The sequence below is a fragment of the Micromonospora sp. URMC 105 genome (assembly GCF_051386295.1).
GTDB lineage: Bacteria > Actinomycetota > Actinomycetes > Mycobacteriales > Micromonosporaceae > Micromonospora.
The window spans coordinates 1-57,671 of sequence record NZ_JBPQTL010000014.1 but is presented as its reverse complement, the minus strand read 5'-3'; the positions used below and the strand labels follow the sequence as shown (position 1 = coordinate 57,671).

General features: G+C 68.7%; 50 protein-coding genes, 1 tRNA gene and 1 pseudogene (1 of these 52 running past the window's edge). 31 read left to right on the top strand and 21 right to left on the bottom strand.

The genetic code is table 11. The features are described 5' to 3' along the window. On the top strand, positions 1 to 2,283 hold the 3' portion of the coding sequence (locus tag ACSNN7_RS07545) for a ricin-type beta-trefoil lectin domain protein (protein ID WP_436679929.1). 546 nt of this gene lie to the left of the window's left edge; the window shows 2,283 of its 2,829 coding nt (coding positions 547–2,829); the start codon falls outside the window, past its left edge; it ends in the stop codon at positions 2,281 to 2,283. Between the two features lie 113 nt (positions 2,284 to 2,396). Here ACSNN7_RS07545 and ACSNN7_RS07540 read toward each other — a convergent pair whose 3' ends face one another. Then, the gene (locus ACSNN7_RS07540; protein ID WP_280838027.1) at positions 2,397 to 2,657 is read right to left on the bottom strand and encodes a hypothetical protein; all 261 of its coding nucleotides are present in this window, start codon (positions 2,655 to 2,657) and stop codon (positions 2,397 to 2,399) included. 182 nt (positions 2,658 to 2,839) lie between these two features. Between ACSNN7_RS07540 and ACSNN7_RS07535 the strand changes: the two genes are divergently transcribed. Beyond that, a complete protein-coding gene (locus ACSNN7_RS07535; RefSeq protein WP_436679928.1) occupies positions 2,840 to 3,367 on the top strand; it encodes a hypothetical protein in 528 nt (175 codons plus the stop codon). A gap of 113 nt (positions 3,368 to 3,480) precedes the next feature. Here ACSNN7_RS07535 and ACSNN7_RS07530 read toward each other — a convergent pair whose 3' ends face one another. Next, the gene (locus ACSNN7_RS07530) at positions 3,481 to 4,200 is read right to left on the bottom strand and encodes a hypothetical protein (RefSeq protein WP_436679927.1); all 720 of its coding nucleotides are present in this window, start codon (positions 4,198 to 4,200) and stop codon (positions 3,481 to 3,483) included. A 184-nt stretch (positions 4,201 to 4,384) separates the two neighbouring features. Here ACSNN7_RS07530 and ACSNN7_RS07525 point away from each other — a divergent pair, with 184 nt between their 5' ends. After that, positions 4,385 to 4,960, top strand: a complete 576-nt coding sequence (locus ACSNN7_RS07525) for a TetR family transcriptional regulator C-terminal domain-containing protein (protein WP_436679926.1) — start codon at positions 4,385 to 4,387, stop codon at positions 4,958 to 4,960. Between the two features lie 825 nt (positions 4,961 to 5,785). Then, entirely contained in the window at positions 5,786 to 6,355 is a 570-nt protein-coding gene (locus tag ACSNN7_RS07520) for a sugar O-acetyltransferase (RefSeq protein ID WP_436679925.1), read from the top strand. 62 nt (positions 6,356 to 6,417) lie between these two features. Here ACSNN7_RS07520 and ACSNN7_RS07515 read toward each other — a convergent pair whose 3' ends face one another. The 3 genes from ACSNN7_RS07515 to ACSNN7_RS07505 all read right to left on the bottom strand — a co-directional run bounded on the left by ACSNN7_RS07515 (position 6,418) and on the right by ACSNN7_RS07505 (position 9,305). Continuing rightward, positions 6,418 to 7,620 carry an MFS transporter gene (locus ACSNN7_RS07515; protein ID WP_436679924.1) on the bottom strand — a complete coding sequence of 401 codons (1,203 nt, stop codon included), beginning with the start codon at positions 7,618 to 7,620 and terminating at the stop codon, positions 6,418 to 6,420. 219 nt (positions 7,621 to 7,839) lie between these two features. Beyond that, positions 7,840 to 8,475 carry a hypothetical protein gene (locus ACSNN7_RS07510; protein ID WP_436679923.1) on the bottom strand — a complete coding sequence of 212 codons (636 nt, stop codon included), beginning with the start codon at positions 8,473 to 8,475 and terminating at the stop codon, positions 7,840 to 7,842. Positions 8,476 to 9,074: 599 nt separating this feature from the next. Then, positions 9,075 to 9,305, bottom strand: a complete 231-nt coding sequence (locus tag ACSNN7_RS07505) for a hypothetical protein (RefSeq protein WP_436679922.1) — start codon at positions 9,303 to 9,305, stop codon at positions 9,075 to 9,077. A 168-nt stretch (positions 9,306 to 9,473) separates the two neighbouring features. Between ACSNN7_RS07505 and ACSNN7_RS07500 the strand changes: the two genes are divergently transcribed. From ACSNN7_RS07500 to ACSNN7_RS07445, 12 genes are all read left to right on the top strand, one after another. Continuing rightward, positions 9,474 to 10,700 carry a sensor histidine kinase gene (locus ACSNN7_RS07500; protein WP_436679921.1) on the top strand — a complete coding sequence of 409 codons (1,227 nt, stop codon included), beginning with the start codon at positions 9,474 to 9,476 and terminating at the stop codon, positions 10,698 to 10,700. Beyond that, on the top strand, positions 10,688 to 11,344 hold the full coding sequence (locus ACSNN7_RS07495) for a response regulator (RefSeq protein WP_436679919.1): 657 nt from the start codon (positions 10,688 to 10,690) through the stop codon (positions 11,342 to 11,344). The genes ACSNN7_RS07500 and ACSNN7_RS07495 overlap by 13 nt, the downstream gene beginning before the upstream one ends. Before the next feature lie 112 nt (positions 11,345 to 11,456). Beyond that, positions 11,457 to 12,218: an ABC transporter ATP-binding protein gene (locus ACSNN7_RS07490; protein WP_436679918.1), complete on the top strand. Its 762-nt coding sequence runs from the start codon at positions 11,457 to 11,459 to the stop codon at positions 12,216 to 12,218. Further along, a complete protein-coding gene (locus tag ACSNN7_RS07485) occupies positions 12,215 to 14,680 on the top strand; it encodes an ABC transporter permease (RefSeq protein ID WP_436679917.1) in 2,466 nt (821 codons plus the stop codon). Before ACSNN7_RS07490 ends, ACSNN7_RS07485 begins: the two co-directional genes overlap by 4 nt. A gap of 325 nt (positions 14,681 to 15,005) precedes the next feature. After that, complete coding sequence (locus ACSNN7_RS07480; RefSeq protein ID WP_436679916.1) at positions 15,006 to 15,416, top strand: hypothetical protein; 411 nt, start codon at positions 15,006 to 15,008, stop codon at positions 15,414 to 15,416. A 168-nt stretch (positions 15,417 to 15,584) separates the two neighbouring features. Beyond that, entirely contained in the window at positions 15,585 to 15,977 is a 393-nt protein-coding gene (locus tag ACSNN7_RS07475; RefSeq protein WP_436679915.1) for a hypothetical protein, read from the top strand. Next, the gene (locus tag ACSNN7_RS07470) at positions 15,974 to 16,744 is read left to right on the top strand and encodes a DUF2637 domain-containing protein (protein ID WP_436679914.1); all 771 of its coding nucleotides are present in this window, start codon (positions 15,974 to 15,976) and stop codon (positions 16,742 to 16,744) included. Before ACSNN7_RS07475 ends, ACSNN7_RS07470 begins: the two co-directional genes overlap by 4 nt. 221 nt (positions 16,745 to 16,965) lie before the next feature. Next, positions 16,966 to 19,434: an EcoAI/FtnUII family type I restriction enzme subunit R gene (hsdR, locus tag ACSNN7_RS07465; protein ID WP_436679913.1), complete on the top strand. Its 2,469-nt coding sequence runs from the start codon at positions 16,966 to 16,968 to the stop codon at positions 19,432 to 19,434. Positions 19,435 to 19,514: 80 nt separating this feature from the next. Continuing rightward, complete coding sequence (locus ACSNN7_RS07460; protein WP_436679912.1) at positions 19,515 to 20,114, top strand: type IV toxin-antitoxin system AbiEi family antitoxin domain-containing protein; 600 nt, start codon at positions 19,515 to 19,517, stop codon at positions 20,112 to 20,114. Beyond that, positions 20,111 to 20,836 carry a nucleotidyl transferase AbiEii/AbiGii toxin family protein gene (locus tag ACSNN7_RS07455; RefSeq protein ID WP_436679911.1) on the top strand — a complete coding sequence of 242 codons (726 nt, stop codon included), beginning with the start codon at positions 20,111 to 20,113 and terminating at the stop codon, positions 20,834 to 20,836. The genes ACSNN7_RS07460 and ACSNN7_RS07455 overlap by 4 nt, the downstream gene beginning before the upstream one ends. Before the next feature lies 1 nt (position 20,837). Beyond that, the gene (locus ACSNN7_RS07450) at positions 20,838 to 22,340 is read left to right on the top strand and encodes an N-6 DNA methylase (protein WP_436679910.1); all 1,503 of its coding nucleotides are present in this window, start codon (positions 20,838 to 20,840) and stop codon (positions 22,338 to 22,340) included. 187 nt (positions 22,341 to 22,527) lie between these two features. Next, positions 22,528 to 23,469 (top strand): restriction endonuclease subunit S, encoded by a 942-nt coding sequence (locus ACSNN7_RS07445; RefSeq protein ID WP_436679908.1) that lies wholly within the window; start codon positions 22,528 to 22,530, stop codon positions 23,467 to 23,469. Positions 23,470 to 23,476: 7 nt separating this feature from the next. Here ACSNN7_RS07445 and ACSNN7_RS07440 read toward each other — a convergent pair whose 3' ends face one another. The 8 genes from ACSNN7_RS07440 to ACSNN7_RS07405 form a co-directional block, all read right to left on the bottom strand. Beyond that, positions 23,477 to 24,145 carry a JAB domain-containing protein gene (locus ACSNN7_RS07440; protein ID WP_436679907.1) on the bottom strand — a complete coding sequence of 223 codons (669 nt, stop codon included), beginning with the start codon at positions 24,143 to 24,145 and terminating at the stop codon, positions 23,477 to 23,479. An 11-nt stretch (positions 24,146 to 24,156) separates the two neighbouring features. After that, positions 24,157 to 25,803 (bottom strand): GmrSD restriction endonuclease domain-containing protein, encoded by a 1,647-nt coding sequence (locus ACSNN7_RS07435; protein ID WP_436679906.1) that lies wholly within the window; start codon positions 25,801 to 25,803, stop codon positions 24,157 to 24,159. 545 nt (positions 25,804 to 26,348) lie between these two features. Next, positions 26,349 to 26,879, bottom strand: a complete 531-nt coding sequence (locus ACSNN7_RS07430; RefSeq protein WP_436679904.1) for an AfsR/SARP family transcriptional regulator — start codon at positions 26,877 to 26,879, stop codon at positions 26,349 to 26,351. Positions 26,880 to 27,189: 310 nt separating this feature from the next. After that, positions 27,190 to 28,131, bottom strand: a complete 942-nt coding sequence (locus tag ACSNN7_RS07425) for a hypothetical protein (RefSeq protein ID WP_436679903.1) — start codon at positions 28,129 to 28,131, stop codon at positions 27,190 to 27,192. A gap of 437 nt (positions 28,132 to 28,568) precedes the next feature. Beyond that, complete coding sequence (locus ACSNN7_RS07420; protein WP_436679902.1) at positions 28,569 to 29,237, bottom strand: GNAT family N-acetyltransferase; 669 nt, start codon at positions 29,235 to 29,237, stop codon at positions 28,569 to 28,571. Between the two features lie 24 nt (positions 29,238 to 29,261). Continuing rightward, entirely contained in the window at positions 29,262 to 29,942 is a 681-nt protein-coding gene (locus ACSNN7_RS07415; protein ID WP_436679901.1) for a GOLPH3/VPS74 family protein, read from the bottom strand. 12 nt (positions 29,943 to 29,954) lie between these two features. After that, positions 29,955 to 30,968 (bottom strand): acetamidase/formamidase family protein, encoded by a 1,014-nt coding sequence (locus tag ACSNN7_RS07410; protein WP_436679900.1) that lies wholly within the window; start codon positions 30,966 to 30,968, stop codon positions 29,955 to 29,957. Next, positions 30,965 to 32,371, bottom strand: a complete 1,407-nt coding sequence (locus ACSNN7_RS07405) for an APC family permease (protein ID WP_436679899.1) — start codon at positions 32,369 to 32,371, stop codon at positions 30,965 to 30,967. The genes ACSNN7_RS07410 and ACSNN7_RS07405 overlap by 4 nt, the downstream gene beginning before the upstream one ends. A gap of 318 nt (positions 32,372 to 32,689) precedes the next feature. On the opposite strand from ACSNN7_RS07405, the gene ACSNN7_RS07400 reads away from it, so the two are divergent. From ACSNN7_RS07400 to ACSNN7_RS07355, 10 genes are all read left to right on the top strand, one after another. After that, complete coding sequence (locus ACSNN7_RS07400) at positions 32,690 to 34,027, top strand: hypothetical protein (RefSeq protein WP_436679898.1); 1,338 nt, start codon at positions 32,690 to 32,692, stop codon at positions 34,025 to 34,027. Between the two features lie 34 nt (positions 34,028 to 34,061). Further along, entirely contained in the window at positions 34,062 to 34,937 is an 876-nt protein-coding gene (locus ACSNN7_RS07395; protein ID WP_436679897.1) for a DMT family transporter, read from the top strand. 88 nt (positions 34,938 to 35,025) lie between these two features. Next, the gene (locus tag ACSNN7_RS07390) at positions 35,026 to 36,021 is read left to right on the top strand and encodes a hypothetical protein (RefSeq protein WP_436679896.1); all 996 of its coding nucleotides are present in this window, start codon (positions 35,026 to 35,028) and stop codon (positions 36,019 to 36,021) included. 61 nt (positions 36,022 to 36,082) lie between these two features. Next, positions 36,083 to 36,994 carry a hypothetical protein gene (locus ACSNN7_RS07385; protein ID WP_436679895.1) on the top strand — a complete coding sequence of 304 codons (912 nt, stop codon included), beginning with the start codon at positions 36,083 to 36,085 and terminating at the stop codon, positions 36,992 to 36,994. Between the two features lie 209 nt (positions 36,995 to 37,203). After that, complete coding sequence (locus tag ACSNN7_RS07380; RefSeq protein ID WP_436679894.1) at positions 37,204 to 38,040, top strand: ImmA/IrrE family metallo-endopeptidase; 837 nt, start codon at positions 37,204 to 37,206, stop codon at positions 38,038 to 38,040. Between the two features lie 170 nt (positions 38,041 to 38,210). Continuing rightward, a complete protein-coding gene (locus tag ACSNN7_RS07375; protein WP_436679893.1) occupies positions 38,211 to 39,209 on the top strand; it encodes an SMODS domain-containing nucleotidyltransferase in 999 nt (332 codons plus the stop codon). Beyond that, positions 39,206 to 39,706 carry a hypothetical protein gene (locus ACSNN7_RS07370; protein WP_436679892.1) on the top strand — a complete coding sequence of 167 codons (501 nt, stop codon included), beginning with the start codon at positions 39,206 to 39,208 and terminating at the stop codon, positions 39,704 to 39,706. The genes ACSNN7_RS07375 and ACSNN7_RS07370 overlap by 4 nt, the downstream gene beginning before the upstream one ends. Further along, entirely contained in the window at positions 39,691 to 40,305 is a 615-nt protein-coding gene (locus ACSNN7_RS07365) for a hypothetical protein (protein ID WP_436679891.1), read from the top strand. Before ACSNN7_RS07370 ends, ACSNN7_RS07365 begins: the two co-directional genes overlap by 16 nt. A 4-nt stretch (positions 40,306 to 40,309) precedes the next feature. Next, positions 40,310 to 40,960, top strand: coding sequence for an HAD family hydrolase (locus tag ACSNN7_RS07360; protein ID WP_436679890.1), 651 nt, complete (start codon positions 40,310 to 40,312; stop codon positions 40,958 to 40,960). Between the two features lie 73 nt (positions 40,961 to 41,033). After that, positions 41,034 to 42,053 (top strand): tryptophan--tRNA ligase, encoded by a 1,020-nt coding sequence (locus tag ACSNN7_RS07355; protein WP_092380476.1) that lies wholly within the window; start codon positions 41,034 to 41,036, stop codon positions 42,051 to 42,053. Here ACSNN7_RS07355 and ACSNN7_RS07350 read toward each other — a convergent pair. From ACSNN7_RS07350 to ACSNN7_RS07335, 4 genes are read right to left on the bottom strand one after another with little or no spacing between them, the layout of a single operon-like run. Beyond that, positions 42,046 to 43,092, bottom strand: coding sequence for an FAD-dependent oxidoreductase (locus ACSNN7_RS07350; RefSeq protein WP_436679889.1), 1,047 nt, complete (start codon positions 43,090 to 43,092; stop codon positions 42,046 to 42,048). The two genes, ACSNN7_RS07355 and ACSNN7_RS07350, sit on opposite strands and share 8 nt — an antisense overlap. Further along, positions 43,085 to 43,990: an NAD-dependent epimerase/dehydratase family protein gene (locus tag ACSNN7_RS07345; RefSeq protein ID WP_436679888.1), complete on the bottom strand. Its 906-nt coding sequence runs from the start codon at positions 43,988 to 43,990 to the stop codon at positions 43,085 to 43,087. The genes ACSNN7_RS07350 and ACSNN7_RS07345 overlap by 8 nt, the downstream gene beginning before the upstream one ends. Next, positions 43,978 to 44,970, bottom strand: a complete 993-nt coding sequence (locus ACSNN7_RS07340) for a hypothetical protein (protein WP_436679887.1) — start codon at positions 44,968 to 44,970, stop codon at positions 43,978 to 43,980. The genes ACSNN7_RS07345 and ACSNN7_RS07340 overlap by 13 nt, the downstream gene beginning before the upstream one ends. A 20-nt stretch (positions 44,971 to 44,990) precedes the next feature. Beyond that, a complete protein-coding gene (locus ACSNN7_RS07335; RefSeq protein ID WP_436679886.1) occupies positions 44,991 to 46,031 on the bottom strand; it encodes a hypothetical protein in 1,041 nt (346 codons plus the stop codon). Positions 46,032 to 46,265: 234 nt separating this feature from the next. Here ACSNN7_RS07335 and ACSNN7_RS07330 point away from each other — a divergent pair, with 234 nt between their 5' ends. Then, positions 46,266 to 46,829 carry an NUDIX hydrolase gene (locus ACSNN7_RS07330; protein WP_436679885.1) on the top strand — a complete coding sequence of 188 codons (564 nt, stop codon included), beginning with the start codon at positions 46,266 to 46,268 and terminating at the stop codon, positions 46,827 to 46,829. Here ACSNN7_RS07330 and ACSNN7_RS07325 read toward each other — a convergent pair. Then, positions 46,826 to 48,199, bottom strand: coding sequence for a helix-turn-helix domain-containing protein (locus ACSNN7_RS07325; protein WP_436679884.1), 1,374 nt, complete (start codon positions 48,197 to 48,199; stop codon positions 46,826 to 46,828). The two genes, ACSNN7_RS07330 and ACSNN7_RS07325, sit on opposite strands and share 4 nt — an antisense overlap. A gap of 448 nt (positions 48,200 to 48,647) precedes the next feature. Here ACSNN7_RS07325 and ACSNN7_RS07320 point away from each other — a divergent pair, with 448 nt between their 5' ends. From ACSNN7_RS07320 to ACSNN7_RS07305, 4 genes and pseudogenes are all read left to right on the top strand, one after another. Further along, a complete protein-coding gene (locus tag ACSNN7_RS07320; RefSeq protein WP_436679883.1) occupies positions 48,648 to 49,523 on the top strand; it encodes a replication-relaxation family protein in 876 nt (291 codons plus the stop codon). Positions 49,524 to 50,329: 806 nt separating this feature from the next. Continuing rightward, a pseudogene (locus ACSNN7_RS07315) lies at positions 50,330 to 50,805 on the top strand (recombinase family protein); the annotation flags it as partial. 6 nt (positions 50,806 to 50,811) lie between these two features. Beyond that, a complete protein-coding gene (locus ACSNN7_RS07310; RefSeq protein ID WP_436679958.1) occupies positions 50,812 to 52,362 on the top strand; it encodes a recombinase family protein in 1,551 nt (516 codons plus the stop codon). A gap of 430 nt (positions 52,363 to 52,792) precedes the next feature. Then, entirely contained in the window at positions 52,793 to 53,317 is a 525-nt protein-coding gene (locus tag ACSNN7_RS07305; RefSeq protein WP_436679882.1) for a hypothetical protein, read from the top strand. Positions 53,318 to 53,934: 617 nt separating this feature from the next. Here the strand turns inward: ACSNN7_RS07305 and ACSNN7_RS07300 are convergent. The 3 genes from ACSNN7_RS07300 to ACSNN7_RS07290 all read right to left on the bottom strand — a co-directional run bounded on the left by ACSNN7_RS07300 (position 53,935) and on the right by ACSNN7_RS07290 (position 57,507). Next, positions 53,935 to 54,011 (bottom strand) — tRNA-Ile (locus ACSNN7_RS07300). Between the two features lie 141 nt (positions 54,012 to 54,152). Then, positions 54,153 to 55,394 (bottom strand): NAD(P)/FAD-dependent oxidoreductase, encoded by a 1,242-nt coding sequence (locus ACSNN7_RS07295; protein WP_436679881.1) that lies wholly within the window; start codon positions 55,392 to 55,394, stop codon positions 54,153 to 54,155. After that, entirely contained in the window at positions 55,384 to 57,507 is a 2,124-nt protein-coding gene (locus ACSNN7_RS07290) for an MMPL family transporter (RefSeq protein WP_436679880.1), read from the bottom strand. The genes ACSNN7_RS07295 and ACSNN7_RS07290 overlap by 11 nt, the downstream gene beginning before the upstream one ends. Positions 57,508 to 57,671 lie beyond the last annotated feature (164 nt).

Below are 57,671 nucleotides of genomic sequence, written 5' to 3'. Positions count from 1 at the left end.
ACCGACGCCGGCGTGGTCCGGGTGACCGCACCGGGCAAGAAGGAGTGCGAGGGCGTCACCGACTCCCCCGGCGACGGCCTGCCGCTGACCAGCGTGTATCCCGGCTACACCCTGACCAACCTGCGTCCCAGCGGCTTCCAGCCGAAGGTGACCGGGATGGACTGGCTGGCCGACGGCCGCCTGGTGATCTCCACCTGGGGCGGCAGCGACCAGTCCGGCAGCTCCCAGGACGGCGAGGTGTACATCCTCAACAACACCGGCGGGTCCACCGGGCCCGGCAGCGTGACCACCAAGAAGATCGCCGGTGGTCTCAAGGAGCCGATGGGGCTCAAGGTCGTCGACGGCGTGGTCTACGTGTCGGAGAAGCAACGGCTGACCAAGCTGGTCGACACCAGCGGCGACGAGGTCGCCGACCGCCTCGACACGGTCGCCACCTGGCCGTACGGGGGCAACTTCCACGAGTTCGCCTTCGGCCTGCTCTACGACGCCGGCTACTTCTACCTGAACCTGTCGGTCTCCATCAACTACGGCGGCGCGACGACCGACCCGCAGCCCGCTGCCAACCGGGGCACCACGATCAAGGTGAACAAGGACACCGGCGCGGTCTCCTACGTCGCCGGCGGCCTGCGTACGCCGCACGGCATCGGCTGGGGCCCGGAGAACGGCATCTTCGTCACCGACAACCAGGGCGGCTGGCTGCCGTCGTCGAAGCTGGTGCACGTCAAGCAGGGCCGGTTCTTCAACCACTACATGAACCCCGACGGCCCGTTCGACGCCAACCCGGTGACCCCGCCGGTGCTCTGGATGCCGCAGAACGAGATCGCCAACTCCCCGAGCACCCCGATGTACCTGAAGTCCGGCCCGTTCACGGGTCAGTTCGTCATCGGTGACGTGACCTACGGCGGCCTGCAGCGCGCGTACGTGGAGAAGGTCAACGGCGAGTACCAGGGCGCCCTGTTCCGGCTCACCCAGGGCCTGGAGGCGGGCGTCTCGGAGGTCAACGTCGGTCCGGACGGCGCGATCTACGTCGGCGGCCTCGGCGCCGGCGGCAACTGGGGTCAGAGCGGCAAGCTCTCGTACGGCCTGCAGAAGCTGACCCCGAACAGCACCAGCGTCTTCGACATCCTGGCCATGCGGGCCACCACCACCGGTTTCGAGCTGGAGTACACCCAGCCGCTCTCCACCGACACCGCGGCGAACCTGGCCGCGCACTACAAGGTGAAGCAGTGGCGCTACCAGCCGACGGCCGGCTACGGCGGCCCGAAGATCGACGAGGAGACGCTGACGGTCACCTCGGCCACCCTCTCCACCGACCGCAAGAAGGTCAGCCTGACCGTCGCCGGGCGCAAGGCCGGGCACGTGGTCTACGTCCGCTCGCCCCGCCCGTTCACCTCCGACAGCGGGCAGTCGCTGTGGAGCACCGAGGCCTGGTACACCCTCAACGCCATCCCCGGCAGCACCCCGCCGCCCACCGGCGGCAACCTGGCGCTGAACAAGACGGCCACGGCGGACAGCTCCTGCGCCGCCACCGAGGGCCCGGACAAGGCGGTCAACGGCTCCGTCGCCGGCGGCAACGGCGACAAGTGGTGCTCGAAGGGCACCACGAAGTACCTCCAGGTCGACCTGGGGGCCAGCACCAACGTGAACAAGTTCGTGGTCAAGCACGCCGGTGCCGGCGGCGAGAACACCGCCTGGAACACGAAGGACTTCACCATCGCCACCAGCACTGACGGGTCCAACTGGACGACCCGGGCGACGGTGACTGGCAACACCGCCAGCACCACGACGCACGACATCACCTCGGTCTCGGCCCGCTACGTACGCCTGAACATCAGCGCGCCGACCAGCACCACCGACCCCGCGGCCCGCATCTACGAGTTCGAGGTCTACGCCCCGAGCGGGTCCGGCGGCACCATCACCGGTGTCGGCGGCAAGTGCCTCGACGTCAGCAACGCGGGCACCGCCGACGGCACGAAGATCCAGCTCTGGACCTGCAACGGCACCAACGCCCAGACGTGGAGCCGGGTCGGTGACACCTACCGGGCGCTGGGCAAGTGCCTGGACGTCTCCAACGGCGGCACCGCCGCCGGCACCAAGGTGCAGCTCTGGACCTGCAACGGCAGCGGCGCGCAGGTCTGGCAGCCGCACACCAACGGGTCGCTGCAGAACCCGCAGTCCGGCAAGGTCCTGGAGACGGCCGGCGCCGGCACCGCCGACGGCACCCAGGCCCAGATCGGGACGTACGCCGGGGGCGCCCACCAGCACTGGGTCGTCAACGGCTGAGCAACAACGGTGGGCCATCGGCGACGAGGTTTCCTCGCCGGTGGCCCACCGGCCTGTTCGCACACAGGTCCGGCACTCGACGTCGATCGCTTCCCGACCGGTCCGCCCCGGAGTCAGTCCGCTTCGATGCCGCCGGCCCGCAGGATCTGCCGGACCCGTTCACGGGAGTAGCCCGTCCGCTTGACCAGATCCACCTGCCGCGTGCCGGCCCGGTACTCCGCGACCATTGCGCGGTGCAGCTCGGCGCGAGCCTGCTCAACCCGGGCGCGGGCGTCGGCCTTGATCTGCCGGGCGGCCTGCGCGGCGCGTTCCTCCGCCTGCGGTAGCGCCTCTTCGGCAACCCTCAGTGCGCGCATAGCCCGGTCGAGATCCACTTGGCCATCTTCGCTGGCATCGAGATAGGCCAAACCTCTCGGGGTTGGCAATTGGCCAACCCTAATATTCGAATCAGAGGCCAACATGGGTACGGTGTGTAGTTGGCACTGTCAACCGACGCCCCCCGGCTCGCGCGCGCACGCTGACCGGGGGACTTGATCGCACATCGGAGGTGCGACCCATGGCGAATCTACCGTTCGTTCTCGACCGCCGCGGGGAACCGGCGGCCGTCCGCATCGAGGTCTACAGCGGTTCATCGGACGGCGGGGCGTTGGACGCCGTGGCCTACGCCTGCCCCGACCATTCCGAGCCGACAACCGGCGCCATCACTGCGACCGGCCTCACGGCAGCCGCCGCTGCGGCCTCGGCGCCCGGCGTCGAACGGAGATGCGGACACGTCCACGTATTCGCGACTGGGGCGTTGGCAGCCGACCGGCCCTGGCACCCCCGCTGGTGCGACCGGGCTGGGTGCCACCAGCGCGGGGAACACCGGTCACGGGTGACTGATGTTGACACCAACCGATGCGAGGCGTCGATCCTGACTGTGGGGCTGGTGCAGACGACTCACCCGGCGGCCGAACCGGTCGTGGCGTTGACGGCGACAGTGTCCACCACCGCCCACCGGGTGGTGTTGTCGATCGGGCAAGCCCGGGCGTTGCGCTACCGGTTGAGCGCCTTGACCGACGCCGCCAGGTACCGGCGGCATTGATCTCCTAGCCGAACGCGGCGACGCGCGACCTCGCACCGTCCTTTGGCGGACGAACCCGATGCTCCCCCTGACCGCTGATAGCACGGCAGGGGGACATCGGCGGCTACCCGGGGTCAGGCGAACACGACATTGTCGACGTCGATGGTGACGAGCTCGATGTCACGCACCACGGTTCCGTCCTCAGCCAGTGGGTAGACGCGCCGCCGGGTCGGGACCATGATGCCGTCGAACTCCTTGTGGTCCGAGCAGTAGTGCGCGGCCCGCCCCGCGTTGAGGACCTCGGCCGTGTAGTCGTGCCGGCGCAGCAGCCCGCCCTGGTCGAAGTAGAACGTCTGCTCCCGGGCGTGGGTGGCGACGCCTTCGGGGAAAGTGACCTTGAGACGGTTCCAGGTCTCGCCCTCCTCGGTCACGGGAGACAGCTCCTCGGTGTGGAAGTCGGGCCGCGCGAAGGTGAACGGGGTGGTCAGGTACGTCCACATGGCGTAGCCGGCGAAGTAGGCGACGTGCAGGTCGTCCCAGGGGGTCTCGAGGACGTGGCCGGCGAAGGCGGCACGGGGGTCGAAGCGCTCGGCCTTCACCTCGCCGGTGTCGCTCTCCACGGCCACTCGCTCAGCGGTGAACGAGGTGCGCAGGCCGGCCGTCTTGAACGGGTAGTGACTGGCGTGCTGCCGGCGCAGGTCGACCCGTACCGCAGCCTGGGCGAAGATCCCCTCCTGGCCCTTGAGTGCCCACAGCGCTCCGCCGGTGCGGAAATGGGCAGTGGCCGAGCTGAACCGCTCATAGCGGTCCAGACCGCCGTGGGCCTTGATGACGGCGTTCGTAAGGTCGCTCACGATCGATTTCTCCTCGCTGAGGTGGCTCGGTCCTGTCGGGGACCGTTGACCAGGCAATGCTTGCCCGGCTACCGCTCGAATATGACCGGTCGTCTTAGGTGCGGCAACGAGCGCTGGATCACAGCGCCCATGGCTTGACGGAGCCAAGACGACCGGTCATATTTGCGCGAGGAGGTGGTCCGTCTTGGCCAGGAAGAGCACGCGCGAAGAGATCGTCACGGCCGCGCTCGACCGGTTCCACGCCCGCGGGTACAACGCCGCCGGGGTCAACGACATCACCCAGGCGGCCGGCGTACCGAAGGGGTCTTTCTACAACCACTTCGACAGCAAGGAAGCCCTCGCCATCGTGGCGCTCGAGCGGTACGGCGACAGTCTCCGGCTCGCGGACCTCGCCGACACCTCGGTCCCCCCGGTACAGCGGCTCCGGGCGCACTTCGAATTCCTCCGCGACGAGGTTGTCGGGCACGAGTACCACCGCGGCTGCCTGTACGGCAACTTCGGCACCGAGATCGTCGACCATCGCGACGCCATCCGGGACGCCGTACGGGACAGCCTCGACACGTGGGCCGGGCTCATCGCCACGACCCTGGCCGAGGCGCAGCGCGCCGGGACGGTGCGCGCCGACGTGGACCCCGAGGTCACCGCCGGCTTCCTCGTCAACGCCTGGGAGGGCACGCTCATCCGGGCACGCACCGACCGCTCCCCCGCCGCCTTCGACGCCTTCTTCTCGGTGTTCGACACCCTGCTCGCGCCGGTCTGAAGCCCGCCCGGGTGGGCGGCTCTTGCGGACGCGAATCGGACTGCCGACGCGGACCCTGGAGGGGCACGACCCCGACGCGTTATGGCAAGTTCGGCAGGATCGCCAGCCAGGTGCGGACGCGCTCGGCATCGGGCCCGGCAGGCAACCGATCAACAAGCGGGGCAAGCGGGGCAACGAGGTTCTTGTGGCGGCGAAGGAGCAGGATCTGCTCGGTGGGCAGCGTCCGGCCAGCTGGTTCGCCTCAGCCGGCATCAGTGTCACCGCAGCCAGGACGCTTCGGACGAGCGCGGCCTGGTCCCAGTTCTCGTCACCCGGCACCGACCCGAGTTCCTGAATCAGCAGGCTACGCAGATTGAAACAGTCCGCAGCGGCACTCCATCGGTCGTAGCCGGCGAACCGCTCGGCGTGGTCGGTCAGCGACAACGCCACCTCGGCCCATTCCCGACGCGCCTCTGCGGTCAACGCCCGGTCGTAGACGTGGAACTGCGCCCGCCATCGCGTCTTCAACCACCAGTTGACCGCTCGCGGGGCGTCGTCCTCGCCTAAGGTGCTCATCCACTGGCGTACGCGGGCACTCGACCACGCATGCATGTCACCGGCGGCATCCTGGTGCGACATCCGCCTAGTGTGAGTCACCGACGGGGAGGCCACCGAACCGCAGCGCAGTCGGCGGACGTGGCATCGAGCCTGCGTACACCGTCAGTTTGGAAGAGCGCGCTCAACCGGTCGTGACGCCCCGAACGCCTGGGACCGGCGGGAGACGGCTTGCACCTCGTGCCGGTGGTGCGTCACGCAGTCTCTGACTCACCGTGCCAGGATCGCCACGTGCGCAACGAGCAACGCCTACGAACACGGACGCCCGAGTCCCGGGCCTTCGCGGAGCGCGTACAGCTTGTCATGAACCTGACCTCGCGCCTCAATGTGCTGCCGTTCGACGACCTCGACGCGCGCAGGACGGTGCTCACCGAGATCTTCGGTAAGCCCATCCCTGACTCGCTGTCCATCCTGCCCCCGTTCTATTGCGACTACGGGCTTGGAGCATCGTTCGGAGAGCGCGTGTTCATCAATCAGGGATGCTTCTTCCTCGACTACGGGGGCATCACCATCGGTGACCGCGTCCTGATCGGTCCCCGAGTGACGCTGAGCACGGCCGGGCACCCCGTCGAGCTCGACGAACGGTACGACTTCATCACGCACGCGCCCATCGTCATCGAGGACGATGTGTGGATCGGCGCCGCAGCCACGGTCACCCCTGGAGTGACGATCGGTCGGGGCTCGGTCGTCGGCGCGGGCGCCGTTGTCGCGAAGGACGTGCCGCCGCTGAGCGTGGTGACAGCAACAAGCGTCGTGGAGCGCAAGCGTCTCAAGCCGGCGTCTCCTGAACCTGAAGCCTGACGCGTTTGCGAACGTCGCGCGGGTGAGGGAGGTTTCACTGCGGTTCGTTACAGCGCCGTCCGTCACGGCGGAGCGATCACGAGTGGACCCCGACGTCCGAGCGCCCACACGGTGAGCGCGAAGCAGCAGAGCGCCGTACCCGTGATCGTGACCGCGGTCCAGCCGCCTGCGGACCAGAGCGTGGTCGCGGCGGCGGAGCCGATGGCAGCGCCGATGAAGTTGCCGACGCCCAGCGCCGTGTTGAGCCGGCTGCGGGCCTCGTGGGAGAGGGCGAACAGCCGCGCCCGGTTGAGGAGGGCCTGCGTCTGGAGGGCAACATCGATCATGATGATGGCGATGACGACGAGGACGACCGACCGTCCGGCGAGCCCCGCGACGACAAAGGCGCCGAGGGCCAGTACCCAGGCCGCGCCGGTGGCCGGAAGCGACCAACCGCGGTCGTGCAGACGACCGCCGTGCAGGCCGGAAAGGACACCAGCGAGGCCGGCCAACCCGAACATCCCGATCACCGCTACCGGGTACCGGAACGGTGGGCCGCTGAGCAGGAACGTCAGCGCCGTCCAGAACAGCGAGAACGCGGCGAACCCGGTGGCGGCCAGGACCAGCGTCCATCGGGCCGCTCGCTCGCGCATGACCACCGCGCCGACCGAGGCGATGAGCCGTGGGTACGACATGCGCGTCCGCGGTGCCAGCGGTGGAATCGCGCGGTAGAGCAGGACCGCGAGCAGGACGGCGACCACCGCGGCGAGGGCGAAGACCGCACGCCAGCCGGCGGTGCCGGCGACGAACCCGCTGATCGTGCGGGAGGCCAGGATGCCGGTGAGGGTCCCGGACCCGACGATGCCGACGATCCGGCCGCGGTGGGCGTCGCCGGCCAGGTCCCCGGCGAGCGGTGTGAGGACCTGCCCGGTAATCGTCGTCACGCCGAGCACGCCCAGTGCGAGAAGGAGTACGCCGATCGACGGCGCCAGCGCGCACAGCAGCAGCGCGGCGGCTGAGGTCAGCAACATCACCGGGACGAACCGGCGGCGGTCGAGGACATCGCCGAGCGGCACGAGCAGCAGGACGCCGACGGCGTACCCGACCTGCGTCGCGGTGACGAACCAGCCGGCCGTCGCGGTCGCGACGCGTAGGTCGCCTGCGATGAAGCTGAGCAGCGGCTGCGCCCAGTAGAGGTTGCCGATGGCCACTCCCGCCGCCACCGCGAACAGGAACGTCAGTCGGCGGCTCATCTCTGACGGCGGTGCCATGCGGGGTGCTGCCACCCTGCCACGCTAAGGCGCGGGATCAAGGCGCGACCGAGGGGCGGAGATGCCTCTCGGCGCCTCACCACTTCCCCGCTGTCTGCCGGGCTTCTGCGGACCAGCTGCGGACCGCTCGCCGGCACGCAGGGGCGGAGCGCCAGTTCGGAAGATCGCGCCGAGCCGGGCGTGATGCCCGGAAAGCCTGCTTGGGGAAGGCAGCTCGGTGACCGCTCGCGCCCGCTAATGCCCGCCGGGGAGGACGGTTACTGGCCCGTGGATAGCCCGGCGATCACGCCTCCGCCTGGCACGGACGGCAAGCACCAGCACCAGGACTGTGACCGTCGCGGCGGCGCCCCAGACGGTCAGCGTGACCGAATCCGCCACAGGGCTTTCCGCTGGCGGTGGCAGCACCATGTTGAGAGCCGCTCCGACGGGAGCTACGAGTGCCGCGAGAATTCCGGCCGGGCCTGGACGCCGGATGGTGGCCCCCACCGCCCCGAGAGGCAATCCCAACACCAGGCTGGCGACCAACCAGAATGGCATCTGCCCCCACTCGAAGCCGTCATGGAACGGGAACAGCATGGGCACGGTGTCGTAGACGATCGTGGCGTCGATGAGCGCGAGACATCCCGCCAGCGCCCCGGCGAGCACCCCCATCACCGGTCGGAGACCACTGCTCACCAGCCAACCCACGGCCACAGCCATCGTGGCCCACGCCCAGCCCGAGTCGAGGATCAGGCTCGCGAACTCCGCCGTCTGCGACCAGGCGCCCCGGTCCGCACGGGCTCTGCCACCCTCACCGAGCAGCAGCGGCACACTGTTGGCGACAGCCGCGGCGGCGCCCAACCCCGCACCGACGGTCAGAGTGGTCGCCACCCCTCGAACCAATCGCATCCGATCACTTTAGGGATGCCGTCAGAGGCCATGCCGCCGTCCGCGCCACGTAGACCGCTCCTCTGCCTAAAGGCCATCTCTGTCGAAGATCCCGCCGGAGGCATCGGTTCTGCGTACTCGGGTGCAGCTGCGAGTATTGGCCGGCGCGCCGGCCGATGCCGGCGCTCGCGCCGCCAGCAGGCCGAGCGCGGCTGGCGCGGCCCGCTTCGCCGGCCGCCTTGACTTAGAAGAGGGCAGTTCAGCGGTGGATTCAGCGTGCCCGTTGTCCCGTCAGGGGACATGCTTGTCACGCGCGTCCCACCACATGCGGACATGATCGCCGGGCTTTGTTGCGCTAAGCGGCGAGCGGCACCCAGCGCTTCAACACGACCGGATCGCCCAGCGAGCCGGGCCATACCTGCACTCGTAGCCGCTCCATCGTTCGCGGGTCGTTGTCGGAGTCGATCCCTGAGCGTTCTGCCTCGGCCAGGTTGCTCTTGCAGACCCGGACTCAGCCGCGATCGAGCGTTGGCTGGCGTTCGCCTCATCCGATTCGGCCGGCACCGCCAGTCGGTTGACGGTATACCGGCAGGTTTGTGTTCCTACGCCTCCCGCACGCGGTTACGCCGGTGATGCACGATCAACGCGACCCCGCAGAGCAGCGCCACCAGGCCGAACGCCGAGCTGATCCACGGGTTGTCCACCGCGGTCGACAGCACCATGTTGGCCGCCGCGCTGACGAGGAGCACCAGCCACAGCAGCGGGCGCAGCAGACCGCCCGGCTTCTTCGGTGCGGGGGCGGGGGCCTCGACGATGCGGTACGGATCGGTCATGAATGCCTCCTCAGGTGAACGTTCCTCGACGCCGTCAACGCTAGGTGGGCGGCGCGGCGGGGACGATCCCGCCAGCTCGACAACCGTGGTACAGCAGGCTGTACCTTCCGCGCCTTGCGTTGCCGGGCGGGGTCAGCGGTGGCCTATGTTGACGGGGGAGGTGGGTCGATGGCGTACGTGCGGGGCCGAATTCGCGCCTCGGTCGACGCCCTGGAGCACCTCGTCGGAGGGCTGGGCACCGCCACGCTGGCGCTGGGCGCGCTGCTCTGGGCGGCGATCGTGGCGGTGACCTGCCTGGCGGGGGTGGGGCTGCTGGCGGCGCCCGGTGCGTTGCGGGCGGTGCGCTCGGTGGCCGACCGCGAGCGTGCCCGGCTGTCCCGCTGGGGCGGCCCGATCCCCGCCCCCGGGCCGGTGCCGGCCGGCTTGCGGACGGCGGCGCACGACCCCTTCGTGCGCCGGGAGCTCGGCTGGGTCGCGTTGCACTCGCTCATCGGCCTGGTGACCGGGATGATCGGCCTCGCGCTGCCCCTCTACGCCGTGCAGGACGTCACCTTCCCGCTGTGGTACCGGCTGATCCCTGCCGACGCCGGCGCGCCGGGGATCGTCTGGTGGCGCATCGACGGATTGTCCGAGGCACTCGCGGTCGGGTTGCTCGGGGTGGGCTGGCTGGCCGCCGCGATCTGGTTCACCCCGGTCCTGGCCCGTCTCCAGGCATGGCCGGGTCGGTGGCTGCTGCCTCCGCCGCCGGGTGTCGACCTGTCCCTGCGGGTGGCCGAGCTGACCGCCACCCGCGCTGCGGCGCTGGACGCCCACGCGGTCGAACTGCGCCGGATCGAACGATCGCTGCACGACGGCACGCAGAACCGGTTGGTCGCTGTCAACGTGTTGTTGGGCGCCGCGCGGCGGGCCGTACGCCGCAATCCGGACCGGGCCGACGAGATCCTCGGGCAGGCGCAGGACGCTGCGGAACAGGCACTCGGCGAGCTGCGTACGGTGGTGCGCGGGATCCTGCCGCCCGTGCTGGACGACCGGGGTCTCGCCGGCGCGCTGGCGGGCCTGGCCGCCAGCTGCGCGGTGCCCTGCCGACTGGAGGTGGACGTGGCCGTGCGGTGCGCGGCCTCGGTCGAGGCCACCGCGTACTTCGTGGTGGCCGAGGCGCTGACGAACGTCGTCCGGCACAGCGGTGCGAGCCAGGTGAACGTGGCCGTGCGCCGCGAGCGTGGCCGACTGCTGGTGAGCATCGAGGACGACGGGCACGGCGACGCGGACGAGTCACGTGGCTCCGGGCTCACCGGCATCCGTCGGCGGGTCGAGGCGTACGACGGCCGGATGATGCTGACGAGCCCGCCGGGAGGGCCGACGAGGATGGACGTGGAGCTGCCATGCGGATCGTGATCGCCGAGGACGACCCGCTGCTGCGTGAGGGTTTGGCGCTGCTGCTGCGGGCGGAGGATCTGGACGTGGTCGCCACGGCCGGTACTCCGGGCGAGTTCTTGGTCGCCGTCGACAAACACGCGCCGGATGTTGCGATCGTGGACGTACGGATGCCGCCGACCCATACCGACGAGGGCATCGTGGCAGCGGTGGAGGCCCGGCGGCGCCGGCCCGACCTGGCGGTGCTGGTCCTGTCGGCGTACGTGGAGCAGGCGTTCGCCACCGACCTGTTCTCGGTCGGCGCCGTCGGGCTGGGTTATCTGTTGAAGGAGCGGGTGGGCCGGGTCGAGGAGTTCCTCGCCGCGCTGCACCGCGTCGCGGACGGCGGCAGCGTGATCGACCCGGAGGTGGTGGCGCAGCTGCTCGCCCGCAACCGCCGGACGGACACGGCGCTGAGCGAGCTGTCGCCGCGTGAGCGTGAGGTGCTGGGGCTGATGGCCGAAGGGCTCGGCAACAGCGCGATCGCCCAGCGGCTGTTCGTCACCGACGGCGCGGTGCACAAGCACATCCGCAGCATCTTCTCGAAGCTTCAGCTTCCCCCGGACGACCGTGCCGACCGGCGGGTCACCGCGGTGCTGCGCTACCTGGACGGCGATCGGCGGTAGCGCCTGCTGTACCCGGACCTGGCAGCCCGCGGGATGGTCGCCGTTCTCCCACGTCAATAGCGTTTCTGGTGCGCGCAGTTCCTGCCGATGACACGGAGAGAGGCCCACCAGAATGCCGGACTATCCGGGACAGAGAACCGAACCGGCGGTACGCGTCGAACACCTCACCCGGGTGTACGGCGCCGGCCGTAACCAGGTGACTGCGCTTGCGGGCATCGATGTCGGCTTCGACCGGGGCACCTTCACCGCGGTGATGGGGCCCTCGGGCTCCGGCAAGAGCACGCTGCTGCAGACCGCGGCCGGGCTCGACCGGCCCACCTCCGGTCGGGTGGTCATCGCAGGCACCGACCTGTCGGGGCTGTCCGAGACCCGCCTGACCGAGCTGCGTCGTACCCGGATCGGGTTCATCTTCCAGGCGTTCAACCTGATCGGCGCGCTCACCGTCGAGGAGAACATCGTGCTGCCCCTGCGCCTGGCCGGCGTCCGTCCGGACCGGGCCTGGCTGACCCAGGTGGTCGAGCGGGTCGGCCTCACCGACCGGCTGCACCACCGGCCGGCCGCGCTCTCCGGCGGCCAGCAGCAGCGGGTGGCGATCGCCCGGGCGCTGGCCACCCGCCCCGAGGTGATCTTCTCGGACGAACCCACCGGCGCCCTCGACTCGCGGACTGCGGCGGAGGTGCTGACGCTGCTGCGCGCGGTCGTGGACGAACACGGGCTGACCGTGGTGATGGTGACCCACGATCCGATCGCCGCGTCGTACGCGGACCGCGTGCTCGTGTTGGCCGACGGTGCGATCGTCGCCGACCTTCCGCAGCTCGGAGCCGCCCGTATCGCCGAGCACCTGGCATCGCTGGATCGGCGGGTCCTCCGATGACCGGGCTGGCCGCCCGCCTACTGCGGCACCGCGCCGGCCCCGCCGCCGCGACCCTGCTAGCCCTGATCGCCGGCGTGCTGATCCTGGTTGCGATGGGCACCCTCGTCGAGTCCGGGCTGCGGTTCCGCCCGGAGCCACGGCTCTGGGCCACCGCCGACGTGGTCGTCGCCAACCGCACGATCACCCACACGTTCGAGGAGTTCGACGGCGAGACGAGCACCGTCACGCTGCCCGAGGGCGGCACGGTGGACGCCGCCCTGGTGGACCGGATCCGCCAGGTGCCGGGCGTCACGGCCGTCACCGGCGACGAAGGGTTGGTGATCGGCTCACCCGCTGCCGTGGGACACGGCTGGGACACGTACGCCTTCACCGGTCGTCCCATCGCCGCCGGTGCCGCGCCACGGGCCGACGACGAGGTGCTGGTCGACACCCGGCTCGGCGTGGCGCCCGGCGACCGCATCGACCTGGTCGTTGGCGGGGTCGGACGGTCGTACCGGGTGAGCGGAACCGCCGAGACCGGTTCGGCGGCGGTGTTCTTCACCGACGCGCAGGCCGCCCGGTTGTCCGCCCACCCGGGCCGGGTGGATGCAATCGGCGTCCGGATGGTGCCCGGCGCCGACCTCGGCGCGGTACGCGAGATCGCGTCGGCGGCCGGCGCCACGACGTACGTCGGGAAGGACCGTGGGAACGTCGAGCAGTCGGAGAACCAGGCCGCCCGGACGTTGCTGGTCGAGGCCGGATCGGCTTTCGGGGGGTACGTCGTCCTGCTGATCGTCTTCGTGGTGGCCGGCACCATCGGGCTGTCCGTCCGGCACCGTCGACGTGACCTGGCGTTGCTGCGCGCGGTCGCGGCCACGCCGGGGCAGGTGCGCCGCATGCTGCTCGCCGAGGCCGTGCTGCTCGCCCTGGTCGGCTCCGCGATCGGCGGCCCGGCCGGCCTGCTGGCGGCCCGCTGGGTGCACGGCGAGCTGGTCGGGCGGGGGTTCGTGCCGGCCAGCTTCCCGATGGCCGACGGCCTGTTCGCGGTGCCGGCCGCGGTCGGTACGGCGGTCCTCGTGGCGGTGCTCGCCGCGTTGGTCGCCGCACGCCGGGTCACCGGGATCAAGCCGATCGAGGCGCTTGGCGAGATCGCTGTCGAGCCTCGGCGTAGCGGCCGGGTGCGGCTGATCGCCGGCGTGCTGACGCTGGCGGCGGCCGGCGCCTTCGGGGCGTTCACGCTCGGTGCCGCCGGGTCGGCCGGGGCACTGGCCGGCGCGGTCGGCATGCTGTACCTGTTCGTCATCGCGGTGGCGCTGCTCGCACCGAGGATCAACGCATACGCGGCACGCCTGCTCACACCGTTGTTGCCGCGGGTGTGGCGGGTCAGCGGCTACCTGGCTGCGGCCAATCTGCGGGCCAACGCGCAGGGCATGGCGACAGTCCTGACCGCCCTCGTGCTGTCCGTGGGGTTCGGCGGCTCGGTCTGGTTCCTGCAGACCAACCTGGAACGGCAGACCACCACGCAGAGCAGTGCGGGAACCCTCGCCGAGCGGGTGCTTTTCGCTCCGGGTGGGCTGCCGGCGGACGCGGCGCGGGAGATCCGCGAGTTGGCCGGGGTACAGGCGGCCACCGGTGTGCGCCGTACGCAGGTGCTGGTACGGGCGCTCGGCGGAATCGAGCCGGTCAGCGCGCAGTCGGTCGACCCGGCGGGCATCACGTCGACGATGGACCTCGCCGTGCGCGAGGGCAACCTGGCCGACCTAGGGGCGGGCACGGTCGCCCTGTCGGCGATGCAGGCGTCCTCATCCGGCTGGGACGTCGGCGACCAGGCGGAACTCTGGCTGGGCGACGGCACCCCGGTCACGTTGGACGTCATCGCGATCTACGGCCGTGGCCTCGGCTTCGGCGACGTCACCCTGGCTGCCGAGACGGTCGCCGGGCACACGGCCGGGAATACCAGCGACGAGGTCCTGGTCCGCGCCGGCCCGGAGGCCGACACCGCGTTGGCCACGTGGTCGGCTGGGCGACCGGGCACCGAGGTACTCGACGCCGCCACCCGTACGCGCCTGATCAGCACCGACCTGGCGCTCGGCGCCTGGCTGAACCGGCTGCTGATCGGCGTGATGGTGGGCTACGCGGCGCTGGCGGCGGCCACCACGATGGTGATGGCCGCGCTGGCCCGCCGCCGCGAGTTGGCGTTGCTGCAACTGGTCGGGGTCACCCGCCGTCAGATCCGCGCGATGGTCCAGGCCGAACAGGCCGGGCTGCTCGGCACCGCGGTGCTGATCGGCGCGACGATCGCGGCGCTGACCCTGAGCGCGATCGTCAACGGACTGACCGGCAGCCCGATCCCGTACGTACCGCCGCTCGGTTGGGTGGCGGTGCTCGGCGGCACGACACTGCTGGCGTTGGCAACCACGGTGTGGCCCGTCCGACGGCTGCTCAACGCCTCTCCGATCGACAACATCGGTGTAAAGGAGTAGGCGTCACGGCTCGACTATCGGCGACCGTGCCGCCTCCGCAGACATCGCTGAGGCGGCACGGTCGCCCTGGTGTCTCAGCTACTGATGGACAGGCAGCCTCCCGCCCTGCGGCCGGGCACCGAGATAAAGGTAGTTCAGGAGAGCTCGCCACTCGTCGATCTCGTTGACGTCCGACACCTACACCTCGGTTCTGCCGGAGCTGGCACGCGAGGCGGCAGAAGCAGCCGCCCGTCTGGTGCCTCGCCAGCGCTCCAAGCGCACCGCCGGGCTCATCTCGGGCTCACCCAGGCCATCACGATCGACGCCGAGCAGTGGAATGCGCGTGTTGGCCAACCAGATCCTGGCCGCGGCGAACGCCGATTCGTTGCCCGTTGTGCCTGACGCCATTCAGGAGCGCTTGGACGGCCCCGCGGATGACCTGCGTGCGTTCCTCAAGGCGGACGTGCAGAAGGCCTGGTCGACGGCTCTGCGGGTCACGGTGGTCCGGACGTTGACGGGCGCTGGTACCAACGTGAAGGCGGCCGCGCAGAAGACGCTCGACGACGGGACCATCGACGCCTACCCGGCTTACCTTAACGACGGCTTGTATGCCGCACGTGCGCTTGACTGCGCGTCTCAGCCCACACCGACGCCGAGCGCCACGCCCAGCGCCACGACGACTGTTGCACCGACGCCTACTTCCGGACCGTCTCGACCGGGCGGCGGGCCGTGCTGCTGCGGACTCGGTGCGGCCTGACGGATCGGTCCGGACCTCGACGCGGTGCGCCCGGCTCGCCGGCGGCATGGCTGACCAAGGTGTTGCCGTGGTGGGCCGGAGGTACCACCATGCGAACCACACCGCCACGATCGCCGGTGACCCGCTACCACTGAGTTTGCCCAGGTCACGAGTGTCGGGCGGCACCCGATGACCGCGACCCGACCGGTTGAACCGCCGGCGCGGTTCGCCGATGCCGAAAAGATCAACCCGTTCAAGCTCCTGCTGGATCCTCATGACTGTGCCGTCGCTCGGACGGCGGTATCCGGTCGCGACGACGCCTTGGCGGAGCTGGCGTTGTCCGCCGCGGTGGTGTCCTGGTGGACTCGCTGGCAACCCTCGTTGATCCACGCCGTACTGCGGGCGGGTGCGGACCTGGCGGACGTCGCCGACGCGACCGCCCTCGGCGTCAGCGAGGTCGTCCGACGGTGGCAGCGATGGGCCGATGTCCAGACACGGCTGGACATCGGCGGGCGTCCGTCCGTGGACCCCGCCGAGGTCCAAGCCATCGAGCGACGGCTGGGTCCGGGGGCGGACCGATGACGCCGACCCGGATCGCCCGAGACGTGAGCACGGTCGCCGTAGCCGGAATTGCTGCCTGGTCGTCCTGGAGTCACATGGTCGCCGTGGCGTTGAGGTTCGGTGAACGCCCCGAGGTCGCCTACGTACTGCCACTGTCGGTCGACGGGATGCTCGTCGTCGCATCTGCGGCCATGGTCGAGGACAAACGCGCCGGTCAGAGGGTGCGCTGGTCGGCTCGGACGGCGTTCGCGGTCGGGGTGGCGGCCAGCGTGGCGGCGAACATCGCCGCCGCCCAGCCCAGCCTCGGGGCGCGGATCGTGGCGGCGTGGCCGGCGGTAGCACTGCTGCTGGTCGTCGAGATACTCACCAAGTCCAAACCTGCCCCACAGTCCATGACGCGCCCGGATGGCCCGTCCGGCGAGACCGGCCATGGCCTTGGGCAACGAGTGGTCGCCGACGTCGACCACCCGGCATCGAGCCCATTGGAAAGTAGCCAACCGGAAGCGAGCGGGCCGGATCTGGCCTCGGACGAATCCGCGCCTGGCCGGGCTGCGGCAGTGCCGGCACGAAGAACCGCCCGCCCGTCCTCGAATCGGCCTCAAGCCGCTGGCGAGCGGACGGCGGACATCGTGGCCCGGCTACGTGCCGAACGCCCCGACGCGAGCCTGATCGAGGTCGCCTCGGCTGCCGGCGTGTCACCACGTCACGTTCGCCGAATCCTTGCCTCCGATACCGGCCAGCGCCCACCGTCCGGAGGAACCAGTTCGCGGAGGTCCACGATCCAGTGACGCCGACGCCATGAGCCGGATGTTCGCATGGCTGGCACGACATCGGGCTTCTCTCAGCTCGGCGTTCGTCCCATCGCCCAACGCTGTCGGCCCCGACCGTAGTGATGATCGACAAAGTGGCCGTAAGATCCGCCTCGTCGGAAATTTCGTCCTTTGCGATCTTGATCATCACCCTCATGGCCTGAAGACAGGAAGCTGTGAATGCCATTACCGTACGTACGGTGACAGCGATCTACGGGATGAGCGAAGACGAGACGTGCCGGGCGTTCGTCATACCCGCCCTTGAGGCTTCCGGATGGACGAGCGAGCAGATCCGACCGCAGTTCCGGATCAACGAGGGGCGCCTGACGCCGACACCCAAGCGGCACGCCCAGGATGATCCCATGATCGCCGACTACGTCTTGGAGTATGCGCCGGACGTCCCCGTCGCTGTCGTAGAGGCCAAACGGTGGCGCATCGACGTCAACGACGGCGTGGAGCAGGCCCGCCGGTACGCCGCGAAGCTGGGGCTTTCTTTCGCGTACGCCACCAACGGCCGACAGATCGTGGAGATCGACTACAGCGGCGCCGCTCCGGCCATCCGCGACGTCGACCGGTTCCCGTCCCCAGACGAACTGTGGGCCCGTTACGTCGCCGACCTGCAGGCAGACTCCGACATCGGGCGGGAACTGCTGAAGGCGCCCTACGACCACACGCTGCGGAACTCGGACAACACCGCCAAACGCCCCCGCTACTACCAGCGGGTGGCAGTGGCCCGTACTCTCGCCGCCATCGCCCGCGGTCAGAAGCGCATCCTGCTGGTGCTGGCCACCGGGACGGGAAAGACCATGGTGGCACTCCAGGTTGTTGCCAAGCTGCAGCGATCCGGGTGGGTCGACGAGGGGCGCAAGCCCCGGGTCTTGTACCTGTCGGACCGCTCGATGCTCGTCGACGACCCCAAGGACAGGTATTTCCTGCCGGTCTTCGGCCCGGACGACGTACACAAGATCAGCGGCGAGCCCGTCCGGGGTCGCAAGATCTACTTTGCCCTGTACCAGGCCCTGGAGAAGGGCGACGAGGAGGAGCTATTCCGCCGCTACCAGCCGGACTACTTCGACCTTGTCATTGTGGACGAGTGCCACCGGGGCAGCGCGCGGGACAACTCGCAGTGGCGCCGTGTGTTGGAGCACTTCGCTCCCGCGACGCAGATCGGCCTGACGGCCACCCCGATCAGCAGCAAGGACGCGGACACCTTCGACTACTTCGGCGACCCCGTCTACACCTACTCGCTGGCCGACGGCATTGAGGACGGCTTCCTCGCTCCCTACCGCGTGCGGCGGGTGCGGCTCAACGTGGACATGGAGGGCTACCAGACCGTGCCGGGACAGCTGGACCGGTTCGGCAACGAAATTCCGGAAGGCATCTACGGCCCCAAGGACTTCGAGCGGGTCATGGTCATTCTGGAACGCACGGAGGCAGCCGCTCAGTACGTGATCGACTACCTGCGCTCAACCGCGGAGAGCGGCAAGCAGGGCAAAACCATCGTATTCTGCGAGAACAACGACCATGCCGCACGCATGCGGGCGGCCTTGTTCAACGCGGCCTCCGAGGAGGTGCGCACGCATCGCGAGTACGTCGTGCGCATCACCGACGCCGACGGCCCGCACGGCAGGGCTTGGCTAGACGAGTTCCGCAAGGACGACTCCGACGAGCCGGTGGTCGCAGTGACGTCGAAGCTGCTTAACACCGGCATCGACCTGCCGGCCGTCCGCAACATCGTGCTGTTTCGCCGGATCGGCTCGATGCCGGAGTTCAAGCAGACCATCGGTCGCGGCACCCGCCTGTGCCCCGAGATCGGCAAGGGCTCCTTCGACATCATCGACTTCGTGGAGGCCACCCGGCTGTTCAACGATCCGGGATTCGACGGCCCTCCGCTGCGGGTGGTCCGCGACACCGCCGACGAGCAGGGCCATCTGCTGGCCAGCCAGCCCGAGGCGCCCGATGGCGGGGCGGTCGATTCGGAGACTGTGGCCGAGCCGGATGCTGAGTACACGCAGGCAGACGGCGGCACCTTCGACACGCAGCGATCAGATACAGCGGTCGACGACCCCGACGAGGTCGACCGCATCCGGTCGCGCGGTAGGCGCTATGTGGTGAACGGCGTCCAGGTCTACAAGTGGGGCGAGCGCCGCTACCAGCTGGACACGGACGGCCGGACGATGAGGCTGGTGACCATTCAGCAGTGGGTCCACGACCGCGTCCTAGAACTGGACCTGGCTCCGGACAAGCTGCGCGGTCGCTGGGCGGCAGCCAAGACCAGACGCGAGCTCATGACCATCCTGCAAAGGGCCGACATCGACGCCGAGGAACTGCCCGCGGAGTTCGGCAGCCCGGATGTCGACCCGATCGACCTGCTCCTCAACGTGGCATGGGGGCTGCCCCTGGTCAGCCGCGAGGAACGGCTGTACCGCTTCCTTCACGAGCACCGGGATTTCCTGAACGCTTTCCAGCCACAGGCCCGGCAGGTGTTGGACGAGATGCTGTTGAAGTTCGCCGAGCACGGCTCGCCGCAGCTCAAGCCGGAGACCCTCGCGGTTCGCCCATTCACCGAGATGGGCTCGGTGGTCGAGCTGGCGAACAGGTTCGGCGGAGCGGAGTTGCTCCATGAGGCCATCGACGACCTGAGTAAGCGCCTTCTGGAGGCTTCCTAGCACTGAACTTTAGCTCCAAACACGCCGAGTGGCATGGAACTAAAAATGCTTTTTAGTATTATGTCATGTTAGAGTGACCCGTGCTCCGCGACCGTACCGACACCAGGGCGGCCCTGTGGCGCATCGCCAGCGGGCAACGGGGCTTCTTCACCGCGGCGCAGGCACGCGAGGTGGGGTACTCGTACCAGGCGCAGCGCTACCATGCCCAGCGGGGCAACTGGATTCTCGTCGACCGGGGCATCTACCGCTTCCGGGAGTTCGACTCCCTGCCCGGCAGCGAGAACGACCACCTGGTGCGTTGGGCCCTGTGGAGCAGAGGCCGCGCCACCGTATCGCACATCACCGCGTTGTCGGTTCACGACCTCGGCGCGGCAAACTTTGCCGAGATCCACTTCACCGTTCCGTCTGGCTTCCGCCAGAAGGACACCGCTGTGATCCTCCACCACGCCGATCTCGCTGGTGACGAGTTCGAAGAGCGAGGCGGTTACCGCGTTACCACCCCGGTCCGCGCAATTGTCGAATGCGCCGCCGCGCGGGTGGATCAAGACGTGCTGGATTCCGCCGTCGCCGAGGCCCTCGATCGAGGACTGACGACCCGCCGGAGCCTTCTGCACGCCGCCCAGCGGCTCGGTGCCCGGTCAGAACTCGGTGTCGAGCGGGCGCTGCGGGAGATGACGTGACCGAACGCTACGGCAGCGTCGGGGCGCTGCGCCGTGCTTTAAAGGCACGACTGATGCAGGAGGCAAACGACACTGGCACCATTCTGGCCCGGCGCCGTCGCCTCGTCGTCTTCGACCGGGATGCCGCGCGCCTCTCCACCGATCCGGCGGCCGGCTGGATCCTCAAGGGCGGGACAGCCCTGAAGTCCCGGCTGCACAGCAAGGCACGCGCCACCAAGGACATGGTCCTCGCGGCCTGCCCGGACGGTGATCCGGACCGTGACGGCCAGGCCGTACGAAATCTCCTCATCGACGCGCTCTCTCGGGAAGAGGACGGCGACGGATTTCTTCTCCAAGTGCCATCTGCCGTCTTGCTCAGGGCGGACGCCACTGACCGCCGCCAACATTTCGCGGAGAAGATCCACACCTTGACCCGTGACTACGGCGATCGCCCGAACACCCGCGTCAAGGATCTCGTGGACCTGGTGCTCGTGATCGAGAGCGGGCTGGCGCCCGACGATGCCCTGGCCGATGCCGTACGGCATGTCTTCGCCGTACGGGCGACGCACCCTGTCCCGAAGGTCCTTCCCGATCCGCCGCCGGCCTGGAACGAGACTTATCTCGAATTGGCCGACGGCCTGACCGCGACGCCGCTTCGGCTCGATGTCGCAATGGGCCTAATACGCGGCTTCTGGTCCACGGCGCTGGCCAGCGGCAATATCTACCCGGAGCAGAAAGACTGAGATGGCACCCACGAAGACCGATAAGGCCACCACGTCGCGGGCGCGGCTCGCATCCATCATCAAGTCAGCCCGTGACACCATGCGAAAGGATGCCGGGCTCAACGGCGACCTCGACCGACTGCCCCAGCTGTCCTGGTTACTGTTCCTTAAGGCGTTCGACCAGCGCGTCGAACAGGCCGGGCCGATGCTGGACCCCGACTACCGTCCCGCCATCGAGAAGCCGCACCGATGGCAGGACTGGGCCACAAACCCCGACTTCAGCGGCGCAGAACTGAAGAAGTTCATCGACCAGGAGCTCATTCCTTACCTTGCCGGTCTAAAGGGCGACGCAGGCCGTGCTGAGGATCCGCGCAACGTTCTGTCCACCATCTTCCGGGACGTCACCAACCGCATGCAGTCCGGGACCTTGCTGCGGGACCTGGTGAACCTCGTGGATGAGATCCACTTCGACTCCTCCGACGACATCCACACCATGGCGTTCGTCTACGAGTCGATCCTCAAGGAGATGCGCGACGCCGCCGGTGACTCCGGCGAGTTCTACACCCCGCGTCCGGTTAACCGATTCATGGTGCAGCAGTCCTTCCCCAAATTGGGGGAATCAATCCTGGACCCGGCCTGCGGCACAGGAGGCTTCCTGGTGCAGGCCTACGAGGAACTCATCCAGCTCGTCGAGACGGATACCCAGCGCCGGCAACTACAGGCGAACCTTCGAGGCATCGAGAAGAAGCCGCTGCCCTACCTGCTGGCCAGCATGAACCTGCTTCTGCACGGCATCGACGCACCACGTCTGGTCCGGGACAACGCCCTCCTGCGGATGCGCGACGCGACAGCGGCGGATCGGGTCGACGTGGTACTGACCAATCCGCCCTTCGGCGGCGAGGAAGAACGGTCCGTCGTCGAGAAGTTCCCCCCGGGCTTACAGACCCAGGAGACATCGTGGCTGTTTCTCCACGCGATCCTGGACCAGTTGAAGCAGGGCGGTCGATGCGCGATCGTCCTACCGAACGGCAGCCTCTTCGCGACCGGCGAGAACAGCATCGGCGCCCGGATCAAGAAGAAGCTGATGAAGGAGTGCAACCTCCACACGATCGTCCGCCTACCCCAAGGGGTATTTGCGCCGTACACCCAGATCCCGTCGAACCTGCTGTTCTTCGAGAAGGGCCAACCGACGCGGGAAGTGTGGTTCTACGAGATCCCTCTGCCTGACGGCCGCCGCGGCTACACCAAGACGAAGCCCATGCGGATCGAGGAATTCGAGCCATGCGTGCAGTGGTGGGGCGGCGAGAAACGCGAGGGCCGCAAGGAAGGGCCCCACGCCTGGCAGGTTACCGCGGTCGACATCGAGAAGTCCGGCTACAACCTCGACATCGCAAACCCATACGTGGAAGACGGCCTGGCACACCGCACACCCAAGGAACTCGTGGACGAGCTCATTGATACGGAACGCAAGATCCTAAGCCTACTGGAGGAACTTCGCAAGGAAACTGAGGAATCCGGTGAGTAGTATTCCAACACGACCGCTCTCTGATGCCCTCTATCAAGATCCACAGATAGTCGACCTGCTACCGGACGACAAGTACTCAATCGCCGGCATCTACAGTTTCGGACGCGGTTTGATCAACCGTGGCGTAATAAGGGGGAGCGGAACAGCGTATCAGCGAATGACTAAGCTGAGAAGTAATCAGGTAGTCATGAGCAAGCTGAATGCATGGGAAGGCGCCCTGGCGGTCGTCGATGCGCGTTTCCACGGTGCCCATGTCTCGCCGGAATACCCGACCTTCAGCGTGAAGCAAGAAAGCGCCGACGTTCGATACCTCCGGCATCTGTTGTCCTGGCCGCCGCTATGGGGTCGGTTAACCCCACGGGGATCGATGGTCAGGCGAAAGAGGACGACTGCCGCCACCCTCCTCGCCACCGACGTACCGCTGCCCGATACGGATGAACAGCGCCGCATCGCCGACCGACTCGACGCCGCTAGTCAGCGGATTGCTACCTCAGCGATTCTTCACGAGGCATCAAAGAAGCTCTGCCTCGCCTTGTACGACTCCATTCTAGGACAGGTTTCGGACTGGAAACCGTTAGGATACGGTCTCGCGCTCAGCCTAGACGAGGTAGCCGTGTCACCAACCGAGACATACCTTATGGCGGGTGTATATGGTTTCGGGCGAGGCCTTATCGAGCGGGACGCAATTACCGGATCTAACACCAGGTACGGTCGGTTCAATCGGCTGCATTCTGGAAATCTTGTAGTCAGCCGCCTCAAGGCGTTCGAAGGCGCCCTTGCGATAGTTCCCGATAGTTGCGATGGACGCTATGTGTCGCCCGAGTTCCCGACATTTTCGGTGATCCCGGATAACCTGGACCTAGACTATCTAGGACATCTGTGCCGCTGGCCCCCACTATGGCGGCTGCTTAGCAAGGAGTCCAAGGGTATCGGTGCCCGACGGGAACGCGTGAGTGCGTCACGCCTACTGGCCACTAAAGTACCGTTTCCTAACTTGAGTGAGCAACGCCGTATTGCAGCTTCTCTTGGCAGAGCGGAAGCCGTGCTGCAACTCATACGTCGCCAAGAAGCAATCCTGGTCTCCCTTCGGCGGGCTCTTCTTGATGCCGCATTCTCTGGTCGTCTGTAGCCGGTCATCAGCCGTGAGCCACGCGGCGCCACTCGTGGTCGGTGACCACCACGTGGTCGAGGAACTTGAGGCCGACCGCCTCCGCTCCGGCCGCCAGTCGGGCGGTGGCGAGGCGGTCGGGCTCGCTGGGCTCCACTCGCCCGGTCGGGTGGTTGTGGGCCACCCCGAACGCCGTACCGCCGGCTGCCAGCACCAGGGCCAGGACGTCTCGGACCGGCAGTAGGGACCGGTCTGCCACACCCTCGGTGAGTATCGCGGTCCGTAGCACCATGCCGGCGCTGTCACAGATGATGATCACGACGCGCTCGTGACGCAGGCTGGTAAGCAGAGGCGCCGCGAGCGCAGCCAGGTCTGCGGATCCGCGTATCCGCTGCCGGCCTCCAGGGTCGGCCGGTGCGGCCCGCCGAGCGAGTTGGAACGCCGCAGCCACCCGGGCCGCCTTCGCCGGCCCGATGCCGGGCATGCCAACCGCGAGCTCGTGTGCGTCCGCCCGGGAAAGTTCGTACAGGCCGCCGTGGCGGGCGATGAGCTGTCCGGCCAGCTCGACGACGTCGCACCCCTCCGCCCCGGACCCCAACAGCAGTGCCAGCAGCTCACGGTCGGCGAGCGCCTCCACGCCCCGGCTCAGGAGTCGTTCTCGTGGCCGGTCGGCAGCCGGCAGATCTGCGATACGCATCGAGGACTTTCTCAGTCCGTCGAATCGCGGTCGACCGGTTCGTCGCTCAGCAGGTCATCGTCGAGGTTCAGACCGATCTCGTCCTCTCCCAGCAACGGCCCGGTGCCACCGACATTCGTCGACTCGGCGGCGGGACCTATCAGCCGCATCAGCCGTCGGTGCAGCGTTTCGGACCGTACGCGGAGGAACGTGTCGTAGTCGTCGCGCAGCGCCGCCTGGTACGCCTCCTCCTCCACCAGGCAGCTTCGCAGTCGGTGCCGCAGCGCCTCTTCGCCATCGAGGTCGGCCAGGTCCCGCAGGTATCGAGACGGGGGACGGTCGGACACCCAGATGTTGCTGACCGACGAAAGCATGACCAGATTCCCGCAGACGTTTGCGCGGGCGCCGTCGATGCCGCGTGAGCGCAGGAACGCCCTCGGGAAGAAGTGGTGGAACTCCTTGTCGTTTTGCCACGAGAGCGCCTTGCCGACATCGATCCGCTGCCCACTGAGCAGGTCCAGCGGGTCCTCGTAGGACAGGATCAGGGCGAGGAGTTTGCTCGGGGCGTTCCGTTTGGAGAAGGCGCTGCGGCGCCACAGGGCGCTACGTGGCAGGGCCGCGACCGTGTCGATCTCTGAAACATGACGCTCGGCGAATGCGGTGATCGCTTGTAGGTCGAGGCACATCTGTGTCTCGCTCCAGCCCTTGAAGTACTCGCCGCTCGCCGTCAGCCAGAACCAACGACGGAGAGCGCCGTACTGCGCGGAGGAGGGCTTGGGTAGTTGCCGGAACACCTCCACGAGCACTGCGAACTGGTTGTAGTAGGGCAACGCTTCCGCGTTTGGGGTGCGGATCTGTGTGCTGAGGAAATCGACGGCCCGCTCGGCGGCCTTCGCCGCCGCCCCGACGGCCCCCCGCAGCCGGGGTTTGTCCAACTCCCGGAGGCGGTAGATGTCCTTGGCGGAGAAACCGAAGCCGGCTGCGACGGCGATCGTACGGAGCATCGTCTTCGTGTCGACCCGTCCGTAGTCCTTCGCGTCCAAGACCTGCAGCAGGGACTCGATCTCGTCCTTGAGGTCGAAGTCGGGGCTCCAGGTTCCGGCTCTCGCAACATCGACGATGTTCATCGTCGTCCCGGTGCTGTTGATCCGCACGAAGATCCGAGCCGACTCCTCCGCCGACATGTGGTCCAAGGTCACCACCGGCACCAGGTAGTTGGCGAACTGCTCGTAAAGGCGCGCGGCCCGCTCGCGTAGCCCAGCGGGGAGCTCGGCCACCTGGCCGAACAGGGAAGTCGCCTCACTCACCGTCCGCATGGACAACAGGTGTGCGGCAACTGGTGTCTCGGGAGTGCGGTGAAAGAACTGTTCCTCCTGAAGGTCGTAGACGATGTCCCAGACACCAGCGCCGCCGTGCAGGGCGCCGATCACGCTGGCCAGGCGCTGCTGACCATCCAGGATGTACCGGATCGGCCGACCCGGGCGAGGCGGATCCACGTCAAGGCCGGCGACGGTCTCCTCACTTGCCAGTTGCTCGGTGGTCTCCCACAGCAGCAAGCTGCCGATGGGATAGTTGCGTAACACCGAGTCGAGAAGCTCAAGAACCTGATGCGGCCCCCACACGAACGCCCGCTGATACTTCGGCAGCACGATTTCGCCGGCAAGCACCCGGTCTGCCAAGCGAGCCATCGGCACGATAGTCGGTTCGGGACTCGCTGACTGGCGCCTGCGGACGGGCGTGGACACGGGCCTTGCCTCCTGTGCGTCTCGCCGGAGGAACGTTCACCGCATCCTATAGAGACGGACTGACATCTGAGCCCGCCTGCATCGGTCATTCGCGAGGCCCAAGAGTCATTGATCTCATCGCTGAACTGCTAGAGGCCCTTGCTGAGCCTCGTTGAGGCGCACGACTACGGGCGCAGGCCGAGATCGATCTCATCTCGGCGCTGACCTCGTCCGCGTGACGAGGCCCGAGCGACCGCATAGCCGGTTCGTCTTGGGGCCGGCGCATCTACGGACAGGGGTACCGGGCCTGGGAGCCGCCTCGGCAGAGCGCATTCGCCGATGCCAGTTTTATGTGCATTTCGGCGCTTTTGCTAATCAACCTTTCGGTTAAATTGCCAAGATCACAAATTTGAGGAGTTCGTAGAATCTGACAGGAGCCGGTTTGAGTGTGCGGGGAACTTCTGGTCGGTTCGTTGCGACAGCTGCGCCGGTGGTGGGGATCAGCTCGCCCGATCACGGATCGTCACAGCAGTTGCGGTGAGGAGTTCGTCGTCGGGGTGGTGGCGGGCGGCGAGATCGAGGACGGCCTTGGCTTCGGTGGGTCGGTCGGCGAGGGCCTCGGCGAGGGCCGCGGCTGCGGTGACGTACTCATTGGCGACGGCCTTTTGGTGCCGTGCGAGCCACAGGTATCCGGTGCCAGCGGCAAGGGGCCCGCGGTAGGCGGTGACCGCGCTTTGCAGAGCGGCGGCGCTGACTGTCGGGTCGGTGGTGCATTGGGCGGTGGTGATGGCGTCGCGCATGGTCCACAGGTCGATGTCGAAGGCGTCGCGGTTGAGGGTGTAGCGGTGTCGCCGCAGATGCAGGTATGTGCTTTCCCCTCCGGTGGAGCGGAAGACCTGGCGCAGGTTGTATGTGTAGGTGTGTAGGCGCTGCGTCGCAAGGCGGTGCGGGGGTTCGGGCAGGAGGTCGCCGAGGATCTCGTGTTGGTAGGCGGAGCCTCCTCGAACGATGAGGTAGACGAGGAACTCCAACGCTTGAGGACGGACGTGCTGCCCGTCGGGGACGCCGAGGATGGTCGGTGGGCCGAGTACCCGGACCTGGACCCGGTTTGCTTCGACGTCGGTCTGCTGGCCGAGGAGATCGCCAGCGGCACGGGCCTCCGGCGGGTCAGCGTTGTCGCCGACCCCGGGGTGGCCGCGGGAGAGTGGCCGGCTCGGGAGTCGTTCATGCCTGGGTGCCAAGGACCGCCCTCGACGTCGCGTGCGAGGGGTCGTCGCTCATGGTCGACACGGTACAGCGGCTGTCGGCTTGGCGTGGCCCTGCCGGATTCGTGCAGACCGCTCAGCGGTCAAGGACGTGACCGACGGCGTGCCACGGGATGTCAGCTCCTGCCTGGCCGTGCTGCCGCTGTCTCTTCTGCGGTATGGGTCTCGATGTCGCGGTGGTCGTGTCTGCGCTCTCCGCAGTGCTGGCGCATCTGGTGCACGTGGTGGAGCATGCGGCCGGTTGCGGGGTGGTGGGGGTGGGTTGGGTGCGGCGGTGGGCGGTGATGGTGTCGGCGAGTAGGCGTCGGGCGGCGCCGCAGTGGCCGAGGTCGTGCAGGACGAGGGCGAGGGTGGCCTGCGTGGCGAGGGTGGGGTGGGCGTCCGGCCCGGCGATGGTGATGAGTTGATCGGTGAGGTGCCGGTACGCGTGGTACGCGCGTTGGTAATGCCCAGCCTGCCGGTGGCCGGTGGCGAGGGTGTGCAGAGCGGTGAGGACGGGCTGGGCGGAGGGTCCGTGCAGGTGTGCGTGACTGTGGTGGGCGTAGCTGGCCCAGCGGGTCGCGGCGGGGTTGCCCAGACATAGGAGTAGCTCGGCCTGCAGGTGCGCGGCGTCGGCGAGGGCGGGGTTCGGCTCCGCGGTGGCTGGGTCGACACCGGCGAGGGAATTGCGCAGGACCTCTCGGGCGCGCACCGGGTCGGTGGCGGCGAGGGTTCGGGCTGAGCGCAGCCGTTCAGCGAGGGCCGGCGCGGCATGGCCTGCCGGGGCGAGGGCGACGCGCCAGGTGAAGCGCAGGTCGGTGGCGGTGAGCCCGGCTGTGACGCGGGCGAGGACCCGGCCCGCGTGCGCGGCGGCGAGGTTGGCGCTCTTGGGGTGACCGGCGGCGGTGACGATGGCAGGTGTGTGGCGCAGGACCGCCCGACCGACGGTACCGGCGACGACCGCGGCGTCGAGTCCATACGGCCGGCAGTTTCCCAGGCACTGGTAGACGAGCCGGTCCCCGTCAGGGTTACTCGTCATGGTTTGTTCGCAGGTGCGGCAGAGCAGGAGATCATCTGGCAGGGGAACCGGTGACGGTTCCACGACTGGCTCGGCTTCGGGCGGCGGGGCGGGTGCGGCGGCGCTGGTGGTCCGGGCCCTACTGACCCAGTCCTGCACGAGGCGCCGTTCGAGGTTCAGCTCGCGGGCGACCGCGGAGATCGGACCACGATGTCCGTTGTCCCGTGCGGCGGCCACCCGTTGGACCGCGGCCTTGATGAAGTCGTGGGAGTACTTGCGGGGGTAGGCCATCGGCTCGACGTTCCTCGGACAGCTCGTTGATGTTGGGGCGGGGGTGGTGGCGACCGCTTGGCGAGCGTGGCGGGAAGGCCCGGCACCGGCGGCCGGCGTCGGCAGCTGCGGTCAGCTCTGGCGAAATGTGGGCGTGATTCGTTGCGGCATCTCCTGCCGCTGACAACTCAACGTCGTGCCGCTGAGGGGGCAGCACTTGTCTGGCCGGCTGCGACGGGGCGGGCCCGGTTGGTGGGCCAGGTGTCGGAATTGCGGTCGGGGTCGCGGCGCATCGGGCGCAGGACCGGCCCGTCGGGCAGAACGATCGGCGGTCGTGGGGTGTAGCCGTGGCGGGTGTACAGGGTGTGGGCGTCGGTGGTGGTGTCGGTCCAGGAGGGCAGGTCGATGCGGTCGAGTCGGCTGCGGTGGTGGGTGAGCATCGCCGTGGCCCGTCCCGCGCCTCGGGCGTCGGGGTGTACGGCGAGGAAGGCCAGGTGGTAGTGCGGCTCGGTCGGCCGCCGCTCGGACAGCAGGGTGTCGAGCTGGTCGAAGCGGTCGGCGTGCGCACCGGCCGCGTCGCGCAGTCGACTTTGGTAGTTGGCCGGTGGCGGGATTGGCCGGTAGCGGTGGAACCCGACCGTGGCGGCACTCAGGTCGTCGGTGACGTGGCTGTCGCCGTAGAACATGGCGTGCTCCACCCAGATCGCCGCGACATCGGTCAACACCCGGCACCGCACGGCTGGGTCGGGTACGAGCCAGGCGGCGAGCGGCATGGGGTGCAGGGCGGCAGCGATCAGCGCGGCGACGGGGTCTTTGTCGGCCCAGCGGGCGGCGCGGATGCGCATGTCAGCGTCCATGAACCTGTTCTCCTTAGAAACGGGTCAGCGGTAGGCGGCGGTGGCGAGGTCACCGACCGCGGCGTCGACGGCGGCAGTGATGTCGCGTACCGGGCGGTGGTGCTGCTCGGCGATCGCCCGCAGCTGGCCGGTGACGGCGGCGGTGTCGTCGAGATAGAGATGGCTGGCCAAGCCGAGGACGGCGACGAGGCCGGCGAGGGCGGCGGTGTGGTTGTCGGGCGGCTCGCGGCCGGCGGCGAGGTACCGCAGCCGGGCCCGGGCCACGACCGCCCATTTGGTATCGGTGGCGAGATAGACGTCGGTGCGGGCGAGCCCGCCGAGGCGGCGCCGGCTGGTGCGGTGCAGGATCCCGCCGGCGTGCAGGCCGGCGCGGGTGCGTTCGTACAGGTCCTCGGTGAACCACGTCAGCCACCCGCGCAGCGTCGGGGCGGATTTGGCGTAGCGGATGGAGGCGATGGCGGTGTCGGCGATGAGGTCGCCGACAGGCCGGTCGCGGTGCAGCCACAGCCGCTGCTGCCCGCCAGAGCTGGCGTCCTCGGTGTCGTCGAGAGCGATCCGTCCGGCCAGGAACAGGTCGGTCAGCACCGCGCCGGCCATGCCGAGGGAGAGGGCTTGCCGGTGGATGTGGGGTTGGCCCGTGTCGTCGTTGTGGCCGAGCAGAAACAGCTCGTCACGCAGCGGCAGCTGAGGGATCGACGCGGTCATCGCACCGGCCGCCTATCCCCGCCCGGCCGCGCGCTGCCGCAGCCGAGCGTGCACCCCGCCGTACGCGACGGCCAGGTCCGGCAGCAGCGTCTTGTCGACGGCGGCGAGGACCGTGTAGTTGGGGTCGCACACGTTGCCGATCGGCGCCCTGCCAGCCTGCGAGATCAGTTGGTAGGCGTCGAGCTCTTCCAAACCGGTGAGCGTGCTGGCCCAGGTCACCAGGTCGCGGTGGGCGATCCGGTAGGCATCCTCCAGTGGGCGGGCGCAGCCGACCGACATGATCGACGTGTCGGTCTCCAGGCGGGGCCATACCGTTGGGACGCCTTTGATGACCTCGATGGCCAGGGTGGTGGTTGTGGCGATCTCCACCCCGACGCCGCAGGCTTCGCCTTCGCCCTGGCGGGCGTGTCCGTCGCCGAGGGCGAGCATCGCCCCGTGCACGTTCACCCCCAGGTACAGGGTGGCCCCGGCACGCAGTTCCGGGGTGTCCAGGTTCCCGCCGTGCATGTCGGGGACGATCGTGGAGCGCGCCTCGAAACCGCCAGGAGCGACCCCGATCGTGCCGATCATCGGGTCAAGCGGCAGGTCGACGGCTTGGTCGCTGGCCGTGGCGTGGAAGCGGACCGTGCCGGCCTGCCGGTCGACGTCGTACACCCACACCCGCTCCTCAAGCGGCGGCTGCAGCGTCGCAGTGTGGGACGTCCCGGTCAGCGCCCCGAAGTGCGGGAACGTCGAGGACGCGCCCCAGTCCCGGGCAGGTGTGATGGCGGCGAGGTGGACCGCGAGGGTGTCGCCGGGTTCGGCGTCCTCGATGAAGAACGGTCCGGACACCGGGTTCAGGTACGGCATCCGGCACACCTGCGACGGCAGGTCCGCCGCGCCGCGCACGAGGCCACCGAAGCAGTCCTCGGTGAACACTTCGAGGATGTCGCCGGATCGGACGTGGGCCACCGGCATCCGACCGCCGAACGTGTAGGCCAGCTCGTCGCGGGCGGGACGGTAGGTGATCGTGTCCATGGCGGTCACACCCGTTCCACGTGACGGGCCTGCGGCTGCGCGGACGCCAGACCCGACAGGGCGGGCCGGCGGCCGGTCAGGTACAGGCCGGCGAGAACGACCATGCCGAGGGCGAGCCAGGCCAGACCGAGGCGCTGCGCGGCGATGTTGGCGTTGACCACGACGTAGGCGAGGATCGCGAACCCGATACCGGGCATGACCAGGTGCGCCCACCAGTTGCCGCTACGTCCACGGATGAGGTGGTGCACGACCACCGAGACATGCAGCACGAGGAAGGCGACCATCGCCCCGAAGTTGATCAGCGACGACAGCAGCGTGATCCCGTCAGCGCGGGTCGCCATGTACAGGCCAAGCACCAGGGACACGGCGCCGGTGAGCAGGGTCGCGTTGATCGGCACGTTCCGGCGGATCGACACCTTCGCCAAGAAGGCAGGAAGCTGCCGGTCGCGGGCCATCGCGTACAGCAGGCGTGAGGTGGCGACCTGGGCGACCATCGAGTTCGGCAGGCCCCACGCAACCGCCGTCGCCACCGCGCACAGTGTCGCCAGCCACCCTCCGCCGGCCACGGCTGCGGCGTCGTAGAAGGCGGTGCCGTTCGGATCCCCGTCACTGAGCAGCGAGGCAGGCTCGGGGACGAACATCGCGGCCAACCAGGTCTGGGCGATGAACAGCACCCCGGCCAGGATCAGGACGGCGGCCATGGCGCGGCCGATCTGGCGGGAGCCGCCCTTGGTCTCCTCGGCCAGCATGGAGATGCCGTCGAAGCCGAGGAAGGACAGCACCGCGATCGACACCGCGCCCGCGACGAGGGACCAGGTGAACGTTTCGGAGTTGTAGAAGGCGTCCCAACTGAACCGACCCCTGCCCGAGGCGAGAGCCCAACTGGCGACAGCGAGGAAGATCGCCAGGACGATCAGCTCGCCGATGAGCATGACCCGGGTGACCATCGCGGTCATCCGGATGCCGACCGAGTTGACGATTGTGTTGACCGCGACGAAGCCGAGCAGCCACAACCAGACCGGCACCGCGGGCACGGTGGCGTGCATTGCCACCGATGCCACCAGGTACAGCAGTCCCGGTACGAGGACGTAGTCGAGCAGGATCCCCCAGCCGGCCAGGAAACCGATCGGCGCGCTGATGCCCCGGCCGGCGTAGTTGTAGACGCTGCCGGACATCGGGAACGCCTTGACCATCTGCGCGTAGGAGAACGCGGTGAACACCAATGCCACCACACCGACGGCGTATGCCAGGGCCACCATCCCGCCGGAGCCGGCGTAGACGCTGCCGAAGATCGCCATCGGCGCGATCGGCACCATGTACACCAGCCCATACGCGACTAGGTCCCGGAACCGCAGCCGCCGGGCCAACTCCTGGCGATAGCCGTATCGGGCTAACTCGTCTTGCTCGTACATCAGCGAGCCTCTCTTCCCCATCGATTGCTCGGGCGCAGCGCCAGATGGTGGGCGCCCACCGGCTTGAGTGCGACGCCATCAGCGCCCCGCCTCCGGTCGGTTCTGCATCGCGTGCTGCCAAGCAATGCCCCTTGAACAGGCGATCTGCGTCGTGATCGAGGGTCGCGTCCGCAGCCGGAAAGATCGACCCCGATTGGTGGGGATCACCGATCCGACGGGACTCCACGGATCACGGGGAGTACTCGGGTAGATGGCTTCCGTCACAGCGACGGTGATCGCTAACGTGCTACCCACGGCGGCCCGGAGGATGAGGCGGGGATGGCGAGGAGCGCGCGTAGCTACCAGCGGGAGGCCGACGAGCTTCGCGCCAGCGGGTGGACGTACCGGCAGATCGCCTCGCACTGGCGGAAGCGGTACCGCTTCAACCCGCGGGTGGCCTTTCGCCTCGCGCATGGTTTGACGCAGGCTGACGTGGCGCGGCGTTGGAACGAGCAGTGGCCGGACGCGGACGCGCCGAAGACCGCAAAGCAGATCTCGTACTGGGAGATCTGGCCGGGTTCGGCGGGCCGGGCCCCGTCGTTGGACACGCTGAACAAGCTGGCGTTTCTCTACAGGTGTGCGGCCGGCGACCTGCTCGGCGGCGAAGACCACAGCCACCTTGATACAGCGGCCCTACGCGAGAGCGAACCGGAGCCGCACCCGGGTCGGTCGACCGGTGAGCGCAGCACCGGCGCTCCGCTGCCCGCCGGCACGGTCCTGACCCGGGTCACCGATCGGATCGTCGAGGACTTCGAAATCCTGACCGACACTTACCGGCATCTCGACTACCGGGAGGGCTCAGGCCGGGTGAGCGCGGATGTCGGCGCTCACCTGCACCGGATGCTGGAGGTCAGTAACCGCACGACCAACGCTGGCACCCATCACCGGCTGCTGCGCGCGGCGGGCGACGCCGCCCAGCTCGCGGCTTGGTTCGCCATCGACGCTCAGCGCTACCAACAGGCACATGGCTTCTGCCGGCTCACGATCTCGCTCGCCGAGAAGGCGAACGACCGAGCTCTGCACTCGTATGGTCTCGGTGTTCTCAGCCAGATCCACCTGCACCGCGGTGACGGCCGTACCGCCCTCAGCCTGCTGGGCACCGCCCGTGACGTCGGCGGGCAGGGCATGCCGGCCGCTGTCAACTCCTGGCTGAGTGAGGCAATCGGCGAGGCGTACGGTCTCCTTGACGAGCCTCGCCGGGGAATGGCCGCCCTGGCCGCAGCTGAGCGGATCTTCGACGGCGTCAGCGCGGCCAACACGCCCGCCTGGCTGAGCTTCTTCAACGCCGACTGCCACGCCGCCCGACTCAAGGGTCGATGCCTGACCCGGCTCAGCCGGCCCACGGACGCGACCCGCTCACTCTACGAAGCGTTGACACTGCTGCCCGCTGACTTCGTCCGGGAACGCTCCGGCACCTTTATCGACCTCGCGGTCGCGTACACGCAGATGAACCAGATCGAGCAGGCCTGCCACGCCGCCACCCAGGCTGACGTCCTCGCGCGCCGGACCGGATCCGAACGCAACCGCAAGCGCCTACGGCAGCTCCTGGTCGACTTGCTGCCCTGGACCGGCCTCGACTGCGTGCAGAGCCTCTACCGGCAGGTGCTGATTAACTAGAGCCCGTGCGTACGTCGACCCGGTCCGACCCGCTGTGACCCGCCGCTCCTGGATCGAACTGGTCATCCTGTCCGCCCTGTGGGGCGCGGTGTACCCGCTCATCACCGTCGCTCTGCGGGATCTCTCGCCAACCCTCGTCGTCCTTGGCCGAGTACTCCTCGCCGCGCTTCTGCTGCTTCCCCTCGCGATACGCCGGGACTCCCTTCGGCCTGTTTGGCGCAACCCTCGGGCGATCATTGAGACGGTGCTGGTGCAGTCCACGGCGCCGCTGCTGCTGCTCACCTACGGCCAGCAATACGTGTCGGCGAGCGTCGCCGGCATCCTCGTCGGTGCGCAGCCACTGTTCGTCGCGCTCCTCGCCCTCCGCTTCGCACCCGACGAGCGCCCGCAAGGCTGGAAGGGCCTGACCGGGGTGCTCCTCGGCCTGGTCGGCCTGGTCTTGCTCTTCGGCGTCGACCTGCGTGGAGGCCGGCTCGCGCTGCTCGGCGGCGCGCTCATCCTCGTCGCGGCGGTCTGCTATGCCGCAGGCGCGATGCTGATACATCGCAGATATGCCGAGGCCCCGCCCCTCGGTGTCGCCACCTCCGCCATGCTCGTCACCACCGTGGCCGTGGCCGTGCCCGCCTCGACGACGGTTCCAAGCAGCTTGCCCGGACTGGAAGCGACAGCGGCCCTGCTCGTGCTCGGGATCGCGTGCACGGGCGCGACACTCGCGCTCTTCTACAAGCTCATCACCCAGATCGGACCGGCCCGCGCCGCGCTCGCCTTCTATCTCTCACCCGCGTTCGCCGTCGCCTTCGGCGTGGCCTTCCTGCGCGAGCAGATCAGCATGGCTGCGATCCTCGGACTCACGGCGATCGTTGTCGGGTCCGTACTCGCCGCCCACCGCAGCGAGCCGACGCCTCCGTAGAACGTCGTCCCGACCCTCGGTGGGCGAGCGTGTTGAGCTGTAAGGGCCTCGACCGCCCGGTCTAGTCTGTCGGCGGTGATGTGTCGCTATGACGGATCTTGTTAGCCCCTCGGCGGTCGACCCAACGATGCCCAGGCGGGCAGACTCGGCCCTAGCCGAGCTGCGCGCGGGAAAGATCGGCGTGGCCGCTTTGGAACTGCTACGGCAGTTGGGGCGGCAGTGCACACGATCTCCTCGGAGGAACTTTCCTCCGCCGGACGGCTACGACCGGTGGAGCGATGACGCCGTTGATCATCTGCTGGCGGACATGTTCGCTCGGCCCGACGCCGATAACCCTGACGAGTGCCACAAGTTCGTCCTTGACTGCTATGCACGTTCGACGGATGGTCCTTCGCTGGAGCGCCTGCTGCTGGCGGCGATCGAGAACTTCTTGAAGGATCAGGCTAAGAAGACCGAGCGCGGCAAGCTTCGCCGACGACTTACTGGGCTGCTTCAGAAGGACGCAAGGTTCACGGAATGCGCTGGTGATCGGTGGGGCTTGGCCGGCCGTTCGCGGGAGCCGTGGCAGGGAGATCTGGCGGCGTTGGAGCGGGCGGCGTTCGCGGTGCGCGGCGTGGAAGTTTCGGCTTGGAATCATGCTGGTCCGACGCCACAGGCTACGGTGTCGGCGCTGCTGGTGATCACCGAGGCGGTACTCATCGAGGCGTCTGGCAGCGTCCGGACGGAAGACCTTGCGCGTGTGCTCCAGACCCGCTTTCGACTGTTGCGCGTGCCGTACCTCGTCTCCCTCGATGACGAGACCACCGGGCTGGCAGAAATGCTCGATGGCGAGGGAGTCGGGGACGTGATGCTGCGGGCTCGACAGTTCTTTGACGGCTTGACGGAGTCTGAGCGTCGCTTGCTACCGCTCCTAGGCGAGCCGCAGCGCTGGAGCGCCCTGCTCGACGTGGGACCGGCTGCCGCACGGGCCACCGGACAGGCGTTGATCGAGAAGGTGCGGCTGGCCACAGTCGACGACACTGATCATGAAAAAGTGGTGCTGGAGTTGGTGCGGATATGCAGCCGAACGGACGCCGAGGGTTAGGTCGTCTGTTCAGAGTGGGTGTCGTTGGAAGGGCCGCTCGGCCGAAGGTGAGGATGTCTCGATGGCGCAGAACGGAGAGCCAGGCTTGGCGCGGCTCTTGCGTGCGGTGAGCACAGTTCGGGTTCCCGATGCGGTGCGCGCAGCGTTCGAGGCCGATCCCGGCGACCCCGCGCCCGGGCAGGTGTGGCGGACGAGGTGGAACGAGGTGGTGGAGCTGGTCCTTCTCCTCAAGGTTGGGGACGAGGATGTGCTTGCCGCTCCGATTTCGCTGGACGACCGCTACGCCGATGAAGAAACCCTGATCCTGCGGGCAGCGCAGACCTCGCTGGCGACGACGGTAGCGGTATGGGGGGGATTGACCCGGCATCTGCCGATGCACGTCCTGGACCGGCGGCTGGGTGCCACCGAGGTCGATGTTACCGACGGCGGCTGGATCAACCGTGCGATTGATGCCGGTGCCGCGCGCGGCCGGGCAGCGGTCAGCCCTCTGGACCCGGTGCACGCGGTTCAGGCTCGCATGGCCGATGCCCTAGAAGTTTTGGCCCGAGCACGCTGGGCGCCGTCAGGTTCGGGTGGCCTTGGGCGTCTGCTCGCGGCAGCGCAGCTCGGCCCGCCTCAGTTAATCAACCTGCTCGACGTGAGTCCACAGACTGCCCTTGCGCTGCGCCGCGGGCAGGTAGCAGCGACCCCGGACCAGGCGGCAAAGCTCGCGCTGGTACTGAATATGCCCGACTGGGCGATCCTGGAAGCCAATCCCGCGCCGTCGCGACGGCTAGTACAGAAGATGAGCCGTCCTCGCCGCCGTGCACAGGTCAACCGACTGGCGGCACGCCGTGGGATCGAAGAGAGCACTGCCTGGCTGACCGCGGCCTACTCAGTGAACGCGATAGCCGCCCGGCAGACCGGCCCGCAGGTCGAACCAGCATGGGACGAACGTATCGACCAGTACTTCCACATCGCGTTGGAGTCCTGATGCCCACCGTCGCACGTGACCTTGTCGCGCGGCAGGCAAACGCCATGGCTGAGGCGCTGGAGACGCTCCTTCCGGGGATGCGCGATCAGCTTGCGGAAGCTCCATTCGCAGTACTTGAGTCCCGGAGCGACCTCGTCGTCCGGATGGTGCCCGAGGCACGGACCAGGCCAACTGCTGCCGCTCCGGCCTGTAGCGTCGCGGGGGTCTACGTGGACGACAAGGTGCCGCCGGTCCTCGCCGTTGCCGAGGCCGCCAGCGCGGGGCGCCGGGCGTTCACCGTGCTCCACGAGCTCGGCCACCATCTGCAACGCACAGAGACAGCGCTCATCGGCCTGTTGCTGGAGCAGCCCGACGACGGGCTGATGCTGGAGGAAGCGGCCTGCGATGCGTTCGCCGCTGATGTTCTCCTGCCGGCTGATCTTGTCGATCGGTTCATCGACCACCGCGGCCCAACGGGACCACAGGTCGTGGATCTGTGGCACGCCTCGACCGCATCGCGCGCGGCGGTCTGCGTCCGGGCCGCGCAACGGCTGGCAAGCCCCGGCCACGTGGTTCTGCTTGACCCCGATGGCGCGGTCTCATTCGCCGCCAGCCGAGGATTGCCGCCCCTGGCTCGAGGGAGCCGTCAAGAGACGGTGGCAACGGTTCGCGAGGCGTACGGCCGCGCCGGCCGGGCAACCGGACGTACTCGCCTGCGCTACCGCGACAGCATTCTCGGGGAGGAACTCCACGCCCAAGTCGTGCCGATGGGCGGCTACCTGCTGCTGGTCGCTGTCACCGATGCCGCTGCCTGGGAGAGGCTCTCGCTCCCGGCACCTCGCCCTGGCCCGGTCGCCGCCGCGCGGATTTGCGACCACCCCGACTGCGGCCACGAGTTCCGCTCCTTCGACGCCCCGTGCTCTCGTTGCGCGCGGCCTGCGTGCCCAGAGTGCGGGCGGTGCGGCTGCGAGCCCCGGGTCCGCGAACGGACCTGCGCAGGCTGCTTCCAACGGCTACCCGCGTCGCTGTTCACGGGCTCCTCCACCCGGTGCGACGACTGCGCCTGAGGAGATTTCTTCGGCGCCGGCCAGTCGGAGCGAGTTACGTCGTCTGTCTCAGGTGAGAGGCGGGGGTCAGCTGTGTCTCTCCGGGGACCGCGCTACGCCGACCACGCGAACCTCGCCACCCTTGGGTCGGCGGTTAGGAATCAGATACGCACATGGCACCGCGAACAACGGTGGGGGCCTTCGACGAGTTCGACGCCTCGCTGAACCTTGACCCGCGCGAACGGGAGCAGGCTGAGCGTCGCCACCAGGAGATCACCGACGTCCTGACTGCGGCGGGTATCGCCAAGTCGACCTTCTTGCAGGGCAGCTTCGCCCGCAAGACCATGCCCAAGCCGCTCAAGGACGTCGACATGGTCGTGGTCCTGGCCGAGGTCTACCGCCCGCGGTGGTTCGGCTCCGGGCGGGGTGGCCCGGCCGCGGCGATGGCCGCGATCCGCGCCGCCGTCGCAGCCCACTGGCCCGAGGCGCGCTTCGACGTGGACAAGCAGCCCGCTCACGCGCTCCAGGTGACCTTCCCCGACTGCACCTTCACCATCGACCTGGTTCCGGCCTTCGAAGACCTGAACGGTGGCGAGGACGTATTCATCGCTGACCGGGACCTCGACCGGTGGGAGCGGTCGAACACCCGCACGCTGCGACGGGTGATCAGCGAACGCAACCTGACCACGACCGGGGTCTTCGTGCACCAGGTCCGTATGGGCAAGGCGTTCAAGTCCCACCAGCCCGCGCTGGAAAAGCTGTGCGGCCTGGTCATCGAGTCGCTGTGGTACGCGGCGATCACGAAGAAGATGTCGCACGCCACCGCCATGGCCACCGCCTTCGAGCACGCGGCCTCGGCAGTTCTGGGAGAGGTGCGCGATCCGACCGGCGTCGACGATCTTGCGAAGGACTGGACCCCGAGCGAACGCTACACCTTCAGTCAGACCTTCGCGCTCGCGGCTAAGCGTGGCCAGGAAGCCCTGCGGTTGGCCGCCGACGGCGAGCACCAGGGCGCGATCGAGGTCTGGTTCGCACTGTTCGGCGAGCCGTTCCCGGCACCGTCCGCGCAGACCGCAACCCAGGCGCTGTCCGCGCTGAAGGCGGGCAGCATCACCTCCACCGGCCGTGCCGTGACCTCGCAGCGCGGCGCGCAGACGAACCGGCCGGCGAGGTCATGGCGTACCCGGTGAGCGCGGTGTTCGACGACCCCGCCGCAGCTGCGGACCACCTCCTGCGCCACGCCGACGTGTTCGGCGTGGCGCAGGCCACCGGCCGGACCGGGCCCCTCGGCTCCGCACTGCTCGAATTGACCCTGGTGCCGCTCCCCGCGCTCGCAGCCGAGGACTACCCGATCGAGCAGGTCCGGCTGGTCATCATGCCGCCCGGCGACCGTGTCCACGCCTATCCGCGCACCGGACGCGGCCGACCCTACAAGCACCGCAACCCGCAGATCGCGGACCTGTGCCTACAGTACGACCGTGACGATCCCGCCCTACGATGGCTGCCCGCCGACGGCCTGGAACCCTTGGTCACCCTCGTCCACCGGCACCTGATCTTCGAGGAAACCTGGCGCCGCACGGGCGATTGGCCCTGCGAAGATGCCCCACACGGAGACGACCGGCGCGCCCCGCACCGCGTCGCCACCACCACGATGCGAAGGGAGCTTGCTCGGTGGTCGCGGACCTAACGATCGTCGCCCAGCCTGCGGCCAACACCGGACCCGGACAGGCGCCCGCCCTCACCATCGCCCTGTCCATCCTCGGCTCCAGCGTCGTCGCCGGCCTGATCGGCGCCATCCTCGGCAACACCCGCGCGAACGCCACCGCCCGCCGCGAGCGATACGCGCAGGCCGTACGAACTCTCGTCGCCTGGGCCGAATACCCGTACCGCATCCGCCGCCGCACCACCGACGAGGCCGCCACCCTCACCGCCCTAGCCGACCGAGGGCACAGCCTGCAGGAACAGCTGGCAGAGTCCCGCGCCTGGATCGCCGCGGAGAGCCGTGCCATGAGCGAGGTCTTCGACGGCTGCCTGCGCGAAATCACCGCACTCGTCGGACCAGCCTGTGGCACCGCCTGGCAGGAGGCACCCATCGCGACGAGCGCCGAGATGAACCTCGGCGACTTCGGGCCCCGCGGCATCGATCGCATCGTCGCGCGCATGGAATGCGCGGTCATCTACCGCTTCGGGCTCCGCCGCCTCATGTGGCGGCGGTGGGTGATACGCAGACTCCGCCGCCGAGCATGCCTCCCCGAGGCATCCGGTTCTGCAGCCCAGAAGTCCTGAGCCTGTGACTGCAGGTCGTCGCCCCGATCTCGTGATCTTTGACTGCGATGGGGTGCTCGTCGACAGCGAGGTGATCGTTGCGGGTGTGCTGGCGGGATACCTACGACAGTTCGACGTCGAAATCACCGACGAGGAGTGTGAGCGGGAGTTCGCCGGCCTATCCCAGGAGAAGGCCACCGAGCGCGTGCTCGCGCTACTGGGCACGTCCGCCCCGGCAGGATGGTTCGACTCGCTCACTCGGTCCGTTGACGTGGCCCTTCGCGCTCGGGTGCGTCCGGTGCCCGGTGTGCTGGACGTGATCCGCCTGCTCGATGTTCCGTTCTGCGTGGCGTCGAACGGGCGCCCCGAGAAGGTGGCCCTCACGCTGCGGACCAGTGGGCTCGCACGGTACTTCGAGCACCGGATCTTCACCGCCGCCGACGTCGCGCACGGCAAGCCGGCCCCGGATCTGTTCCTCTTGGCCGCTGAGCGCTGCGGGGCCAACCCGCGGCGCTGTGTGGTGGTCGAGGACAGCGCGTCCGGGATCGCCGCCGCCCGGGCGGCTGGCATGCGCGTACTCGGCTTCGTGCCGGCCAATCAGACGCTCGACGGCGCTGACGCGCTCTTCACCGACATGGCGGAGTTGCCGGACCTGCTCAGTCTGCCGATGAGCTGACAGGCCGGGCATCACCACTTGGCAAGGCCGACAAGGACATCGACCAGGCTTGACCGCATAGTAATGTCGTGGCATGGGTTCTACGGCGCGTAAGGTCTCGCTGACGGGCATCAAGCCGACGGGCGAGCCGCACCTCGGCAACTACGTCGGTGCGATCCTGCCCGCGCTCGACCTAGCGGACAGTTACGAGTCGATGTACTTCATCGCCGACTACCACGCGCTCACGACGGTCCGTGACCCCGCCCTGCTGCGGCACTACACCCGCTCGGTGGCCGCGACGTGGCTGGCCGCGGGGTTGGACCCAGACCGGACCACTTTCTACCGCCAGTCCGACATCCCCGAGATCTTCGAGCTGTCGTGGGTGCTGTCCTGCATGAGCGCCAAGGGACTCATGAACCGGGCGCACGCCTACAAGGCGGCGCGCGACCGCAACCGAGAGGCCGGTCGGGAAGACCTCGACGCGGGCGTGAACATGGGCCTGTTCAACTACCCAGTACTGATGGCCGTCGACATCCTGATCGTCGAAGCCGACGTGGTTCCAGTCGGCCGCGATCAGCTTCAGCACGTCGAGTACGCCGCCGATATCGCGGGCTCGTTCAACAGCATCTATGGCGACCGGTACAAGCTGAAGATCCCGAAGCCCGTCGTGCCCGAGGAAGGGACCGCTCACACGCTGCCCGGCACCGACGGCCGGAAGATGAGCAAGTCCTACGGCAACACGATCCCGCTGTTCGCCCCCGAGGCTGCCTTGAAGAAGGTGATCCGTCGGATCACGACGGACAGCGTTCCGGTGGAGGCGCCCAAGGAGCCGGAATCCTCGTCCGTGTTCACGCTGTTGGAGCGCTTCGGCGACCCCGCCGTGGTCGCCGAGACCCGGGCTCGCCTGCTCGCGGGTGGAATGGGCTGGGGCGAGGTCAAGGCGCAGCTGACCGAGGCGCTCAACGAACGGTTCGCGCCGATGCGCGACCGTTACGAGGCGCTTATGGCGTCGGGCAGCGAGCTTGACGACCTGCTGGCGCACGGCGCGGACAAGGCGCGCAAGCAGACCCGTCCGGTGCTGGAGCGGGTCCGCGACGCCATCGGGATCAGTTGAGCTCACTCTCCTCTTCGAGGGAGCTGACGACGCGTTCGGCGCAGTGCCACGCTGTGGTCCACTTCCCGGGTACCGCGACGAGAAGGCTGAGCGCTCTGCTCCAGCCAGCAGGGGGATCACGAAGGTCCGCCACGAAGCTGGTCGGGTCCGCCCGAGCAGTGGAAGGTTCGCAGACGGTCCCCCATTGCAAGCGGAGTTCGGCGTCGGACGAGTGCAGCCCGCGCCGGACGAGTGCCGTCCGCATCCGCGCGTACTCGACCTCGTTCGTCCCGTACTCGCCGTTGATGCTTGGCAGCCCAATGCGCGCGTCGGTGCGATCGGGACTGATGGCCAGAAGGTCATCGTCGAGCCAGTAGGTCAAGGCGGTCGGACGAATCCCGGCGTGCCGACCCCAGGCGATGCGGCGCTGCCGGAGCGTGTGCGCGATGCCCGTCTGGGCCAGCAAGTCGGGGATGTCGGCACCGGCCGCCAGCACGATCAGGTCCTGCCTACCGCCGTAGTCGTCGACAGTCACCATCCCCGTCTCCGGGTCCCGACGCAGTCTGGCCTGACACCGCGCCAGCAGCGACACGCCGGAGTCTCGTGCCAGCGCGGTCAGGCGGGCGTGCAGGATGTCGAGGTCGACGCTGAAGTCCGGTACGCGGAACGCGGCTGCTGGCGGGCGCGTCGCCGCGAAGGCTGGGTGGCTTGGGTTGATCTCTTCGACGTCGATGCCGATGTGCTGCCAGGCGGTGCGGTACCTGTCGACAGCCTCGGCGGTGTTGAACAGGGCGTAGCCGCGCGCCTCGCCGACCTGGGCGGGGCGGAGCAGTTCGTCCGGCCATTCGTTCCGGTGGTGCCAGCAAGCCTGAGCGACGTCGGGTAGAACCGGTGCCAGGACTGCACCGGAGTGCAGCTGACCGAAGTTTGCCAGCGAGGCCCCCCGCCGTCCGTCGCCGGCACAGGCGACGTCGAACCCTCGCCGGGCGGCGGTGACGGCTATCGCGAGGCCACACAGTCCGGCACCGATGACGAGAATCTTCTTCGTCCGGTCAGGCATGAGGCGGCGTTCCTCCTCCGTCTGGGGTCGAGACGGCGTGGTCGCGGACGATCGTGACGTGGTACCGGTCGGCGAAGCGGCGGACGAGCTCGGCCGGAGCGAGATGGTGGTCGACGCGGCGTCGTAGCTGGGGTGGAGACAGACCCAGTCGGGAGCGGGCCGCGCTGCGGTGAGCGCGCAAACTGTTCCGATCGGTTAGCAGGCACTGGAGATGAGCCCTCAGCACGGCTGGAATCGGAGGAGCGATCTGGCCGTCGGCGGCGTCCGGGGCGTCACCGCCGAGGTTCGGCACCTTGACGATGAACGCGGAGTCGGGCGCCACCTCTACGGCCGAGTGCAGCTCGTTGGCGGCGTGGTCGAATGACCACCTCGGCCAGCGCCGCGGAGTTGCGTCGTCTGCTGCTTGGCGCAGGATGGGCAGGAGCAGCGCGATTCCGGGTATGCCGGCGTGGGCGTAGGTGATGACTTGGCGCCGTTTGGCCAGCCCGTACGGTGTTTGGTAGAGGCTGGGAGCGAGGACGGCGGTGGTGCTGGCGGCGATCAGGTGGGGCTGGGCGGAGCACTCTCGGAGACGGTCGCGCAACCGCAGCACGGTGTCGGTCGCGGCGTGGACGCTACGCCGCATGCCATCGACGCCGCTGCGGTCGAGGACGAGGTCTACCACGACCACGCGCTGCGGACCGCCGCATCGCTCGCTGACGGCGGTGACGACCCTGGCCTGATCCCCGCGATCGCTCAGCTCAGCGGTGATCCACTCGACGGCGGATGACTGGCGGGTGCCCGGTGAGCGCGTCACAGCGATTGTGTCGACGCCGGCGGCCGACAACAGCGGCACCAACCGTCGGCCGAGGCGGCCGGAGGCGCCGAGGACCACCACCGCCGGCTTCACGACGCGCACTGCTTCCACAGCGTGGCGTACCGGTTGAAGGTGTCGCAGAACTCGGCCCGGACCTCGCGCCACTGGCCTCGTTGAGTGTCTCGGTCGGCGAACGCCTCCCGCGCGGCAGCGGTACCGGCGGCGTCCCAACCGCTGGCCAGTTCGATCGCCGAGAGCAGCGCCGGCTGGCTGTCCCGGTCATCGCTCAGCACCCGCTCGGCTACCTCGTCCGGCGTCATGTTGAGGTGGATGCTCGACGTCGGAATGCTCTTAGACATCTTGGGATAGCCCGCGAGGCCCTCCAGCACCCGGAAGTAGAGGGCACCGATGTTCCCGGTCCAGCCAAGACCCAGCTCTCCGGCGTCCGCCTGGCGGTCGAGAACGAGACGGGCGAGATCGGTGAAGTACGCCTCCTCCATGCCGGAGACCATGAGGACATGCTTGGCGCCGTTGTCGAAGGGTCCGAGCACGTCGGCCACGGTGTAGAGCGAGTCGGTGACCACCCCGATCTCGCTGCCGAGCAGCCCGTGGTCGGCGTACAGCTCCAGCAGGCTCTCGCGGTGCTCCTGAAAGTCGGCTCGGGACAGGTAGCGGGCGATGCGGCCGGCGCGGACGAGGTTGGCGTGATCGAGGTGAGAGCGCAGGTCAGTGACCTCGCGGTCGAGCCCGAGCGCGACGAGGAAGGCGATCATCTGGTCGCGGACCTGGACCAGGGTCGACCAGGCGACGTTGCGGGAGTTCCACGCGCCGAGGTCGGAGACGATGACCGTCATCGGCGCGTGGAGGCGCCGCTGGAGTTCTACCGCGCCGAGCATCACCGACAGGGTGCCGGCGGTCGGCGCGTTCGTTGGGCCGAACCCGGTGACGATGGCCATCGAGTCGCGCACTTCAGGCTCCAGCACCGGTACGGCACCGTCGATGTGAGTGAAGCGGATCGCGGCCGGTCCCAGGTGCCCGGCGACAGCCTCGGTGGTGTGCTGATCCATCGGGATGGCTGGCATCTGTCCTCCTTGGTGTGGGGTTAGCGGCTCTCGGACAACGCCCTGAGCAGGCGTATGGCTCCGCCGGAACGTCGGGCATGCCGTACGCGATCGAGCGAGTCGTCGGTAAGGGCGTCGGGGCCAACGATGAGCGCGGCGTTCAGCTCGACAAGGCTGGTGGCGGGCGAGTCGCCACCCGGCGCGAGTGCCTCGGCGGCGAGCGCGGCGTTGGCCGCGTGAGTCGGTCGATGGGCAACGGCGGTGCGCCACCCCGTTGCGGGGGCGCTCTTGGCGCGAGTGGTCGAATCGACCAGCTCGGCGTTGGCGCGCGCAAGGCGGACGGTGCCGACACCGCAGTACTCGTCGACTGTCTCCCCGTCGGTGAGATCGGTGGAGACGACCGTCCCGGCGACCACATCGGGACGGATGGCTCGGAGCGCGCGTGCCGACAGCTCCACATCGGGGTGGGCGAGACCGAACAGGAAGCGGGAGGCGCTTACGCACAGCGTCGCCACAGGCATGAAGAAGCTCGCGGGATTGATCGAGTTGAAGACGCCGTCATACCTGTCCGCGTACCGGGGACAGAAGAGCGGATAGGAGACGAAGGCGATGTTGTGCCGTTGTAGCGCGTCCGGTATGCCCGCCGGGTCGATGACCGGCCTCATCCGTAGGACGTCGAGGATGTCCGCCGCGCCGGAGATTGCGGACACCGAACGGGAGACACCTTTGACGACGGGGGTGCCGGCCGCGGCGGCGAGGATCGCCGCGGCGGTACTGACGTTGAACGTCTTGAACTGTTCCTTGCCGCTGCCGGCGACGACCACCGTGCCGTCCTGCACGGTGACGGGTCGCGTGACGTGTCTGCGGAGCACCGGATCGAACTCGACAACCTCGGTCCACCAATCGAGCAGGTCCGACGCGCTGAGGTGACCGCCCCCGATCAGGCCGGTGCACCATCGACGCCATCGCTCGTTCGAGGTCGGTGACCTGTCCTGGAGGAAGGAGCGGAGAACCTCCCGGCTGAAGTCAGAGGGGCCGCTGTTCTTTTCAGGGGCGGACCTGGCCGCCGTGGCGCTGGTCATCTGCGATCTCCCGTCGAGGGGTGGCAGGACTGACGGAGACGATGAGATCCGCGCGGCCGACTCCCGGCGCCAGCCTGCGACAGCCGGGAACGGATCAACCTGACCCCCACCTCCGTCGATCAGTAGCCTTCCGCCGACGCAGCGTGAGATGAACGGTGTCGATGTCAGCCGGTGTCAGCCGACACCGTCGCCCGGACATGTGAGGCCCACGGATGGCTGAATTAGGGTGGGTCTATGACCACGGACGCCCGACGGGCCAGCGAGTGGACGATTCACGGCGAACGCGTCATCGATGACACGCGACGCGCGGTACTCAGCGTCGCCGACGTGGAGCTACCGGACGGCGTGCGCTTCGAGCAGTACGTGCTGCGGGTGCCGTCTGCCGCGATGGTGGTTGTTCTCGACGATGCCGACCGGGTCCTGATGATGTGGCGGCACCGGTTCATCATCGACCGCTGGGTGTGGGAACTTCCCGGCGGCTACCTCGACCCGGATGAGGACTCGGCCGTGTGCGCCGCCCGGGAGGTTGAGGAGGAAACGGGCTGGCGGCCCAAGAACATGGAGCCGCTGATCGCGTTCCAGCCCATGGTGGGAACGATCGACCAGGCAAACGTCGTCTACCTCGCCCGGGGCGCCGAGCCCACTGGCGCGGCGCCGGACATCAACGAGACCGAACGGCTCGGATGGATTCCGCTGGCGGAGGTGCAGCAGCGCATCGAGGCCGGCGAGATCGTTGGCGCGGGGTCCGTGACGGGGTTGCTCGCGACGCTGCTGGCGAAGGCGTCCGGGCGGATCTAGGCAGACCGCAGAAGCGGCAGGACCCGCTCGCTGAACTCGTCCACGGCGGAAAGCCCCTGGTACGGGCCGAGCCGATCTGCCAGGTCGGCAAGGTAGTCCCGTGCGCGGCGCGAGTGCAACCGCTCCGCGGCCGTGGCCGCCTGCACACCCACGACAGCCGCCTGCTCGGGATCACCGCACTGCACGTGAGCCACCGCCAGGAGCGCCAGGTTGAACTGGCGTCCGCGGGCGTACGTCTGGCCGTCCATGTCGAGCGAGCGGACCGCGAAGCGTGCGGCTGTCTTGCCCTGCCCGAGGGCGGTGAAGCAGTGCCCGAACTTCGCCGACAGGTACGCCTCGTCGAAGTAGCCGATCCACTGCGGGTCGCTGCCGCGCTCCGCACGGTCGAACGCGCGTTCAGCCCGGTCGAGCGCGGCGGCACACGCCGCCTCGTCGCCGCCGACCGCGTAACCCTGCGCTTCGAGTACCGCCGCTTCCGCCTCAATCGCCGCGACCCCGGCCTGAGCCGCCATCGAACCGGCGGCACGGGCCAGATCAACCGCCTCCGTCGAGGCACGAAGGTAGGCAGCCTGGTGGCTCATCGCCGCCATGATCTCCGCACCCAGCGGTCGGTCGCCCGCTGCGGCAGCCAGTCGTAGCGCCTGCACCATGTATCGCTGCGCGAGCCCGTGTAGGCCGGCGTCGTACGACGACCAACCGGCCAGCTGTGTCGCCTCGGCAGTAGCGGACATCAGGGCTCGGCCTGTCCGCTGGTCGTACCGACCGCGTAGCAGTTCAGCCACCTCGGTGTCGAGGAAGCGCACCATACTGTCCCGGACCCGCGTCCCGCCGTACTGGTTGTCCAGCGACCGGTAGACGCCCGTGACGCGCCGTACGGCTTCGATCTCCGGTTCCCCGACGAGGCGCTCTCCAGCGCTCGCGGGCGACTCGTCCAGCGGCGCGGTCAGCCAGCGCACGGCTGGTGAGAGATACGCCGCCGCACTGAAGCCGACGCCTCGGAGTAGATCCCGCCGTTGCATATCGTCCCGCCACAGCTCGGTCGCGACGGCAACACCGCGTTGCCAATCCGCTGCGAACTCTAGCCCCGGAATCGTGGCGCCACCGGCGTTGACCGCGCCTGCTGAGGCCTCGCCGCCGTCGGCTGACGCTGCGGAAGCCAACGCGAGCAACTCCCCGCCCGCGCCCAATGCTGCCTCGAGAAGCGCCAGCACGGAGGGGCTCGGACGCTTCAGGCCGGCCTCCAGATCCCACAGATAGCCGTGAGAGCAGTGGATCTGCTGACCAAGTCGGCGCAGAGACAGCCGGCGCTTTGTGCGCAGCGCCTTCAGGCACGCCCCGAACGCTGGATCGATAGCTTGCCGCCCAGACATGGCATGCAACCCCCGAACGTCGGTCGGCTGGACACGTGCGGCTACATCGCTTCCATCGATGGACGCTACCTCTTCGGACAGCGACCGCGCCAAAGCAATCAGTTACCACCCTGTCAGGCGTGGACCTGGCGCGACCGACCCCCGTTGCCGTACAGCCCCAACTTCTATCGAAAGGCCGTATTCGTGATGCCCACGATCATCTACTCGAACGGGTCGGCAAACCTCGCTGACCCACCAGCACCCCATCGTCTCTACGTCGACAGCGACGGGCTTGACCTCCCGTTGCGGGTCCTGCTGGGTCTCCCACTTGGCGTCCCTCTTCAACAGGACCCCCGAACGGACCCTCTGGTTCGGCTCACAGCCCAGGTCAGGGCCGCTGTCAGCACTGTCTGCCGTGCTGCGACAGACCCTCCGACTGGGTCTCTCCCCCCTGGGTGGGTGGTGGCGCATGCCTGATCAGCTGCTTCGGGTGCAGGCTCAGCTCACCGACCGCGACCTCGTCCTGCTCGGCTGGCTGGCCGACCACGGCGTGCTCACCTCCTTCCAGATCGCCGAAGCCCTCTACCCGTCGGTTGACTACGCCCAAGAGCGCCTGCGGGCGCTGATGAAGAAGTTGGAGGTGGTGGACCGGTTCCGGCCGCAGAAGCCCGACGGCGGCTCCTACCCGTTCCACTACGTGCTGGCGCAGCTCGGCGTCGAGGTCGTCGCCGCGCAGCGCGGCGAGGACCTGCCGCGTAAGGATCAGGCCCGCAAGAGGCGGTGGCATCTGACGAGGCGGGCGAACCTGCCGCACCTGCTCGGGGTCAACGGCTTCTTCACCGCCCTGGCGGGTCACGCCCGCACCCATCCCGGTAGCGAGTTGGTGCGCTGGTGGCCGGCGGGACGCTGCCAGCAGATGGGTGCCTTCGCCGAGCCCGACGACGACGTCACCGTGCGCATCTACCAGCCGAGGTCACGGCCGGACGGGCACGGCATCTGGGTCGACGGCGACCGCAGGGTGCCGTTCTTCCTGGAGCACGACCTCGGCACCGAACGGCCGCTGTCCCGCCTGGTCGACAAGATCGACGGATATCGGGAACTCGCGCACGTCACCGGCCGGATCTGGCCGGTGCTGTTCTGGCTGCACTCCCCAGCCCGCGAGCGGCACCTACACCAGGAACTCGCCGCCGCCGGGACCATCTACCCGGTGGCCACCGCCGTGCACGCCGACGTCACCGACATCAACCCCGCCGAAGCCGTGTGGTGGCTGCACCGCCACCACGGGGCGCCGATGCGCCTAGCTGACCTCCCCGCCGCCGACAGCCGCACCGAACAGGCCACCTGACCCCAACGGCAACCCACCCCTGGTGACCGGACACGCGCCCACACAGGCCGCGTCAAGGGCCATCACGCCGCTGAGCCCCGCAGGCCAGCGGGCGCGACGGCTGCTTCCCGAACCGCGATGACGGCGGCGGCCGGCAAACACGGCAGCGATTAGCCGCAGCCACGCCTCTCCCGCCCGACGGGGCGCGAAAGATACCTCTGCTCACGCCGTGACAGCAACGCTTCGCATCTGTCAGTCGCTCTCTGGCGCCCTGTGTGAGTTTCCGTGAGTCGCTGACAGTCCGCATCGCCTCCCGGTGACAGCGCGCCGAGGTATCGTCCCCGCCTCTCACGCGGCAGCAGCGCGACCCGTCATGAGTCGCCTCTTCCGCATCAATCGGATCGATCGCGCGAATCCGCGCAGGAAAGGAAACCACATGAACGAAGGACTCCGACCCCAGCAGCTTCACACGCTTTTCGGAGGACCGTGGCCACCGCGCCGTATGACGACGAAAACGCCGTCCGGAGCTATCCTGACGAACCGCATCCCGGTACCGCCACCAATAACGGCGGTGCGAAACACGTCCCCACCAACGAAAGAAAAACGACGATTCCGATGCGGATCGCACGCATCGACACCATTCCCATGACCGCCGAAGACCTCGACAACGCCGCCGAAGCCCTCGCCGTCCTACTCAACCACTTCTGGCGCGCGAGCACCCCGACCTCGCCGCCTGAACCCCCTCGCCCAACGCCAGCAGCGGCCCACCACCGGGCGATTCGCCGCCAGCCAACCCCCACCGCAACCCCGCACGGAGGAACCACCTCATGGCAGGCAAGCCCACCCCCACCAGCCCACCAAAGCGGCGCGGCCGACGCGCCCCCACCACCACCCAGCCGGACGGCTCGACCGGCCCGTGCCGGGTATGCATCTACATCCGACGCTCCACCGACGACGAACACCAACCCTTCAGCCTCCTCGCCCAACGCACCGCCCTGCGACGCTACGTCGACAACAACCCCGGCTGGGTCATCGTCTACGAATTCGAAGACGACGCCTCCGGCGCCACCACCGAACGCCCCGGCCTCAAAAAGGCACTCGACGCGGCGAAAGCCGGCCTCTACGACGTCCTCCTCGTCTACCGAGTCGACCGATTCAGCCGCAGCCTCGCCCACTTCGTCGACCTCGCCGCCACCCTCGACGCGCCAACGTCCGCGTCGCCTCCGCCACCGAACCCGTCGACACCGGCGGCCCGGTCGGCCGCATGATGCTGCAATTCCTCGCCGTCTTCGCCGAATACGAACGGAACATGATCATCGACCGGGTAAAAAGCGGCATGACCGCGAAAGCCAGCAAAGGCCGATTGGCCGGCGGCACCCGCCCCTACGGCTACCTCGTCAACCCCGACACGCAGCGTTTGGTGCCGCACCCCGACGAGGCACCCATCCTGCGGGACATCTTCCGCCTCTACACCCGCGACCGGCTCGGGACCCGTGCCATCGCCACCGAGTTGAACTCTCGCGGTGTTCCGAACCGCACCGGCAAGAAGTGGTCCGGACACACCATCAACCGGATCCTGGACAACCCCGCCTACCTCGGGGACATCGCCTACCGCGACGTCTACGTCCCCGACGCCCACGAGCCGCTCATCGACCGGGACACGTTCCGCCGCGCCCAGGACATCGCCGCCGCCCGCGGTGACGTCCAAACCCAGCGGGCCATGTCCGACTCGGACTACTACCTCACCGGCCTACTCACCTGTCCACGCTGCGGACAGCGCTACATCGGCACGTCCGCCAAAGGCCGCACCCGCCGCTACCGCTACTACACCTGCTTCACCCGCACCCGCTACGGCAAACACGCCACCTGCACCGCACCCCGGCTCCCCGCCGACGACCTCGACCACATGATCCTCAAAGCCCTACTCGACTTCTACACCACCGCCGAACCCGTCCTCGCCGCCATGATCCAACGCGCCCACGCCCAACACGACACCACCACCGACGACCGGCGCGCCGAACTCACCGCCACCGCCAACCAGATCACCACCACCGAGAACGCGATCGACCGGTATCACACCGCGTTCGAGAACGGCACCATGGACGACGCCACCGCCGGCCCACGCATCCGCGAACTCCGCCAGCGGCTGGCCCAACTTCATGCCCGGCACACCGAACTCGACGCCGGCCTGACGTCCCAGCCCGCGCCCCCGCTGCCCGGCACCGTCGCCCGCATCCGCGACCACCTCAGCACCATCATGACCAGCGGCACCGCCACCGAACGCAAAGCCGCCATCGAGACCCTCATCGCCGAAGTCCAACTCACCGACCAGGGAGTCGTACCCGTGTTCAAGATCCCCACCGACACGACAATGCCCCCGCCCGAGACGGACGGGGGCACCTCTCAGGAGTACCACCGGTTCGCACAATGGTGCGGTCGGTGGGGCGGGCGGGACTCGAACCCGCGACCGAGGGATTATGAGATCAAATTGCCCGTCCCACCGGCCTGGGCACATGGCCGTCTAGCAGCGGGAACACCTTTCGGCATCTCGCATTACTCGCCCACTGTCCGTCGACCTCTTGCGGACTGGATGCGGACCGCCCACCTATGGATGGTCCGCTCGGTAGCTCGGCTCGACGGGCCGCAGACGGATCTGAGGCCGCTCATCGATATGAATGATCTCGAACTCGGTTACGGTGCCGAGCGTCGGCCACTGCGCCGCGTCGCAGGGCAGCACCAGGACATCCGCGAAGCCCTTCACGGCAAGACCGAGGTCGACACCGACCCCAATTACACCGGGACTTGGAACCCAGCACACGCGACCGGTCAGGCGTTGGCCTACGCGCAGCTGCGTGCGTAGTTCACGCCAGTCCTCGCTGCCGTCATCGCCACCACCCACGACGCGATCATCGCAGCCCGTACCGCCAGTTTGGAAGAGCGTGCTCAAGCGGTGGTGATGCCCGAAACGCCTGCGGCCGGCGGCAGAGCCGGATGCCGTTCGTGCCCCGTCATGACCGCTCGGCGCCACGGTTACTGGCCCGTGGATGGCCCGCACCGGTGCGAGCGGGTTGTCCTGACCAACGGATAACCTGCCCTATGCCCATCATCGATCTAGGTGCGCCGGCCCGTCCCCCGTCGCCTCGCAGAACGACAAACCCTCCGTTGGCGGCAGCGCTGGCGGTATTGGGGCTCGGGAGCCGCAGCTGGGAGCCCTTGGAATCGCCGCACGGAGAAACCGGGGCAATTGATGGCCTCAAGATCAAGGGCCGCATTTCGGGGGTGGATGAGCGGTGGTGATGCAGGTTGTCTGCATTGGAAACCGTGGAAGCGATTTGCCGCAATCGGTACTTAGTCTCACGGCAAATTCTGAATCCACCAAGTTTCAGCTATCAGTCGGCAGTGTTTATGCGGTATACGCGATGGCGATCAGGCAGGGGAACCTTGGGCTCCTTGTGCTGAACGACTACGCTCGGCCGGTCTGGTCTCATGTCGAACTGTTCGAGTTTATTGACGCCTCGCTGCCGTCAGGCTGGAGCTTTACCACCCTGGAAGAGGAAGTTTTCGGCATTCGTGCGCTGTGGGGCTACCGCAGCTTGATTCAAAACCATTCGCATAATGATGACTTGATGGAGCGTAAGCGTAGCGCCTGGAAGGACTTTTTAATCGACAACGAATGGGCAACCCGAGAAGGCCCAGATCAAGGCAAGATGCGAATGCTGAATGAAATGTTCCAATCTGGACGGAGGTTCTTAAGGCCACGTGATAGGGAGTATGGAGGGCGCGGGCGGAAGTCGCTCGGCAGTGACCCGGCTTGACCTGCCTCGCCACGCTGGTTGCCGCGCCCAGGAGCTGACCGCCGTTGACCGTCGTCTTCCTTCCCAACGGGCACGCGGGCACGGGCCGACTGTCGGCTTGGGAATGGCCGCCAAACTGCCCCCATCCCCCGGATGGGTGCCAAGACTGCGGCGGCCGGTCGGGGTCAAGGGTGGCCGTAGGCCATCGGCGGGCCGACGCGCAGCGCCCTTGACGCCGGACGGGCGGCGTAGAGGATCGGGCACCCGGGGGATGGGGCACCCCCTGGTCCTCGTCGTCATCGAACCGCGAGCGGTGCCCACGAGAGGCCGAGGGCAAGCAGCTCTGCTGCGCGGCAGCCGATCGCCCTAACCCTGACGGCGAGCAACCCCGACGGCGATCGTTCCGCCTCAGCCCTTTATGCCCTTGTTGGTTCCGCCAGCGTGGCCGGCCGGCCCGGCCGATGCCGGCCGGAGGTCGCCAGCAGGCCGGGGCCGGGCCGGCGCGGCCCGCTTGCGGGCCGCCTTGATCGGGCGGCGGGTCGTGCTGCTGCGGACTCAGTGCGGACTGAAGGTGTCGGTCCGGACCTCGACGCGGTTCGTCCGGGTCGTCGCCAGCATGGCTGAACAGGGCGTTTGCGTGGTGGGGCGGGCGGGACTCGAACCCGCGACCGAGGGATTATGAGTCCCCTGCTCTAACCGGCTGAGCTACCGCCCCGATACCGCGCCGGATCGTATCCCGCTCGACGGATCACCGGCCACCACCGAAACGGCCGACAAATGGCACCCGACCGGCACGATGGGCTACGCGAGGATAACAGTCAGCAGCGCTCGGCACGGTCCCCCGCACCGCGCCGGATCAGCCCACCGCGCGCAGTTCCGCCAGCACCGCTCCCGCCGTACGCCAGCCGCTGGCCAGCGCCCCTTGGATCGATGGACTGTCCCGGTGGTCGCCGGCCACGAAGAGGCCGTTGCCGAGCGCCACCGGCTTGCGCAGCCGCCTCTGTGGCGGCGGCGCGGCGGGCAGCGCCTCGGGGACCTCGACGGTCGTCAGGTGGGTCCAGTCCGCTGTCGAGCGTCCGTAGAGCCGGTCCAGTTCGCGCCGGATCGCCGGCTCCGGCGGGGCGTTCGGACCGACCACGGAGGTGGCCACCAGGTGCCAGCCGGCCGGCGCGTACGTCGGCGCGGCGTTGCTGACCACGACGGTGTTGGCGACCAGCTCCCGCCGGTCCCCGTCGAGGAGCAGGATCGGCTCGTCCAGGGGCGCCTCGGTGGTGCTGTGGTAGTAGGTCGTGTAGCTGTGCATGCGTACCCGGGCCAGGGTGGGCAGCAGCATGCCCGCCGCGGGCGGGTCGACGGCGACCACGACGGCGCGGCAGCCGATGTCACCGGCCTGGGTGCGGACCCGGCCGGGTGCAACCTCGGCGACCGGGGTGTCCAGCTCGATCAGGTCGGCGGGCAGCGGCTCGGCGACGGCCCGGGGCAGCGCGGCCATTCCCCGCGCGGGCAGGCCGATCCGGCCGCGTGCGAAGGAGCGCAGGATCATCGCCAGCACGTGGCTGGAGGTCTCCAGCTCCCGGTCGATGAGGACGCCGGAGAGGAACGGCCGCAGCAGCTCCTCGATGATCGCGTCGGAGAGCCCGGCCCGGCGCAGCGCCGCCTCGGTGGTGGTCTCCGGCGCGGCGAGCAGCCGGCTCTTCGGCAGGGTGGCGCAGCCGGTGGCGAGCGCGGCGAAGCGGAGCCGGTCGAGCAGCGAGCCGACGCCGGCCAGGGCCGTGCCTGGCGCGGCGCCGGGCGCGCGCAGCGGGTTGACCAGCCGGTCGAGCCGCTCGCCGCGGCGGACGAGCACGCCGGAGGTGAACCGGCCCAGCTCCAGGGTGCCGACGTCGAGCAGGGTGCCCAGCCGCGGGTAGGCGGTGTTCAGCACCTGGAAGCCGCGGTCCAGCAGGTAACCGTCGACCGCGTCGGTGGCGACCCGGCCGCCGAGCCGGTCGCCCGCCTCGAGCAGCCGCCAGGGCACGCCGGCGCGGTGCAGCCGCCGGGCGGCGGCCAGCCCGGCGAGGCCGCCGCCGACGATGACGACGTCCGTCTCAGCCAGCATGTCCGGCCTCCGTCTCGGTCCGGGCCGTCCGCGACAGCCGGCTGGGCCACCAGATCTTCGGCCCGATGTCGTACGACAGCGCGGGCACCAGCAGTGAGCGGACCACGATGGTGTCCAGCAGTACGCCCACCGCGACCGCCACGCCGAGTTCCACCAGCACCACCAGCGGGAGTACGGCGAGTGCGGAGAAGGTGGCGGCGAGCACGATGCCGGCCGAGGTGATCACCCCGCCGGTGACGGCGAGGCCGACCAGCACCCCGCCGCGGGTGCCGCGCTTGACCGACTCCTCGCGGACCCGGCTCATCAGGAAGATGTTGTAGTCGATGCCGAGGGCGACCAGGAAGACGAACGCGAAGAGCGGGAAGGACGCGTCGACCCCGGGGAAGTCGAAGGCGTACCGGAAGATCAGCGCGCAGAGGCCGAGGGTGGCCAGGAACGACAGCAGCACGGTGGCGATGAGCAGCACCGGGGCGAGCAGGGCGCGCAGCAGCAGGGCCAGGATCACCGCGATGACCAGCAGCACCACCGGGATGATCACGTTGCGGTCCCGGGTGGACGCGGCGGAGGTGTCCACGTTGATCGCGGTGAACCCGCCGACCACCGCGTCGGCACCGGCGACCCGGTGCACTGCGGCGCGCAGGTCGCGGATGGCCTGTTCCGCGCCGTCGCTGTCCGGCGGGTCGGCGAGGGTCGCCTCCAGCTGCACCTTCCCGTCGACCACCTTGGGCGGGGCATTCTCCTCAGGCGGGCCGGTCCGCTGGTCGGTGACCGGGCGTACGGCGGCGACGCCCCGGACGCCCTGCGCCACCCGGGCGACCTCCTGGGCGGTCTGCTGGTTGGTGAAGATGGTCGCCGGGCTGCCGGTGCCGGCCGGGTAGTGCCGGGCGATGACCTCCTGCCCGGCGACCGAGTCGGTGCGCTCGGTGAACAGGTCGGACTGGCCGAGGGTGGTGACGCCGAGCTGGGTCAGGCCGAGGGTGAGCAGGGCCAGCCCGGCCGCGGTCGCCAGCCAGACCGGCCGGGCGTGCCGGGCGACGAAGCGGGCTACCCGGCTCCAGATGCCGTGCTCGGTCTGCGGGTCGGCCTGGTCGACCCGGGGCCGGCGGGGCCAGAACGCCCACCGGCCGCCGAGCAGCAGCAGCGCGGGCAGGAAGGTGAGCATCACGAGCAGCGTGGCGGCGATGCCGACGGCCGAGACCGGGCCGAGCGCCCGGTTGGAGTTGAGGCTGGACAGCAGCAGGCAGAGCAGGCTGACGATCACGGTGGCGCCGGAGGCGATGATCGCCGGGGCGGCGCCCCGCCAGGCGGTCTTCATCGCGTCCCAGGGGCGCTCGTGCCGGTGCAGTTCCTCCCGGTAGCGGGCGATGAGCAGCAGCGCGTAGTCGGTGCCGGCGCCGAAGACCAGCACGGTCAGGATGCCCTGCGCCTGCCCGTTCAGCTGGATCACGTCGTGCTTCGCCAGGTAGTAGACGAAGACCGCCGCCAGCGCGTACGACAGGCCCGCCGCGAGCAGCGGGAAGATCCAGAGCACCGGGCTGCGGTAGACGATCAGCAGGATCACCAGCACCACGACGAGGGTGACCAGCAGCAGCGGCCCGTCGATCGCGCCGAACACCTCGATCAGGTCGGCGAGCAGCCCGGCCGGTCCGGCGACGTCGACGGTGAGTCCGTCCCGGTCGCCGCCGGCGATCCGGCGCAGCTCATCGACCACCCGGCCGATCTCCTCGCCGTCGGCGTCGTCGATCGGTACGACCACCTGGAGCGCCTGACCGTCCTGGCTGGGGATCGGCGGCGGCAGCGGTCCGATCACGCCCGGGACCTGGGCGAACCGCGCGGCGTCGGCGGTCGCCCGCTGCTTGTCGGCGTCGGTGACGCCGGAGCTGCGCTCGTAGACGACCAGCGCCGGGGTGCTCTGCCGCTCCACGAAGCGGCCGGCGAGGTCCTGCGCCCGGGTGGCCTCGGCCTCGGCGGGCAGGAACGAGGCGTTGTCGTTGGTGGCGACCTCGCCGAGCTTCCCGGAGTACGGCCCGGCGATCCCGCCGACCACCAGCCACCCGAGCACCACCAGCACCGCGATCAGCGTGGCCGCGCCCGCGCCCCGTCTCCCGGCCATCTCCACCCGTCCCTTGAATCGACGCACCAATCGACGCACCGAAAGACTAAGCCGACATCGCCCATCCTGCCGCCCGAGCCCACCCCACCGGGCCGAAACCAGACCCTCGGCCGGCATCGTGCTCGCCGCCACCTTCTCCGCACTCGCCGTACTCCCGCTGGTGG

Coding starts and splice junctions, on each gene's coding strand:
- ACSNN7_RS07355 (WP_092380476.1), top strand. CDS start 41,034: ATGGGTTCTACGGCGCGTAAGGTCTCGCTGACGGGCATCAAGCCGACG.
- ACSNN7_RS07425 (WP_436679903.1), bottom strand. CDS start 28,131: ATGACGAGTAACCCTGACGGGGACCGGCTCGTCTACCAGTGCCTGGGA.
- ACSNN7_RS07440 (WP_436679907.1), bottom strand. CDS start 24,145: ATGCGTATCGCAGATCTGCCGGCTGCCGACCGGCCACGAGAACGACTC.
- ACSNN7_RS07405 (WP_436679899.1), bottom strand. CDS start 32,371: ATGTACGAGCAAGACGAGTTAGCCCGATACGGCTATCGCCAGGAGTTG.
- ACSNN7_RS07475 (WP_436679915.1), top strand. CDS start 15,585: ATGACCGCGACCCGACCGGTTGAACCGCCGGCGCGGTTCGCCGATGCC.
- ACSNN7_RS07445 (WP_436679908.1), top strand. CDS start 22,528: ATGAGCAAGCTGAATGCATGGGAAGGCGCCCTGGCGGTCGTCGATGCG.
- ACSNN7_RS07325 (WP_436679884.1), bottom strand. CDS start 48,199: ATGTCTGGGCGGCAAGCTATCGATCCAGCGTTCGGGGCGTGCCTGAAG.
- ACSNN7_RS07470 (WP_436679914.1), top strand. CDS start 15,974: ATGACGCCGACCCGGATCGCCCGAGACGTGAGCACGGTCGCCGTAGCC.
- ACSNN7_RS07400 (WP_436679898.1), top strand. CDS start 32,690: ATGGCGAGGAGCGCGCGTAGCTACCAGCGGGAGGCCGACGAGCTTCGC.
- ACSNN7_RS07420 (WP_436679902.1), bottom strand. CDS start 29,237: ATGGACGCTGACATGCGCATCCGCGCCGCCCGCTGGGCCGACAAAGAC.
- ACSNN7_RS07390 (WP_436679896.1), top strand. CDS start 35,026: ATGACGGATCTTGTTAGCCCCTCGGCGGTCGACCCAACGATGCCCAGG.
- ACSNN7_RS07500 (WP_436679921.1), top strand. CDS start 9,474: ATGGCGTACGTGCGGGGCCGAATTCGCGCCTCGGTCGACGCCCTGGAG.
- ACSNN7_RS07335 (WP_436679886.1), bottom strand. CDS start 46,031: ATGACCAGCGCCACGGCGGCCAGGTCCGCCCCTGAAAAGAACAGCGGC.
- ACSNN7_RS07350 (WP_436679889.1), bottom strand. CDS start 43,092: ATGCCTGACCGGACGAAGAAGATTCTCGTCATCGGTGCCGGACTGTGT.
- ACSNN7_RS07490 (WP_436679918.1), top strand. CDS start 11,457: ATGCCGGACTATCCGGGACAGAGAACCGAACCGGCGGTACGCGTCGAA.
- ACSNN7_RS07340 (WP_436679887.1), bottom strand. CDS start 44,970: ATGCCAGCCATCCCGATGGATCAGCACACCACCGAGGCTGTCGCCGGG.
- ACSNN7_RS07495 (WP_436679919.1), top strand. CDS start 10,688: ATGCGGATCGTGATCGCCGAGGACGACCCGCTGCTGCGTGAGGGTTTG.
- ACSNN7_RS07385 (WP_436679895.1), top strand. CDS start 36,083: ATGGCGCAGAACGGAGAGCCAGGCTTGGCGCGGCTCTTGCGTGCGGTG.
- ACSNN7_RS07320 (WP_436679883.1), top strand. CDS start 48,648: ATGCCTGATCAGCTGCTTCGGGTGCAGGCTCAGCTCACCGACCGCGAC.
- ACSNN7_RS07330 (WP_436679885.1), top strand. CDS start 46,266: ATGACCACGGACGCCCGACGGGCCAGCGAGTGGACGATTCACGGCGAA.
- ACSNN7_RS07415 (WP_436679901.1), bottom strand. CDS start 29,942: ATGACCGCGTCGATCCCTCAGCTGCCGCTGCGTGACGAGCTGTTTCTG.
- ACSNN7_RS07290 (WP_436679880.1), bottom strand. CDS start 57,507: ATGGCCGGGAGACGGGGCGCGGGCGCGGCCACGCTGATCGCGGTGCTG.
- ACSNN7_RS07535 (WP_436679928.1), top strand. CDS start 2,840: ATGGCGAATCTACCGTTCGTTCTCGACCGCCGCGGGGAACCGGCGGCC.
- ACSNN7_RS07505 (WP_436679922.1), bottom strand. CDS start 9,305: ATGACCGATCCGTACCGCATCGTCGAGGCCCCCGCCCCCGCACCGAAG.
- ACSNN7_RS07485 (WP_436679917.1), top strand. CDS start 12,215: ATGACCGGGCTGGCCGCCCGCCTACTGCGGCACCGCGCCGGCCCCGCC.
- ACSNN7_RS07295 (WP_436679881.1), bottom strand. CDS start 55,394: ATGCTGGCTGAGACGGACGTCGTCATCGTCGGCGGCGGCCTCGCCGGG.
- ACSNN7_RS07310 (WP_436679958.1), top strand. CDS start 50,812: ATGATCATCGACCGGGTAAAAAGCGGCATGACCGCGAAAGCCAGCAAA.
- ACSNN7_RS07450 (WP_436679910.1), top strand. CDS start 20,838: ATGGCACCCACGAAGACCGATAAGGCCACCACGTCGCGGGCGCGGCTC.